We start from the raw sequence: 57,541 nt of genomic DNA on the forward strand, positions 1-57,541 counted from the left end.
GTTCACGGACACCCGGATGCGCATGAGCTTCGCGCGCGGAGCGGTGCTTCCAGCCTGCGCCAACGCGGGGGTGATGACGCCGATTTCGGGCATGATCGACACCGCCTGCCCGAGGGCAAGCATGGCGATGGCCGCAGCCATCAACGTTCTCGAACTTGCCATATCGCTCCCCAGCGAACGCTGTTGAATTTCCGTTAACAGATCCTCTTTGTTTTAAAAAATGGTTAACAAAAACTTATGGATAGGCGAGATCCGTACGTAGGACAGCCTCAATGCGCAACTTTCAACGCGAGTTTCGAGTCAAACGCATATCCTACCTCTTAAGTATTAACTGAACGATCAAATAATCCGTAGGTATTACTTTAATTTAACCCGAAAGACGATAGAATCTAAAATCTAACCAGTCTCGCGCAAGCTCAAATTGGCAGAGCTTGACCCTGCGGAATTTATTAATGGTTGCAGGATTATAATGCCGTACATTCGCAGGGCGACAGTACCAAGAATGAGGATTACTGGCGACGCTGCGCAAATCTCAAGCCGCTGAAAGCAGCGTACTCTATGGGGCAGAAAATCCGGTCGATATCTACCAGTTAAGTAACATCGACCTCTCGTCGGAGGAGGCTTTCTGTGACTAACCCTACACGCATCGCACTCATCGCTGACGCCGAATTGTATTTCCGGATGGCGGTCAGCGCGCTATTGACGCGCGAGTTCGGCTTCTCTGACGTCATCGAAGCGCATTCCTTTGAGGAAGCTAAGAAGGATCTTCCTGCGCATGCTGAAGTTTTCCTTGTCATCCAGGATCTCTCCACTCCGGGGATGAAAGCCGCAGCAAGTCTCCGGATCGTCCGGGAGTGCTTCCCTGAGACGAAGGTAGCCGTCACTTCGATCTCGGATTCCAGGCACAATATACTTTCGGCACTGGAAGCCGGCGCGCATGGATATATGCCCAAGAACTTGAGCATTGCAGAACTGACCCGCGCGCTCCGCCTCATACTTGAGGGAGGAATTTACGTGCCACCATCACTTGCCGAGGTATCATCCAAGGTCCCGGATTATGTCATCAGGCTGCCCGAACTTTACATCCTCGCCGACGCGAACGCACGAAACCAGCTCACTCCCCGTCAAAGGGATGTTCTTGAGCTGTTGGTTCAAGGCAAGCAGAACAAGGAGATAGCATCAGCGCTTAAACTCGGTGAGGGGACTGTGAAAATTCATATATCCGCGATCTTCCGTTACTTCGGCGTGCACAATCGTGCGGCGGCAGCAGTCGCCTGGGCGCGTCCCACCGGTTTTTCGCCCCTAAGCCGCGCTCCGCAGGAGTCCAGCTCGATCCATGTCGAACGAGGAGGGGGCGCATCTGCTGCTGGAGCGAATTTGGCTTCCTAGAACACGCGCGTTTTAACATCCGGCAGCTGTCGCGCCCCTCGTGACGGTCCCGCTCGGGGCCAAAGTGCCGAAGGTGAGCCCCAGGCCGTCAACCTGATGCTCGCCTAGTTGGGAGGAACCCGCCCCGCGAGCTTACCGGCCCTACCGCCGGGCATTGTGTGAGGATCCGGCGCAAATTTAGCGGAGCGCCGAGAAAGTGAGAAACCCGCAAAGCACACACTTCTACGCACTTGGAAGAATGCATTTGACGCAGCTCTTTTTGAAGCGTGCTACATTGCAAATATGCGAGATGCAGCCGATGTGACCTCTGGCTGATTTCAACGCGGCACCGCTTTCATCGTCCCGGCGGTGTCGCGTCGGCCGTTCCCTCTGGAAGGTTTTGACTGTCGGACCTTTACCTTAGCCGGGCTCCTAGTCCGGCTCTTTTCCTAACGCGAGCACTGAACCGTTGATGCGTCTTAGCGAAAAACGGTCAGCAAGCGCCGGACACGACATCCCCTAGTCAGGCTCTAAGGGAAGCATGCTGACGCAGATAGCGGAATCGACGCCTGATAAATCAGCACGTTCAGTTGATAGGTTACGGTCGCACTGACGGATGCGCCGCAAGGCGCAGTCTTGTCGTGCGTAACCACCGGCGCTGGAGCAGGCGCGAAATAGTAGGTCGCGATGTCCGGGCAATTCGTTGCGATAGCATCGCAGCGCGCGGCTTTCTCCACGGTGTAGTTGAGGCTCGCTATGGTGAACCCGAGCAGGGACAGATGGAAGATGCCGAGGAGTAGCGCCAGGAAGACAGGCGCTACCAACGCGAACTCTATCGCAGTCGCGCCGCACTCATCCCGCACCTTCTCTGTCCAAGCCTGTCTCATTCTTATAGCAACCGCATGTAGGTTGTCTTCGCGATGGTTTTGTCGAAAAACCGTCCTACCGTAAAATCGAGAAACAGCGGGCGGTATGCGTAGGTGACATCAACCTTGATGTAATCTCCCGGCTGCCCGGCTTGAGCGCCGGCAATCGTATTGCAGTCGGTAGGCTTGCTACCGAGAGGAATTCCGCCGTCGGGTATCAGGGCGTTGGTGTTATTGAGACAATAATAGGCTTCTGAGGGAGAGTTTGGTTGAAGAGTGACGCCGTCGCCCAGCGACGTGCTCTTTATCGCTCTGGCAATAGCAGCGCTCAGTCCCGGGCAGAGGATTTTCGCCGGCAGTTCCTTGGTCGGATCACAGGCCTTCCATGCCGACTGCGCTCCGACCTGGGCAGCATTTTGCACCTGCATCACGATATAGGCATAGCGAGCGACTTCTATGCCGTTCAGTAAGAGAAAGCACAAAACGCCAGCGACAAGAGCGAATTCGATCCCAGCCACGCCGCACTTGTCCTCCCAGAGAGACAGGGAGCACCGGGTGACATGCCTGCAACTGCGGCCTCTACGCTCGAAGGGAACGAGATTCATGTGTCCGACCTGAATGCGCTATCATGGAGCACCTCATCTAGAGAACCAATGCTCCACGCCCCGTCGGGGCGGTGCCGGTGGGCAATTCAAGCCCTGCTTCGGCGCAGGCCCCATGAGACATAATTGCGCCTGTCCCATTAATGGTCAGGTTGTCTACAACCAGGCCGAAGCATGACTGGCCGTCGCTGGACTTGTTGACTGCCCCGCTCAGCGTAACGCTTGCATGGGGCAGGTAGACCATCCCAGTGATCTTCCAGGTGGGCGTGTTGCCTGCTTCGGAAATGTCCACACCGGTGGTCAGGTTCGGATCCTGATAAATAGCGATGCCTTTCCAAGGCCCGGTGGTCGGCGCCCGGAAGTCGAGAGTTCCATCTCCGGTCGGCGTATGGGTGTAGCCAGCGGCAAAGGTCCCCGTGAAGACGATCGTGAGAGCCGAGTTGGCATCGGTGCGCAATGTGCGACCGTTCGGTTTTTTGCCGGTATAAAGCTGACCGTTCCAGATTACGAGGACGGCACCCTCAGGCGGTGTGCGTATGGTGACATCGCCTCCCAGCACCAAGTCACCGCATACGTTGTTGGGACCGGCCGCCAAGGTGACTGTCCCGCTCCAAGTGTTCGCGGCCGGGAAACCCGCATTTCCCTTTTGAGGGTATTTGCCCCCGCAGGGATCGGAAGGAATGTTCGACCGCAATCCGGCGTAGGGGTCGGCAAGTGGTGTCACATTCGACCGTTGGATGACCCCGCAACCATCGTTCTTCCCCGCCGCATCGCCGTAGTCTGCCCCTAAGTTGTTGCCGTTGCAGCGGGCTCCTGCATTGGACATGATACTACAACCGGCCAGATTGGCTTTCGGGGCGCCATTCGACCCGAATGCGATACCGTTGGTTCCCAGCGCCAAAATACAGTACTCGCGCGGCATCAATGAAAGACGCGCAACGGCCGTCGCACTCAGCTTTGTTTGCGGCGTACCACCACCGCCAACAACCGTGCCCTTGTAGCCGACCACCTGGGAGAGAAACTGCGGCACATATCCGGTGATGGTAGCGCTATAGCAATTGGCGCCGCCGGCAGGACAGAGCGCGGTGTTCGAGGCGGTCACCGAGATATTGTTGATCCCGTCCACATAACCATATTTCGCGGCGGCTGCTTTAGCCTCGGCCTTGTAGTTCGCGGCTCCGTTCGTTGCCGCCGCGATCGCTGCGGAATCGGCTGCATTTTGCATGGAACGCTGGGAGAGATACCAATAGGAGACTTCTACACCGAGCCCGGTGGCTCCAATCAACGCGGGCAGCGCCAAGGCGGTCATCACTGTGACGTTGCCGCTCCGGTCTCTCACACATTGTTTCACGCACGAGCGAAGCGCCGCATACGCGGATCTAACTGAGAGTAAAGCAAGCGACCTCATGTGTTGCCCCTATTACCCGTGACCGTTGCCGAAACTTTGTTTCCGCGCGGCCAGTCCTTTACTCGCTCGGAAGAAATCCTCCTAGAGTCGGCATAGAGAATTCTCAGTCGCGATAAAGCTTCGCAGAGATATCGAATGCTTATTTTAGTAGACCTGCGGCATAAGACAATTCGGTCGAATGGCCTAACCTAGGCTCAGGGCGCGTTAATTGAGACAGAAGGCGACGGCTGCCGCGATGCAGGCGGCCGAGAAGAAGGTATCGGCGCACGGTCGGTCGTATCTGAGTGGCAACGGCGCTAGTGAGCGCTCCTCCGTACCTCCCGGATCTGCAAGCTCACATCGTTCCAGGCGGGCTGTTCGCTGAACCGGGCCCGCATGAATGTCACGAGATCCGCGATGTCGTCATCAGACAGAGACGAGAAGGCTGGCATCGAGCGCTCCGGTACGCCCTTGGGCGGCCGAATGCCTTCGACGATGATGCGGATTACATTACGCGGGTCGGGCGCCGAGACGCTCGTCGTCACTCCAAGTGGTACCGGCTGGGTCGCCGACACAGTGCCGGCTCGGTGACAGTTCACACACGCTCTTGCGAACACTGCCTCACCCCTCTCTAGCTTGGTTGCGGTTGGTGTCGCAGCATTGGCGCTTTTCGTTAGGCTGAGATCCCGCTGCCGGGCCGACGCGACTTTGCCCTTTACCTGGGACTCGTCCGTTGGCCGCCCTTGCAGAGAGCGGAGGTAAACGGCCATGGCCTTGATGTCTTCCTCTGCCAGGTCGGCGAGTTTATTCACGACGCCGGTCATAGGACCAGCCGCGATCCCGTGGTGCTCATCCCAGCCGTCGAGAAGATAATTGACGAGAGCGTCAGTTGTCCAAGGCACCGGCGCGGGCGACGCAACGTTCAGGGCTGGAGCGTGCCAGCCCTCCGCTGCACCGCCACCGAGATCCTGGTCGGATTTCTCCGCCCCGAGAAGATTGCGCGGGGAATGGCAGGATCCGCAATGCCCCAGCCCCTGCACGAGGTAGGCACCGCGATTCCATTGCTCGTCCTTGGCTGGATCAGGCTGGAACACCGCCGGCTTGAAGAACAGTAGGTTCCACCCGGCCATTAGCATGCGAATATTGAACGGAAACGAGAGTTCATTCCGAGTTCGATCAACCCGGACAGGTTTGCGAGTGGCGAGATAGGCGTAGATCGCCTTGTTATCCTCATCCGTGATCTTGGTGAAATGATCATACGGGAATGCCGGGTAGAGGAAATTGCCCTCGCGGTCGATGCCCTCGCGCATGGCCCGGCGGAAGGCCGCCTCGGACCAGCGGCCGATACCGGTCTCCGGGTCGGGCGTGATGTTGGTGGAATAGATCACTCCGAACGGCGTCGGCAATGAGAGGCCGCCGGAATACGCCTCCCCGCCCACTTTGGTATGACACCCAGCGCAATTGCCGAAGGCCGCGAGCACCTCTCCCTTCTTGATCAGTTCAGGAGAGAACGTGGAGCGCGCCAGTGGCTGAATCGGATCGATGGACGGAAAGGCCGCCAGCCATGTCAGTAAAGAACCAGCTCCGATCAAGCCAACAAGCAGCAACCCTACGAAAACACGAAGAACCCGCATGTTGTGTCGCCTCCCTCGCAGTTGAGTACCGAACACACGGCGACACGACAAGGTATGTAACTTCATCCCCCGCCACGGAGACCGGCCAATACACAACGAATTGGATGGTAGCCGAGGGCTTTGTTACAGGTTGTGACGGATACGTTGCAAAGTCTGGGGTAGATTAGTCGCCGTCGAGTTTCTGATACGCGGCGACCTCGACACAGCTTGGAATGGGCTGTTGCGTTGACATCGGACTCAGGCAGCTTCGCGAGAAGCGCATTGGCAGAAGCAAGCTCCAGTATGCGGCGACTGTAGATATCGTTGAGCATCCCGCCAGTGCCATCGGATAGATGCTCATGCCCTGCGCACCGACGCTGCGATCCGATACCTGTCAATGCTCGGGTGTCGGCCATGCCAACTCGAACCCGATAAATGTCGTAACGTCCGCCCGGCCGTATTCCGGTTGCGGTTCAAGCGTCGATAATGGCAGTATCGACTTGCAAGCGGTGCTCTAAGGTCGCCTTTTTGCCGGGAAATCACATGCTCTCGAACGACACTGACATCCTGAGGACAGCAGAAGCCTGGAGGCGTGCAGGCAAAGGCGTTGCGATTGCAACCGTGATCGAGACATGGAAATCGGCCCCTCGTCCCGTCGGCAGCCACCTGGTCATCGATGAAGACACGAACTTTTTCGGATCCGTTTCCGGCGGCTGCGTCGAAGGGGTGATCATTACGGAGGCTCTGGGGGTCATCGAGGACGGGAAACCGCGGCTGCTAGAGTTTGGGGTCGCTGACGAGACTGCCTGGCAGGTTGGGCTGTCATGCGGCGGCCGGATCAGGATCTACGTGGAGCGGGTGGACTAGGGTGATGAGACCGCCACCGATCATATCTTTCCTCGCCGCAGTTCGGATGCAGGACCGAGGCTGCGTCACGTTTCGGGGAGACGCGGTGACGCCGAACGCCATTCAGCCAGGAAATTGAGGAAACGACATGCGATTGGGTCTCCTATCCGATCTCAACGCGGAGCAGGCAGCCCGGCGTGCAGCAATCCTCATCACCGATATCATCTCGGGCGAACAGCGCCTTGTCCGAGAAAAGGAAGTTCGAGAAGATCCCCTGGTTCAGGAGTTGCAGGAATGCCTTGATCAAGGCAAGAGCCGCCTCGTGGAGCGGGATGGCCGCCAGTTCTTCCTGACCGTACAGGTGACGCCGGTGAGAGTCGTCATCATCGGCGCCGTGCATATCAGCCAGGCTCTGGCCCCTATGGCGAGGAGGCTCGATCTTGACGTCACCATCATCGACCCACGCACGGCCTTCGCGACCCCTGAGCGCTTTCCAGATGTACTGGTGCTGGCCGAATGGCCTGATACCGTCCTGCCGGACTTGAAGCTCGACCGCTATACGGCCGTAGTGGCGCTCACCCACGATCCGAAGATCGACGATGCGGCGCTTTCGGCTGCCTTGCAGTCCCAATGCTTTTACATTGGCGCGCTCGGCTCGCGGGAAACTCATGAGCGCCGCATCCAGCGTCTGACCGCAGCTGGCATCACCGAAGTGGATCTCGCCCGCATCCACGCGCCGATCGGACTCGACATCGGTGCCGTCTCGCCTGCAGAGATCGCCGTCTCCGTCCTCGCCGAGATTGTTGCAACTCTGCGAAAAGAGCGGAGACGATCGGCGTGAAGTTCGGCCTTGTTCCGGTGGAGGAAGCAATCGGGGCGCTGGCGGCTCACAGCGTGCGAGTCGGCGAGACGATGGTGGGGAAGGGAAGCCTCGTTACGGCGGAGATCGCGACACAGCTGAAGCAGGCTGGCGTCAAGAGGATGACCGTAGCGCGGCTGGAACCCGGGGACATCGGAGAGGACGAAGCCGCCAGGCAGCTCGCCAAGGCTCTTGGAGGAGAAAACGTCGTCGTCGGAGAACCGTTCACGGGGCGCTGCAACCTGTATGCCGAGACCGCAGGGATTCTGCTGATCGACATCGACGCGATCAATAGCCTCAACGCAGTCGATGAAGCCATGACCGCAGCCACCCTGCCGGCCTATACGCCGGTCGCCGCTGGCGAGATGATCGGCACCGTCAAGATCATTCCCTATGCCGTTCCCAAGATCCTGCTGCGGGATGGCGTCGCGAGGGCCGGTACAGGGGCTTTGTGTATTGCCCCTTACACCCACCGTCAGGTAGGGGTCATATCAACGGTTCTGCCGTGGCTCAAGCCGAGCGTGATCAATAAAACGGTTGCAGTGCTCGCCAAGCGGCTGGCACCGGCGAATGCAACGATCGCTTGGGATCGCCGCGTGCCTCATGACGCGACTGCGTTAGCGCGCGAGCTAGCGCATCAGGAAACCGGCGACACGCGTGTCATCATCGTGTTCGGGGCGTCCGCCATTGCTGACCGCCGCGATGTCATTCCTTCTGCGATCGAAATGGCCGGTGGGCGCGTGGAGCATTTCGGCATGCCCGTCGATCCGGGAAACCTGATTCTCATCGGATCCATCGCAGGCAAACCCATCATAGGCGCCCCAGGCTGCGCCCGGTCCACGAAGGAGAACGGGTTTGATTGGATTCTGCACCGCATACTGGCGGATGTCCCTGTCACCCGTGCCGACATTACTGCTTTCGGGGTCGGAGGACTTCTCAAGGAGATCGTCACACGGCCACAACCGCGTGCAGGCGGCGGCCAGGAATGAGTGGTGTGGCGGCTATCGTTCTCGCCGCCGGGCGGGGCACCCGGTTCGGGCAAGAACCGAAACTACTCGCGCGGCTCGGCGGCAAACCACTGGTGCGCCACGTGGTCGAGGCCGCCGTCATCTCCATTGCTGACCCGGTGATCGTGGTCACGGGCCATCGGGCAGATGAGATCGAGGATTCACTGAAGGGGCTTCCAACCCAAGTTATTCGTAATGCCTCTTTCGCGGAAGGGCTCTCGACGTCGCTGAAGGCGGGGTTTGCTGCGCTCCCGCCCAAGTCTAAGGCAGCTGTCATTCTTCTTGGAGACATGCCGCTTATCAAAGCCGGATTGATCGACACTCTCGTAAACAGATGGCGAGAGATGGGCGAGCCAGCGGCGTTGGTCCCAACGTTGAATGGCCAACGCGGTAATCCCGTCGTGCTCTCGCGTGAACTTGAAGACATGATCAAGGGGCTTTCGGGGGATGTAGGCGTAGGGCCGGGCCTTCGCGGGCGAACTGGCGTATTGGAGTGGCCAACCACGGACCCAACCATTCTCCAGGATGTCGACACCTCGGAAGAGATCCACAAACTCGAGCTTTAAGAGCCATGTCCGATGGGTCGCGGGCTCCCAACCAGAAGCCGGGGATCGCATGGAGCGTCAGCGAGTCGATCGACAAGAACCTGTCGCGAAGGCCCCCGGCCGCGACGCGGCGAGAATATCGAGAAGCGAACCCGGTCCGAAGGGCAGGGCGGTAGCGCCTCCCGTCAAGAGCAGGGTGTTCGGTAGCCTCTCGAGTATCACCGCCAGGATCGGCCGTGAGAAGATCACAGAGCGGCCAAGATCGAGATGAAGCAGGGACAAGAGATAGATCGCGAGGCGGATGTTCAAGGGTGTATTGGAAGCTCCAGCTCCGCTCGGGTCTCAATGGCGCCAACGAAATCATCGACGGCTTTTAAGCCACCTCTCTCCAGGTTGGATGAGTGGCCGACACCTTCGAGGCGGAGGAAGGTCTTTGGCTCTGGGGCTGCCCGGAAGAGCTTTTCGCCGAACTCAAACGGGACGACGGGATCCCGGGTGCCGTGCATGATCAGGATTGGTGCCTTCACCCTCTGGATGATGTCGAGGGATCGGAATTGGTCCAGCATGAGCAGACCAACAGGGACGTACCAGTAGACCTTGCTGGCGACATCCGCCGTGGATGTGTAAGGCGCATCAAGGATCAGGCCGGCGATCGATCGTTCGGTGGCGAGGCGGACCGCGACCCCCGTGCCCAGGGATTCGCCGTAGGTGACCAGGCGGGAAGCCTCATAAGACTGAGTAACCCAGTTGTAGGCAGTGAGCGCATCCGTGTGAAGACCTGTCTCCGTTGGTGAACCCGTAGAGCCTGAATAGCCCCGGTAGCTTACCATGAGGAGGCCCCGGCCGGTTTTGGTCAGAGCGTGGGCCCGAAGTCGCCGGCTCCAGAGGGTGCCTCCGTTGCCGTGGAAGTAGATAATGACCGCTTTGCCGGGTTGGGGAGGCTTCCACCAGGCGACCAGTGTCTCGCCATCGGGTGTCGTCAGCACCAGATCCTGAAATCCGACGAGGTTGGCTTCGGCTGCTGTCGCGCGCTGCTGCGAGGTCGGGTACTCGAGGTTGCGCTGGCCAAGAAATAGCGCCCCGATAGCGCAAGCGTAAAGGCCAAGGAGAGCCATGGCGAGGCGGCTGAGGTGTCGGATCATTGCATTAATTTGGCTCGGCAGAACTGCTTTACCAGCTAGCTTGCCGATAGGAATCCGGGTTCTTTCGCAACTCTTTTTTTCCATCCTCAACCAACGCAAGAAATCCGTCGGAGGAAAATGGCACGTGGGGAGACATGATCGCGGAGACAAGCTTACCGTCCGCCCAGGCGGACAACCTTGTTCCTTCAAGAGGCGCAAGCGCTTGGCCGCTTTGGGGTCGCGGCGCGTCCGGACGATCATTGTCAGCCGATGTCGCTGTCTATCTCGGACCGAACAAACCCCTCATTGCTATCGAAGAGTTCACGACAGTTCCAGCAGGCAGCTGACCGAGCGGTGCGACGGTCGCGTAAATTCGTCCGTCGGCCGTCAGCGCACCGGCTCAGACACCGGATCGAGCGGCGCGATGGGGCGGCGGATCTTCGTATAGGGAATCTTCGCCGGATCCGGTGGATAGGGGCCGCCGCAATTCACGTAGATGATCTCTCGAGCGATCGGCGCGAAAGCTGCATGGAAGTGACTGGCGGACTTCACGACCACGATCTTCTGCCGTTCGAGATCGATCCCGAGATTGCGGAACACGTCCGGATGAAAGGTCTGCGCGCGCTTCGATGCAACGACGACGGACAGCGCCCCGATGCGCACGGCTGCAGCCGCCCCCAGAGAGACGAGGCTTGTCTCGAAGGGAATCACGAGGTCGCGGGTCACGGCGATGACATCGACCTCGGCATCCACCGGAGGCCCAGAACTCGGCGCCACCTTGCCGCCAATGCGAAGCGCCAGCCGTGCGCCGGGTCCCGCCGCGTGACAGAACTGGACGGCCACGGGATCCCACAGGGCTCCGGCCGCCGCTGGGACGGTCGGATACTTCAGGAGTTCATGGATGAGGAAGGTGCTGTCTCCCGCGACCCCTCCGCCCGGATTGTCCCAGCGGTCGGCCAGCACCACCGGGCCACCCTCGAGGGCAAGCGCAGCCTTCACCGCTTCGGCGGGTGAAGGCATCGGCGGCAGGCGATTGCCACCAAACCCGAGCACGTCCTTGGCCAGGGTACGAGCGAGCGCCTCGCCCCGCTCGGGCGTTGCATCGGACACCACGACGATCTTGGTCCCCACGTCGTAGACGTCCGCAGCCGGAAATCCGTGAACGACGGAAATGCTGAGGATCCCGTCCCGCCCTTCCAGGGTCTTGATCCGGTCGACCAGTGAGCGCCCCGGCTCGCGGCTCGTGATGAAGTTGGCGATGGCGCGACAATCGACCACCGAGACCACCGGATTGATCTCTCTACGCGCCGTCCGCAGGGAGAGATCGACCAGATCCTCCGCGCGCTCCAGGAAATCCGTATGCGGCACTTCCTTGAAGGTGACAATGATCGTGGCAGCAGCCACCATGGCGTCACTGAGATGGCAATGGGGATCTAACTCGATGCCGATCACCGCGTCTGGCCCGACGATGGCGCGGGCGCGGGTGAGAAGATCGCCCTCACAGTCGTCGTAACCGTCCGCCACCATAGCGCCGTGCAATCCGAACAGAGCAACGTCCACGGGTGTACAGGCCCGGAGCTGGTCGAGAATCTCGTCCCGGAGACTTTCATAGGCGTCGCGACTTACGAGGCCTGCAGGCTCGGCCCAGGTCGCCGTTCCCTCGACCAGTGTGAACCCCTCCTCGCGAGCCCTTCGACGAGCCGCCACGAAGGGAGCCGAGCAGAGCGTCGGCGTCTCGGGATGCTGGCCCGGCGGGGCATAGAACGCATCTTCGAAGGCTGCGCGGTCCGTGGGAATCGGAGAGAACGTGTTGGTTTCCGTTGCAAGGGAGGCCACGAATATCTTCATGGGCGGTCTTTCCGGAATGAGCCTGCTTCACCTCGATGCGGCTGGAGGCGCAGGTCCGCGAGGCTGTCCTTCACCTCCCGCAGCCGGGCAAGCATGGGTTCACCGAAGCTCAAGGCCAGGGCGGTGGCGATCACGTCGATCAGCACCGCGTGGGCGACGCGAGAGGTCATCGGTGCATAGACCTCCGTGTTCTCCTGGGCATCCACGGCGAGCAGGACATCGGCCGCGTTGGCAAGAGTCGTCCCCGGGCGCGTCACGGCGATGACCGTCGCTCCAACCTGCCGTGCCATCCGAGCCATCTTCACCGTGTCGCCCACCTCGCCGGTGTGGGAAAAACACAGGGCTACGTCGCCGGGACGCAGAGTGGCGGCTGCCATGCGTTGCAGATGCGTGTCGCCGTAGGTCACGACGGGAATGCCGAGACGCATGAGCTTATGCTGAGCTTCGATGGCCAGGATGCTCGCCGCGCCCGTGCCGAAGCAATCGATGCGGCGGGCCTTGTGCAGGATGCCGACGACGCGCCGGAGCGCCTCCCGGTCGATGGACTGGCGGACGGAACTCAGGACATAGACGCTCGAGTCGAAGATCTTCGTGACAATGGTGTCGAGCTCGTCGTCCGGAGCGACCTCGCTATGCAGATACGGCGTGCCGGAGACGATGCTCTGCCCGGTGAGAAGCTTCAGCTCCGGATAACGTTGGAGGCCAAGCGCGCGGACGAAGCGCAGCACCGTCGGCTGGCTGACGCCGACCGTTTCAGCGAGGGTCGCAATCGACATGCGGATGATCTGCTCGGGATGATCGAGCACGAAATCCGCCACACGCCGTTCAGACGGAGAAAGATGTGCCCGCTGGGCCGCCAGCTTCTCGAGAAACCGGTTCGAATCCGATTGGGAATCTGTGGCGGCTTCAGGCATCATCGGGACTCCTCATCTCCGCGCGCAACATCGTCACAACGCGGCGACTTCTAGGATTGCTTCCACCTCCACGCAAGATCCGAGCGGGAGCGTCGCCACACCGATGGTTGTACGCGAATGGCGTCCTCTCTCACCCAAGATCTCGACGATGGCATCGGAGGCACCGTTCATCACCGCTGCGAGATCAGTGCAATCGGGCTCGGCGTTGACGAAGCCGCCGAGCCTGACACATTCCTTGATCGCATCGAGGGACCCAAGGGCAAGGCGGGCGTGACTGAGAACGTGCATGAGGCACAGGCGGGCGGCGGCATATCCATCTTCGGCCGACACCGTACTTCCGATCTTGCCGATATAGCGCGGCGGAATCTTGCCGTCGGGCCCGAAGCAGAGCTGGCCGGAAACATATAACAGATTGCCGGTCCGTTTCGTGTGGATGTAGTTTTTCACCGATCCCGTCACAGCTGGAAGCTCGATCGTCAGCTCTTTCAATTTTTGTTCTGTTTTATCAGTCATTTAAGTTTCCATATTAGGGCGTCGGCACCGAATAGATATCTGGCGACAATCACACACATTCAGTACTGATTTGAAGGAACGTGGAGCCATTCTCGGGTTGACTCGCGGATTTTTGTAATTAATCTACACACACCCAGGACGAGGCGCAATGCGTCCTGGACTGGAAATGCCCAGCCGCGAGATTTCAAGCCATGCTCCAGATTGTTCGCGATCCCACCACCGGGCTCGACCGGCTGGTGCTGTCCCGTCTGCCGACACCTCTCGATCCGGCCCCGAAACTGGCCTCGGCCCTCGGGGTGGCCCAATTGTCGGTAAAGCGAGAGGACCTGTCGGGTTATGCCTTGGGCGGGAACAAGCTCCGCCAGCTCGATTTCATCCTTGCCGAGGCGCTGGCGGCAGGAGCGGATATCCTCGTTACGACAGCGGGCAGCCAATCCAACTTCTGCCGCTCCCTTGCAGGGGCTGCTGCAAAACTGGGCCTCGGCTGTCATCTGCATCTGCGCGCGGCAACCGGCACCGCGCTGGTGGGCAACCTCCTGCTCGACGAGATTTTGGGCGCCGCCATCACATTCACCCAAGTCACCGACCCCTGGGATCCGCAAATCACGCAGGAACTCGCGGAGATCGCTGACAACTACGAGCGGCAGGGCAGGAAACCCTTCATCGTGCAGCTCACCGGTGTCAGTGCCGCCACTGCTGTTGCCGGGTGGATGTCCGGCGCGGCGGAACTCCTACGAGATGCCGAAGCCGGCCCCGGCATTCCCGACGTGGTGATTTCCGTTTGCGGTTCGGGACTGTCTCTCGCCGGTCTCGCCCTCGGCTTCAAGCACCTCTCCTGTCCGGCCCGTCTGGTGGGCATCAGCGCCCAGCAGCCCGCCGCCCGTCTGAAAGCCTGGATCGTCACCGCAGCCGACGAGGCCGCAACGCGGCTGGGCCTTTCCTGCAGGCTGACGGCCGAGGACTTCGATATCGTGGATAGCGAGATCGGCCCCGGCTACGGCAAGCCATCGGCGGCAAGCCTCTCGGCAGTCCGGCTCGCGGGGCGCACGGAGGGCTTGCTGCTCGATCCGATCTACACCGGTAAGGGGCTCGCAGGCCTTCAGGCGGCCCTGCGAGCCGGCCTGGTGCGGCCCGAGCATTCGGTCATCTTCGTTCATTCCGGGGGCACGCCCGGCCTGTTCGCCCACGCCGAGGCCTTCGGGGCGGACCGGGCCGCATGACGACGCAACCGGGGCCGGCGCGGCTCGACATTCCCCTCGATCGTCCTGGGCGCACTGTCGGAGCCCTGCGACTGCCCTGGTCCCATGACCGATCGGCCTACGGCCAGATCGTCGTTCCGGTCATCGTGGTCAAAAACGGAGACGGACCGACGGCGCTCCTCACCGCCGGGATTCACGGCGACGAGTATGAAGGCCAGATCGTGCTCGGCAGCCTTGCCCGCACCCTTCGGCCTGAGGCCATCCGTGGGCGTGTCATCATCCTGCCCTGCGCGCATCCGGCAGCCTCATTGGCAGGGCGGCGCACGTCCCCATTCGACGGAGGCAATCTCGCACGGCTTTTTCCTGGCGATGCCCACGGCGGCCCGACCAGCCAGCTTGCCGAGGGCATCAGCCGTTTGCTGCTGGCGGAGACGGACTTCCTCGTCGATTTTCACAGCGGGGGAAGCACTCTTGACTATCTGCCTTGTGCCTTCGGACGTCTCCCGTCAGAGGCCGCGCTCGCGGATCGTGTCCTGGACCTCATGATCGCGTTTGGTGCACCCGTGACAGCGGTCGTCCGCAGGCCCGAAGCCCGTGGCACCCTGGTGGCCGAAGCCCTGGAGCGGGGCGTGGTAGCCATGGCAACCGAACTCGCTGGCGGGGGAGGCGTAACGAGAGAAACGGTCGCCCTTGCCGAACAGGGGCTTTCACGAGTTCTCGCCCATATGGGGATCCTTCCCGCGAATGGTCCGCCGCCGCAGACGCGGCTTCTCTCCATCGAGGCGGAGCATTTCGTGCGCTCGCCGGGGCGCGGCTTGTTCGAGCCGATGTTTACGCTGGGTCAGAACGTCAATGCCGGCGACGCGGCGGCCCGGCTGTCCAACCCCGAGCGACCGGGCAGCCCGGCAGAGGAAATTGCCTTCACCGCTGGCGGCACGGTGATCTGCCGACGCGTGCCAGCAATGGTAGAACCCGGCGACGTCCTCGTCCATTTGGGCCAGGACGTCGACCGGGCTACGCTTCTCAGCCGATGAGCTTCTGAACGCGGGTGGTCAGGTCGTCCATGGCCCGCTGCGGAGTCTTCATGCCCAGCACCGCGGCCTCGGCCTCTTCCTTGAAGAAATCGGCGGCCCGTGCCGCATTATCGAAGGCGGGCAGCGGGACACGCGAGACCTTCAAGACCTTCCGCTCGGCTTCGGAATAGGGCAACTCTGCTTTGATGCGCGGATCGTCGTAGGTGGAGCTGCGTACGGGCCCGTTGCCGTTGAGAGCAGCTGCCAGCGCTGCCTCCTTGGAAGACATGGCCTTGATGAAGCTCCAGGCCAAATCCTTGTTCTTGGAATTCTTCGGGATCGCCATGCTCCAGAATTCGACCTTGGTGGGCGCAACCTCGTATTTGCCCTTCAGTTCTGCCGCCACGGGGAAGTAGGTCGTCTTGATCTTGCCCGCGACCTGCGATTTGGCCGGGTCGTTGTAGAGCCCGTATCGGCTCATGGAGCTGGCGGCCATAGCCGCGCGGCCGTTCTGCATCCAGGTGTTGGCGTCTTCCGCCTTCATGCCGGTCAGATTCTTCGGAATGGCCCCAGCCGTATAAAGATCGCGGATCATCGTCAGAGCCGCCACCATCGCCGGAGAATTCGCTACGACCTTCATGTCCGGTGTGATGAAGTCGGCATCCCAGGCCCTCGCCAGGGCGATGACCTCCGGGTACGCGACTCCGGGGAGGATCATGCCGACCACCGGCGTTCCATCGGCCCGCGTATAGGTGCATTTCTTGGCAACCTCGACGAACTCCTCGATTGTCTGCGGAGGGCCTTTGATACCGCGCTCGGCAAAGATCTCCTCGTTGTAGTGCAGACCCGTCGAGGCGTGGCGGAAGGGCATCGCGAAAAGGCGGTTGTCCAAGGTTACGCCCTTCACTAGGCCCGGAAAAACATCGCCCAAGTCCGGGATCGGATCTTTTGCCATATACGTGTCGAGCGGCTCGAACATGGAAGCGACCCGAGGTGTCGCGTAGGTGTTCAGGATGAAGGCCACATCCACGGTCGATTCCCCAAGGGACGCTTCTCGGAAGAGCCGGTCGTGGAGGGGGCCCGTCTCGAAAGTCACCCAGTTGACCGTTGCGTCGGTGGCCTTCGCAAAACCCTGCGTGACATCACCGCCCTTGGTGCCGTTGGACACGTTCTGCAACACCCGGTGGGCGAATACATTGATTTGCTTGCCCTGGGCGTTCGCCAAATTTCCGAATGCCGGCAACGTAGCGGCCGCTAGGCCTCCCGCCAGAATATCTCGCCTCGTTACGACCATGATGCTTTCCTCCCAATCCGGGATTGCATGGGCAGCCTGCCGTGGCCCCATCATTTGCTGCGCCCGCCGGATCGAGCCGGACGCATGCCGGCCATCGTCGCCTGTCCGATGACCCTTGTAGAATAATTACGAGAAAAGATGAATTTCAAGAGAAAACTTGACTTTCCGCAGCTGCCGATTTTATTTTTACTACATCGGATCGAACTGCGATCCCCTCTGCGAATGGATGCCCTCGGCTATGGTCCTTCAGCACATCACGACCGACGATCCGGCGAAGGCGTGACGATGAAGTTGTCCCCCTCCATGAGAGACTCGACACGCCGCGTTCCGACTCCTTGGCCAGCGATCGCCCTGATCTCGCCTGTTCATTTCCTGATCGGCGCGATCATCTTTGTGCCGGCCCTCTACGTGGCGTGGCTCAGCCTGACGCAATCCTCCTTCGGGCAGCAACCCGTCTTCGTCGGCTTCGAGAACTACGCCCAGGTACTTGGCGATCCCTACTTCTGGCGTGCTCTTGGCAATACCGTCCTGGTTGTTCTCATCGTCGTCCACCTGGAACTTCTGCTCGGCCTTGGAGTCGCGCTTCTGTTTGCCAGCGGGCTGCGGGCGATGCCGCTCCTGCTCGCAGCAGTTCTGGCACCCTACGCGGTGAGTGAGGTGAGCGCCGTCGTCATGTGGCGCTATCTCTTCGACCTCGACATCGGATACGTCAGCCAGGCCCTCGCGTGGCTCGGTCTGCCTGCGCTGGAATGGGCGATCAATCCAACCCATGGGCTTATCCTCGTCGCTCTCCTGAGCATCTGGCTGCATCTACCCTTCACTTTCGTGATCCTCTACGCGGCGCGGCTCGCGATCCCACGTGAACTCTACGAGGCGGCCGAGGTGGACGGCGCCACACCGCTCCAGCAGTTCCGGCGCGTGACCCTTCCTCTGCTCGTACCGGCGATCCTGATCGCCGTCCTGTTCCGCTACATCTTCGCCTTCCGACTGTTCTCGGAGGTCTGGCTTCTCACGGGAGGAGGCCCGGCGCGACAGACGGAGGTGCTCGCAGTCTATCTTTACCTCGAGGCTTTCCGTTACAACGCCTTCGGTGAAGCGGCCGCAACCGGCTGGCTCCTGGTCCTCGCGTCTCTCATCCTCGCGCTGTGGTACCTGCGCCGGCTCTACAAAGACATGTTTGCGACCTATGCACCCTAGATCGTTCCTTCGCAGCTTTCTGAAAATCATAGCGGTGGCGGCCGTTCTCGCTTGGTCGCTCGCGCCGATCCTTCTGATCTTCATGTCGTCGTTCAAGGCCGACCGGGACATTTTCGCCGTGCCGCCGCGGCTCGGCTTCAGCCCGACCCTGGACAACTACGTGGCGCTCGTCACCCGTTGGGGCGACTTTTTCAGCGGGCTCCTCAATAGCCTGATCGTAACGGTGGGTGCCACCATCCTTGCCGTGCTCACAAGCGCCATGGCGGGCTATGCCTATTCCCGCTTCCGTCACCGAATTCTGGCCGGCAGCGCCTTCTTCCTCATCTTCATCCGGCTCATCCCACCCATCGTCATCACGCTACCGCTCTTTCCGGCCGTCAACGCGCTTGGTCTCAGTGATACGCATCTGATCCTGATCGTGCTCTACGCCACCTTCTTCGTATCGCTCGGCACATTGGTCATGCGCACCTTCATCGACCAGATTCCCAAGGAAGTCGACGAGGCGGCCCATATCGACGGCGCAACCCGCGGACAGATCCTGCGCAAGATCATCCTCCCTTTGTCCGCGCAGGGCATGGTGGCAGTGGCCGTCTTCGTGATCGTCTATGCGTGGAACGAGTTTCTCTTCGCCTTCATCTTCACCACGACGCGCGCGAAGACCGCGCCGCTGGTGATATCCGAAATGATCGGCGCCGTAGAAGGCGTGGAATGGGGCGTGCTCTTCGCCGCTTCGACGGTGCAGCTCCTGCCCATCCTCCTCTTCGTCGTGCTCGCCCAGAAACACCTCGTCGCGGGCCTTACCGCCGGTGCCACGAAGGGTTGATGAATGCCCGGAAGGGATCATGAATTTCAGGAGACATCAGACATGCTAGGCCACCATCGAACGGCGCAGCCGCCTGCGACCTGGACAGATCCGGCTTTGAGCCGCTTCGATCCCCTGTCGCGCATCATCTGCCTGGATGATTTCGACCGCGGCTTCTGTGGCTGGACCCAGCTCGTCGGCAATTACGAGGACAGCCTCGATTCCATGCTGCCGGGCTACGCCCAGCACACCTCTCCCATGCTGTCCAGCCTGGCCCATTGGGACGCGGGCTCCCACAATTCCGTGGACGGCAACTATGCCCTTAAGATCGCCACGCGCCCGCGCCGAGGGGCGCAGAACGTCGCCATCAAGCGCCTCACGTTCCGCGAAGCCGGGCCGATCCGCATGGAGGCCTATGTGACCTTCAAGCCCGAGGCGACGGAACTGAAATTGTCCGAAAGCGACATCCGGTCCTTCGGTTTTCTGTTCGACCTCCAGGTCGGCGATCGCCACGGCGCTGGCGGCGAGCGGGTGATGCCTCATATGCGCTTCCTGAACGCCCGTGACGGGGAGCATGTCCAGCGGTGGCAGTTCAAGCGGCGTTCCGTTCCGATCATTCCGCTCGGCACCGAAAACAAGACGATCAGCCATTACCATCTCGCCCCTGAGGACTGGGAGGACTTGCCCGGCGGCGATCAGCGGCTCTGCTACAATGAAATCCCCACCAAGGTGAACTGGCACTATATCCGCTTCGACTTCGACCTCGCCTCGATGACCTGCACGGGCTTCCGCTGCAACGATCGGGAGTTCGATGTTTCCGGCTTCGACTCCTTGCGCCTTCCGGCCATGAAAAACCTCTGGTGCATGCTCAATCTCGCATTCTTTGCCGAGACAGACACCGACAAGCGCGCATTTCTCTATCTCGATTCCGTCTGCCTCTCGGGAGATTTCTGATGCGCACCAGCACGAGCGCGATCATTGCACGTAACGAAACCTGGACCGGCGAGGCGGCGACCGAACCCTACGAGGCGGGCTGGGCGAAGGAAGCGATCATTTTCGTGCGCTCCCTCAAGGCACCGTCGGGGCCGCAGGTCCGTGCGCGAGTGGAGATCTCTCCGGACGGCATGAACTGGGCTCCGGAAGGCGCGGAAATCCCCCTTCCGGACAGAAAGGACGCCGTGACCTTCGCTCGCGTCTCCCATTTCGGCACCTGGCTTCGTCTTGCCGCCACCCTGCCCGAAGACAGCGCCAACACCGTTCTCGTCACCATTCACCTGAAGAGCTGAAGGTCCCACAGTAATGTCCTCCTCCCCTCGTCTGCAGTTGGGCGAAGTCCCTTCCAGCCCGAATGCGGCCGGGCGCATCCGCAGCGTGACATCCCATCCTCTGAGAGTGGTCCTGCCGAAAGCCCAGCGGACCTCGCAGGGCGACTTTCCTGCGGTCGAAATCCTGGTGGTGGAGATCGAGACCGAGACGGGAATCATCGGAATCGGTGAGGGCTTGGCCCGGCGCGGAGCTCGAGGATATGCGGCTCTCGTAAACGAGGCATTGGCGCCGCGCCTGATCGGCCAGGATGTCCGCGACCGACGTCGCCTATGGCGCGTCATGAGAGGTGCTCTCACGGGACGTCCGGGCGGGCAGCTGGTGGAAGCCATCGCAGCCGTCGACATCGCTCTCTGGGATATTGCAGGCAAGATCGCGGGCGAGCCCATCCATCGCTTGCTCGGTGGGATGGGCCGCACGCACGTCAACGCCTATGCGTCGTCCATCAACTGGCTCGACGATGCAACCGTTGAGGCCGAAGTCGCGCATGCGCTGGCGCTCGGATTCCGCGAGATCAAGGTGAAGCTCGGTCGTCCCATAAAAGATGCCCTCGCCCGAGCCGCGCTGGTGCGCCGCCTCGCGCCGGACGCGCTGCTTGGCGTCGATGCGAATTGGGCCTACGACGTGGATGAAGCCGTTTCGATCGGCCGAGCCCTTGCTGATCTCGGCTACGATTTCTTCGAGGAGCCCATCGCACCGCATGATCGTGCAGGCTACCGACGACTGTCTCAGCACCTTCCGATTAGGCTTGCGGCCGGCGAGAGCGACTATGTGGCCGCCGAGGCTTTGATTTCGCTCGAAGACCGCTCCCTCGGCATGATCCAACCGGACGTGACCCGCTCAGGCGGGATCACGGAGACTTGGCGGATCGCGGAGCTGGCTGCGGCGCATCACGTGGCCTATGCGCCCCATGTGGGCTGGTCGGGTGCGATCTGCGTTGCCGCGAGCCTTCATCTTGCCGCAGCGGCCGAAACCTTCCGCAGCTTCGAGTGCATGGTCTACGACAACCCACTGCGGGATACGCTCTGTGCACCTCTCGTCGGCAGCGCGCTTCAGCTCGAAGAGGGCCAGCTTGCGGTGCCGCAGGCCCCAGGCCTCGGCGTGACCCTCGACCGGGCCGTGCTCGACGCCCACCGCATCTCCTAATTTTCTCAATCCCCCACTAGGGCCGGCCCCATGTCCTCAGTCACCATTCGCAATGCCCGGAAGTCGTACGGCGCCGCCGCAGTTCTGCACGGGGTCTCGGTGGATATCGCCGACGGCGAGTTTGTGATTTTGGTGGGCCCCTCGGGCTGTGGGAAATCCACGCTTCTGCGGATGATCGCGGGACTGGAGGACATCACGGGCGGCGACATCCGCATCGGCGATCGCATCGTCAACACCGTGCCGCCGAAAGATCGCGACATCGCCATGGTGTTCCAGAACTATGCCCTCTACCCGCATATGACGGTCGCCGACAACATGGCCTTCTCGCTCAAGCTCAAGCGGGCTAGCAAAGCCGAAATCGACGACAAGGTCAGGCGGGCCGCCGAGATACTCGGCCTGGCGCCGCTCCTTGAGCGCTATCCGCGCCAGCTCTCAGGCGGTCAGCGTCAGCGAGTGGCCATGGGCCGTGCCATCGTACGCGATCCGCAGGTGTTTTTGTTCGACGAGCCACTGTCCAACCTGGATGCCAAGCTGCGGGTGCAGATGCGCGCTGAGATCAAGGCGCTGCATCAGCGGCTCAAGACCACGACGATCTATGTGACGCACGATCAGATCGAGGCCATGACCATGGCGGACAAGATCGTGGTGATGCATGACGGCATTGTCGAGCAGATCGGTGCCCCGCTCGAGCTCTATGATCGGCCCGCCAACCTCTTCGTCGCTGGCTTTATCGGATCCCCCGCCATGAACATCCTGGAAGGGCGTATCGAGGCGGATGGGTTTAAGATCGGCGAGGTATCGATGCCGCTCGCAACAGCCCCGCAGGCATCGTCAGGCAAGGCTGCCTTCTATGGTATCCGACCCGAGCACTTTCACGTCACGGGCGACGGGATCCCTCTCACGGTGCGCGTCGTCGAACCGACTGGATCGGAAACTCAGGTCATCGGGAGTCTGGGCGGACGAGATGTAACCTGTGTGTTCCGTGAGCGGATAAACGCTCGCCCTGGGGACGTCATCCCCATTCTGCCGAACCCATCCCTGTCGCATCTGTTCGATAAGGCTACCGGCAAGCGCCTGTCCTGATCGCCCGACACGGCATCGATTTGCCAAAGGAGCGGGTTCAGATGGCCGAGACGGAGCGAGTGTGACGCTGCGGGCTTTGTCCAACACAGCGATCGATGGTGCGCGTCGCTTGGGGCTTGCCAGCCGACGCTAGGCAAGGCGATCGAACCACGGCCGGTTCCACGGGCCCTCGTTGGGGCGAGGGTTCGGCTGCGGCCTTCCATCGAGCCTTTGGCGGAGGCCGACCGAGAGCTGGCAATTCAATGTGCAGGCGACGGTGATTGTCCGACCTCTGATTTCATTCTTATAGTCTCGCACTCTGATGCGACCGACGATTCTCAAATCGATGACACCCGCGAGATAATGCAGAACCCGCCATCTTTTGCGTTCGATGGATCGTACGCCTCCTCGCGGGAGGAAGCGTACGCAACCTGGCGCAACATCATATCCGTCCTGTTCGATGCGTCGGTGCCCGATCGGCAAGCCGTCGATGCCTTCCGGATCAAGGTTGACGGTTACCATCTCGGGCCGATTCTCGTCGGTAGCGCAGAGTCCGTCGCCCAGCAGTTCCGCCGGTCTGCGGCGACCATCGCGCGCAGCGGGATCGATCATTTTTGCGTTCAGCTTTACCCTCGGGGTGGATTTGCGGGAGAGGTCGAAGATCGGTCGATCCGCGTCGGGCCAGGGGATATCAACATCCTCGACCTTTCCCGAACCGTGCGCACAGAAGCCGAGGATTTCCGCAACCTGACCCTTGTCGTGCCGCGGCCGCTGTTGGCGCCACTGGTGAGCAACCCCGACGGGCTGCACGGCATCGTGCTGTCGGGCCGGTCCGGGCTGGGCTTTCTGCTCGCCAACTATATGCAAACGCTCTATGCAACGGCGGGTTCTTTGGACGCAGGGGACGGAGCGGGTATCGCCGAGGCCACGGCACGCCTGATCGCTGGCTGCTTCGGCCCGGCGACGGACGCGCACGAGGCCGCGACGTCGACGAGGCGCGGCGCGCGGCTCCTCGTCGTCAAACGCTACATCGACGACAATCTGGCGGTCCCCGGACTGACGGTCGACCGCATTGCCCGCGAGTTCAACCTGTCACGAGCCACGTTGGCCCGTATGTTCGAGCCGCTGGGTGGATTGGCAGGGTACATCCGCGAACGGCGCATGCTTCGCTGCTTCGCTGAGATCACATCTCCGGCTCACGCGCATCGGTCAATCGGCGACCTTGCTTATGCCTGGGGCTTCGGTAACGAGGCCGCCTTCAGCCGGGCGTTCCGGCGTATGTTCGACATGTCGCCCCGCGAGGCACGCTTCGAGGTGGGCTTTTCCCCACGGGTGGCGTATCGCCGCCCCTCCGGCCCCCGCGGCTGCGAGGAGCCGGTTCTGGCACAGTGGATCCGTCATCTCCGGGGCTGATGGTCGGCTCTTCCTCCTCACGTCATCCACCTGAGACAAACAGCAAAAAAATTGAGGCGAACGGCAAAGTGCGCGGCTGTGTGATCGGTTAGGGAGGAGGCTGTGACCTTCCGTAAGGGAAGTTTCCCAGTCGGCATCACTGAAGCCGCACCTGAGAGTATGCGCTCGAGGGTGACTTCATTTGGTCCTGACGGTGATAGCGGGTGTTTTGGGAAGCAAGGTTGGACTTGATGATTTCTTCGCTCCGAGTTTCCAGAACGAGCGGGTGCCGCTCCGTTCAAGCGCGCCTTCTTCTAACCGGACTCCTGGCCGGAACCGCGACAATCGGACTTCTCGCGGGCCCGTCGAAGGCTTCAGCCGCCGACGCCTCGGTTCACCTCCCGGTGTTCGCGCAGTCGGTGTTCTCCAACGGATCCTACACCACGGCAGCAAGCCCCGCCTTCTACGAGACGGACGAATATCAGCGGTCCTGGTATCTCGGGAAGATCAACGCGGCGGAGGCCTATGCGCTGGGCTTCACGGGCAAGGGTGTCCTTGTGGCTGTCGTCGATACCGGACTCGACATGGGTCATCCGGAATTCCTCGGCCGTATATCGCCGCTTCTGCGCTCCTTCGCCGTGAACGAGCCGCCGGGCTTCATGTCGGATCTGAAGGAGAACGGAGAGATCGAAGGTCATGGCACCCACGTGGCCGGCATCATCGGTGCCGCGCGCGACGGCGTCGGCACCCAGGGCGTGGCTTACAACGCGACGATCCTCCCCTTGAGGGCTGTCGAAGTGGCCAACGACGGAACGCACGATCCAACCGTTGCCGCACTCCATTACGCAGCCCAGTCCGGCGCGAAAGTTCTCAACGGTAGCTACGGGCCAGACGCGCTGCCGCCCCGGTGGATCCCTGATCCCGCCTCGCCCGGCAACTATATGCAGAATCCGTACCACAGGGTGATGTCGGACAAGCTGATTGGTGGTCCGAACATCGAGACGGAATACAAGGCCGTCAAGGCTGCGGCGGATGCGGATATCGTTCTCGTCTTCTCGGCTGGCAACGCCTATCAATCTCAGCCGATCGCGGCGTCCAGCCCCGACGGGATCGGCTTCCTTCCCTTCATTCGCCCCGGCAACACCCAGGCCGGTGTCTACAAATTCATCACAGGCGGCACCGACCTCAACAACCCCGCGACCTATGTGTACGCGGATCCCAACGATCCGCATTACGCCAGCCTCGACTTCTCCGATCTCCAGGGCAGCCTCATCACCGTCGTCGCAACCGACCGCAACAACCAGATCGCGAGCTACAGCAACCGCTGCGGTGTGACCTTCCTGTGGTGCCTTTCTGCGCCTGGCGGTGATGATGCCAGGCCCGGGCAGAACAGGGCAGAGTACGAGATTCTCTCCACCTATCCCTTCAGCACCTATGCGCCCATGGTCGGCACATCCATGGCGGCACCCGTGGTCGCGGGCGGTGCGGCCGTACTGCGCGAGGCCTTCCCCTACATGACGGCGCGGCAGATCATCGAGGTTATCCTGACCACGACAGATCCGATCGGCCCGAAGGAGATCTACGGCCGCGGGCTCTTCAACCTCGGACGGGCGGTCAGGGGACCGAAGGAGTTCGGCGCAGAGGGCTTCGCACCGGCCTTCGATGTGGACACGAGAGGCTACGATTCCACTTGGTCCAACGACATCGTCGGCTCGGGTGGTCTCATCAAACGCGGCGCAGGCAATCTCGTCCTCGCTGGCGCCAATACCTATTCCGGCGGCACTCAGGTCCTCGGAGGCGCCCTTACCCTTTCGGGCTCCGTCGCGTCCGCCATGACAGTGGGCCCAGCCGGAATCCTGCGGGGAACCGGTATCGTCCAGGCCCCGCTGACTGTTGCTGGCACCTTGGAGCCAGGCGCGGCCGCCGGCAGCTTCGGGACCCTGACCGTCACGGGCAACGCCACCCTTCTGTCGAGCTCCATTTACCGGGTGGACGCAAACAACCGGGGTGCCCATGACAAGCTGGTTGTGGGCGGCACGACGACCCTGGCGGGCGGCACCCTGGAGGTGGTCCTGGTGGATGGCCTCGCTCCCGTGGGCACGCCGCTGGAGATCATCAGTTCCGCAGGCGGCGCAACCGGCATTTTCGGCACGTTGCGCAGCAACAGCGTATCGGCCTTTCTGGACCCCCGGCTGCACTATGCCGGCGGCAGCGTGACGGTGAGCTTCGAGCGTAATACGGTGTCGCTGGCTGATGCCGCAACATCGTCGGGCGACAAGAACGTGGCAGCGGCAATCGACTCCCTCGGGGCCTTGAGCAAGCTTGAGGATGCTCTCATACGGCTGGATGCAGCTTCTGCGGATCGTGCGTTCGATCTATTGTCGGGCGAGGCGCATGCCTGGGTCGCGAGCGTCGCCTACGGCAATGCCCAACTTGTCCAAAACAGTGTTCTTAGCCGCCTGCGCCAACCCCTGACCGGCAGCACTCTACCGTTATTGGCCCAGGGCTCCTATGCGGCCGCCTATGCCGCGGACCGGCCCGACAAGGCCCCGCAGCCCGTCGCTGTGGCGCCCAGTCCCGTGGCACCCCGCTACGCCCTCTGGGGCGAGGGCTTCGGCGCCTGGGGCAAAACCCGCTCCGACGGCAACGCCGCCTCCCTCGATGCCTCCACCGGCGGGTTCGTCCTCGGTGCCGACGCCGAGGTCTCGGACGGGCTCCGCCTAGGGCTCGCGGGTGGCTACACCCGGACTTCCTTCGACGTGGAGGCAAGGCTCTCCTCAGGGGCCAACGAGAGCGTTTTCGGAGCCCTCTATGGGGCAGGCTCCTGGGGCAACCTCTCCTTGAGGCTCGGAACCTCGTTTGCACACCACGACTTCGCCGTGAGCCGTAACGTCGCATTCCCCGGCTTTGCCGAGGCGCTGCGTGCGTCCTACGACGGCTCGACGGTTCAGGCGTTCGGGGAGGTTGGCTATCGGATCGGGCTGGGGCGCGTGGCGGTCGAGCCGTTTGCCGGCGCTGCGGCGCTGCGGCTTCACACGGACGGCTTCCAGGAGCACGGCGGGGAGGCGGCGCTAACGGGTTTTGGGCGAACCTACGAGCTTGGCACGACGACGCTCGGAGTTCGGGCCGAGGCGCGGCTGAGCGACGAGGTGCCACTCCTGCTGAGGGGGCTTGTGGGCTGGCGGCATGCCTATGGGGATGTCGAGCCTGCAGCCTTGTTGGCCTTTGCGGGCGAGGTGGGCTCCTTTGCGGTGTCGGGAGTACCGGTGGACCGGGATGCACTCCTTGCGGAGGCGGGCCTCGACTGGCGAGCCAGCGAGGCAATCACTCTCGGCGTCTCCTACAGTGGCCAGATCGGTTCGCGGGCACAGGAGCATGCGCTCAAGGGCAACTTTTCCTGGAGATTTTGAGGCGCGGTACCGAGCGGGTTTTCAGTAAAGCGCGATCCAGATCCCGGGGATCTCCTTCGTTCTACCCGGAAGAATGCGGGGGGATATCGACGGCCTTGTTGCGCACAAACCTCTCATCCCTGATCTAGACCCGGATCACATCGAAGAAGACGAACGGAGAGCAGATCTCCAGCGGCCACCTCTGGGGACCGTTGCATTAACCTTGGCCACATAAGCCGGGGCGGTCCGCGCCAAGCCAGGCCTGCGCGCCAATGACCAGAGCCTCGATTCCAGTCTCGAGCGTCGGATGCAGAACCGGCGCGAATTGCGGGCTGTGATTGACCGGTAACTCGTTCAGCCTGCCCGCCGCTTTGGCCTTGAAATAAGTCTCCGGATCGGTTCCACCTACAAACCAGAACACCGAAGGCACCTGCCACGCGGTACCGAAGCAGCCGAAATCCTCACTAGCCGGCGCGGGGCCGGTGTGCTTCACCCGGTCTGGAGAAAAATAACCGCGAAAAGCCTCGGCGATGCGGTTGCTCGCGGCCTCGTCGTTCACATTCAACGGATAGTGGTCGAGCGGCGTGATCTCGGGCTTGCGCGGGGCACCCGAGGCTTCGGCCTCGGCATTGACAATCCGCTCGATCGCCTCGAGCACATGCTTGCGCACGCCGGCATCGAATGTGCGCACATTGAGCTTGATGATGGCATCGCCGGGAATGACGTTCTCCTTCGTGCCGGCCTGCAACACTCCGACCGTGAGCACCGCTGCATCGGTAGCGGCAATCTCCCGTGACACAACCGTCTGGAGCCGCAGGACGACGGATGCCGCCATGACGACGGGGTCGACGCTGGCCTGCGGCATCGAGCCATGCGCGCCGCGCCCGAACAGGCGGATTTGAAGGCTGTCCGCCGCAGAGGTGATTGGCCCGGCGCTGCCGGCGACGGTACCCGCGGGACCGACCATGACATGCTGGCCAAGCACAACATCCGGCCTGGGAAAGCGTTCAAGCAAGCCGTCGTCGATCATGGCTTGGGCGCCTTGGGCGGTTTCTTCACCAGGCTGGAAGACGGCCATCAAGGTACCCTTCCAACCATCGCGCACCTGTGACAACAATGTCGCCGCACCTACCAGCCAGGCCACATGCATGTCGTGGCCGCACATATGCCCAACCGGCACGGAGTTCCCTTCGGCATCCGTTGCCGTGACTTTGCTGGCATAGGCAAGGCCGGTGTTCTCAGCGATCGGCAACGCGTCCATGTCCGCGCGCAGCATCACCGTCGGCCCCTCGCCGTTGCGGAGCAGTCCCACCACACCGGTCTGGCCGACCCCTGTCGTTACCTCGTAACCGGCTTTCTTGAGCCTGTCCGCAGCAATACCCGCCGTTCGCATCTCCTGCATCGACAATTCGGGATGGGCGTGAATGTCCATATAGAGCGCCTCAAGATCGGGCAGCAGCTTGCCCATGTTCGCCAGGACAACGGATGCGCCTTTGGGGGAGGTATGCTCAGCCATGATGATCTCCTGCCGATGCCCCACGCCGGCCTGGCGCCGTGATCGGCCTCCAAGCCTTCGAAGCTCCAGGGGCGGAGACCACGATCATGGTCTCCAACGGTGACAGCAAGCCCGAACTCCCGCGATCAACCGATCGTTACTTCATCTAGCCCTCTGTCCACGTTCAGGCCGTGGATCTTCGCGGATCATTCGGATGCGCGTCCCGATTCATCCATTGCGGAGGGTGAGGGCCGGCTCACGCAATTAGCAATATATTCATGGGTTCTTTCGTATTGACCCGCCTGATCATAGGCGCGGTGAATTCGGCCACTAAGGGCTCTTTGCTGACGCATAGACGATGTTGATATCGGCTGATTTCGGTGGAGAGACGAAGAAATGCACATCGCGGGGCTCATTCGCCGGTCTATCGGCCTCAAACTGGCTATTGCGGTGGTCGCATCTTTGATCTTGGGCATTGGTTCGATGGTGTTCGTGATTGCGCATCAGACGCGAAACAACTCCGAACGCGCTGCTTTGGAGGCTGGCCGCGCCATTGCTGACGGTATAGCAGAAGATATTGGCCGCGAGCTTGACCAGTCGATGAGCGCGGTGCGGACGATGGTCGATGCGTTCAAGGGTATCTATCGGACAAGCTCCCCCAACCGCCAGAGTTATGAGGCCGTTCTTCGCGACGTGCTTCAGAATAACCCGCAGCTTCTGGGCACCTGGACCGGCTGGGAGCCTAACGCATTCGATGGACGCGATACGGACTTCGTCGGTAAGCCCGGGAGCGATCAGACTGGCCGTTTCGTCCCTTATATCGTGCGAGCCGGCGATCGTATTTTAGTCAATGCACTCGTCAATTACACAGTTCCTGGTGATGGAGATTATTACATCGTCCCGATGAAGACGCAGCGCGAGTCTCTGATCGAACCGTACATCTACGAGATCGAGGGTCGTCCGACTCTTATGACGAGCCTCTCAGCGCCGGTCACGCTGGATGGGAAGAGGCTTGGTATCGTCGGCATCGACCTTGCGCTGTCGAATATTGAACAAGCGCTTGCCAAGCTGAAGCCTTTAGGGATCGGAAGCGTCGCCCTTATTTCGAACAAGGGCGTGTGGCTCGCCGCGCGCGATCCTTCCATGCTGACGAAATCTATCGAGGCGCGCGATGAAACGCTTGCGAGCGTCAAGGATATGATTGCGCGCGGTGAAGCGCATGTACAGCGTGTGGAGAGTGTTCTCGACGGTGGCCATGAGGTGCTTCGGATTTTCGTTCCGCTGAAGGTTGGGCGCTCCGACACGCCGTGGTCAGTGATGGTGACCTTGCCCGTCGACGGGCTCCTTGCGCCGGCGCACCAACTCGAACGGTTCATCGCGGTGTCCGCTCTCGTTCTTCTCATCGCACTGTCAGCTCTGTTGTTGGTGTTGGTCCGCCGACTCGTCCAGCGGCCGCTCGCGGGTGTGACGGAAGCGATAAATCGCCTCAGCTCCGGAAATACCGACGTGACCGCCACCCAGGATCTTGCAGCGCGACAGGACGAGATCGGCGCTGTGGCTCGGGCGTTGGAGGTGTTCCGCCGCAATGCCATCGAGGCTCGGCGCCTCGCGGTCGAGCAGGAGGCCGAGAACGACGCCAAGATGCACAGAGCGCAGGTGTTAGATCAGCTGACGAAGCAGTTCGAGACGAATGTCTCGGCTCTCACGCAGAGCCTGTCCTCGTCCGCCACCGAGATGGAAGCTACGGCGCAATCCATGGCTCATGTGGCCGATCAAACCAACGGTCAGGCCGTCACCGTGGCCTCGGCCGCCGAGCAGACCTCGGCTAATGTCCAAACGGTGGCGGCCGCCACCGAGGAGCTGTCGATCTCGATCCGCGAGATCGCCGGCCAAGTCACTCAGTCGTCCCAGATCGCGGAGCGGGCGGTGGCCGATGCCGAGCGCACGAATGATACCGTGCAGATGCTGGCTGCCTCGGCCGAGAAGATCGGTCACGTGATCGCACTGATCAACACCATCGCGGGCCAGACCAACCTCTTGGCGCTCAACGCCACTATCGAGGCGGCGCGCGCCGGTGAGGCCGGCAAGGGCTTTGCCGTGGTGGCCTCCGAGGTTAAGGAACTGGCCAACCAGACCGCCAAGGCGACGGAGGAGATCTCGAGTCAGATCGGCTCGGTGCAGCAAGTAACGACACAGGCCGTCGGTGCGATCCAGCAGATCGCCCGCACAATCATGGAGATGTCGCAAATCTCGGTGTCGATTGCGGCGGCGATGGAGGAGCAGGGGGCGGCCACGGCGGAGATCGCCCGCAACGTGCAGGAGGCGGCGCGTGGCACCGAGATGGTTACCGGCAACATCGACAATGTCAGGCGAGGTGCCGGTGAGACAGGGGCAGCAGCCTCGCGGGTTCTCGGCGCCGCGCGGGAGCTGGCTCGCGACTCGGATAATCTGGGGCAGGAGGTCAATGCCTTCCTGTCCGGTGTCAAAGCCGCGTGACCCATACACGGGGTGTAGGAAACCGGCGCCCCGTCCACGCTTGCTCTAGTGCAACTCAGCACGACCCGTGCGCGAGGCTTTATCTCGTCTTCAGAGCATAGGGCTTGTGTTGCGGGAGCCCTATCTGCGTGCTCGGTGAAAGAGCTCAACTCGGCGTGCTCGAACTTTTCGAGGTGCGCGAAGGAAGCATGGGAAGCTATGGCCTGCCGGGGCCGGCCTCCGAGAGCATGCCCGAGATGATGGACAATGCCTTCCAGGCGTGCCGTCCGCCGCGACCGTTGGGCGACAACGCCATCGTCAAAGCGTTCGACAAAGATGCGCCGTCGGCACCTTGCCACAACGCAGAAGAAACGCCGCGCCAGTCAGTCCGGGACAAGTCCAGATAATCAGCAGGGCCGAATACGATGACATCGTCATCGACGATCGCGCGACCGTTGGCGTAACGCCGCACAGGCAGGATGTACTTCTTGAAGTCACATCTCTGAAGGTCCTCCAGAAACGTGTGAAACCGCTTGGCCTTGTCGAGGATGTCCGGGCTGGGGAGTTCGACGTAGTCGGACAATGAGGAGAGCTTCGAGTCGATCCTAGACATTTCGAAACCGCCATTGCAAACGGGCCATTGATCCAAACCCATCGTTACATGGATTGACCGCGTGAAGTGGAGACACCTACAGGATGACGACGGCAGCGGCAGCGACCATGCCCCAATAGGGGTGCGCAACCAGCTTTCCGGCAGGGGAGGGCGGATCGCCGTCCCATCTGCTGCGTGAAGCGCGCATGCGAAGTAGACGGGATCTGTCGCAAACCGTTTGTTTCAGAGTTTCAGGTACTGTGTCGGCAGTCTCAACGACTGAGGACACGGTGTTCAAGGGCAGGCCTTTCGATCGATCCGCGATCCTGCTCCGTGTTCGGCGGCATCTGGCCTACAATCTGAGCCTGCGAAATCTTGGTTCTCAAACGGCATGGCCGTCCAGATCGGGTCGTCATCGATGGCAGCCAGACCAACCGAGAAGCGATCATGTCCTGCGACAGGACAGACCGACTGCAGGATAGATCAAGGCATGAGCCAAAGCCGATCAAGATTCGACAAAGCCGCTATTTGAACAACCGCATCGAACAGGATCATCGTCGGATCAAAAGGCGCGTTCGGCCCATGCTCGGTTTCCAAACCGTCGACACTGCCCGTGTCCTTCTCGGCGGGATTGAGATGATCCACATGATGAGGAAAGGACAGGCGCAGTACGCCCAAAATCTGCAGCCGTCACTCGCGGATCAATTCGATCTGCTCGCAGTGTGAATATCGCATGGGTATTCCGGCATCATTTGACCTCACTCCAAATTTGCGACGGAACCATTCGCAAGGCCTTGACCGCTGATAATCCTGCTCGATGCGGTTGCTCGGGTAAGGCCTCAACCGGATCAGGTCCGTCTGCATCTTGATCAATCGCGCAATTGTTGGTGGCATCGCAGGGCATGACCGCCCGCGATAAGTCCGGCTGCTCTCGATCACGATCCGACCGGGACGTGCTGCTCGCGAGCCTTGGTCACGGGCACTCGCGGCCGCCAAGTCGCGGTGTTCGCTAAACCATAATTCGACCGTGTCGTCCACGGTCATGCGAAGCCAGCGCCGCGCGGGAGAAAGGTGCCGGACCCCTTCGTCGCCCTCAGGTCCCCATCGGCGACGATGATCTCTCCGCGGCGCACAACGATTTCTGGGTAACCGCGCACGGTGCGGCCCTCATAGGGGGTGTATCCCGTCCGATCGTGCAGCGTGGCCGCCGTAAGCGTATGGGACCGCTCGGGGTTCCAGAGAACGATATCGGCATCAGCGCCGATCATGATGGCTCCCTTGCGTGGAAAGAGCCCGTAGTGCCTCGCCGGCGCGGTGGAAGTGAGATCGACAAAATCCGCAATCGACATGCGCCCCTGCGAAATCATCGCGTCGAACATGAGCATCTGACGTGCCTCGAGGCCGGGCATTCCATTGGCGATCTGCTTAAACGTCGCGTTCGGCCCGTTCTTGAGCTTGCCCGTCTCATCCCATGCATAGGGTGCGTGATCCGATGAAACGAGCTGGAGATCGCGCCGGCGCAGCGCCTCCCACAATGCTTCCTGATCGGATTTGCTGCGTAATGGCGGGCTGCAGCACCACTTGGCGCCCTCGATTCCCGGCTTGTCCACGTCCTCCTCTGTCAGGAGAAGATAGTGTGGGCAGGTTTCTGCCGTGACGCGCACGCCGCGTTCGCGCGCCTCACGCACCACCGCTGCACCCTCCGACGTCGAGACGTGAAAGATCGTCACGGGATGACCGGTGAATTCCGCCATCGCGATCAATCGTTGAAAGGCTTCCGTCTCCGATTCCCGAGGATGGCTCGCCGGCTGGTACCGCGGCGAGGTCTTGCCATCCTGGAGCAAGCGTTTCGACATCCACGCGATCATGCCGTGGTTCTCGGCATGGACGCAGACCGTCGCATCGTGCTCGCGTGCGATTGCAAGGAGGTCGAGGATTTGCTCGTCCTCGAGCCGGATTCGGTCATAGGTCATGAAGGCCTTGATCGAAGCATGCCCCTCTCCGATCAACTCCGGTAGCGCAGCGAGAGCTTCTTCGGTCGGGTCGGCGACGATCATATGGAAACTGTAGTCCACCATCGCGCCCCGTCGCGCAGCGAGGTGATAGTCCTTCACGACAGTTCTGAGATCCATACCTCGTTGCTGTGCTGCGAAGGAGATGACGGTCGTCGTGCCACCGAATGCCGCAGATGCAGTCGCGCTCTCGAAATCGTCCGCCGTCATGATGCCCGCGGCGGACATTTGCTCGATGTGACAATGACTGTCGACTCCGCCGGGCAGAACAAAACGTCCCTTCGCGTCCAATTCGGCCGCGCCGGTTGCCAGATCCGTGCCAATCCCCACGATGCGGCCACCACGAACGCCAACATCCGCTGCAAAGGTACCCTCTGAGGTGCCGACGACGCCACCGCGAATGACGAGATCATAGGACATGGTCAAGGGTTCCTTTCATGCGAACCGCAATAACTTCTCGGCGCGATAGAATTCCCGATATCATGGTGGCTCTGCGTATCATTTTATATTTCCGGGTCGATTCAATTTCGTGAATCCATCTGCCATGGCGATCGCGGCCTGGGTCGGGTCCACGACGGGAATGCCGAGCTCATGCTCGAGCGATGCGCGAATGCCCGACATGGCGGCGCCACCCATGAGAATTACGTCCGCGCCATCCTGACGTTTCAGAATCTGGCCCGTCTCGACCATCCGTGCGAACATTGCCTCACGGTCCTTGAGTTCGGCGACACCAAGTCCGATCGCCCTGTCGCCTGCGAGCCGTTCACCGATACCCATCGCTGCGAAGTAGCGTAAGTGACGTGGAACGGCTGCCTGGAGAATGGAGATGACGCCAAGACGCCGACCCAGCAGCATGGCTGCCAGCGCGCCGCATTCTGCGATGCCGAAGACCGGTCGCCGCAGGCGCTCGCGCAGCAGGAAAAGGCCGGGATCGCTGAAACAGGCGACAACGAACGCCGCAGCCTCAGTTTCCTTTTCGAGGGCGTAGCGCAGCATCGGTGGGACCGAGTCTTGCAGGTCGGTCTCCGTCTCGATGCCCTTCGGCCCGTCCGACATCGAAACGCAGATCACGTCCCGACCCGCAGCCTGGAAAGGAGCAGCGGCGAGCGCGATGGCCTGTGTGACATGCGCGCTCGAGTTGGGGTTGATCACATGGATCGTATCCGTCAACGTCCGCTCCATCTTCAAATGCTCGCGATCAGGCCGCCATCGATCCGCAAGGTCGCACCGGTGATGTACGAGGCCTGTGCGCTGGCGAGAAAGGTGACAGCGGCCGCGTATTCCGGAGGCTCGCCATATCGCCCCATGGGGATGGATTGCGTGCTCTCCGCCGTGACATCCTCAACGGACCGGCCCTCGCGCGCGGCCTTCTGCTGATCGAGAAAGCGGATGCGACCTGTCGCGATCCGTCCAGGAATGACGATGTTTGCCGTCACGCCGTCGCGGGCAACCTCGCGCGCCAGCGTCTTCGACCAACCGACGAGGGAAAGCCGCAGCGCGTTCGACAGTCCGAGATTGGGAATGGGGGCTATCACGCCGGAGGATGCCGAGGTGATGATCCGTCCCCACTGCCTTGCGCGCATGCCGGGAAGAACGCGATCGGTCACGGCGATGACCGAGAGAACCATCGCACGAAAATGCTTTTCCCATGTTTCTGCGGTCTGGCCGGAGGCGGGGCTCGGCGGCGGCCCTCCCGTATTGTTCACGAGAATGTCGACAGGTCCCCATTCGCGTTCGATGGTGGCGACGTTCGCTTCGACAGAGGCGATGTCGCCGAGATCCCACACAATGGTGAGAGCCTGCGCGCCCGCCTTACGGACCTCAGCCGCGGTTCGGGCAAGGCTGTCGGCGTCGATATCTGCGAGCGCGACCTTGGCTCCATCTGCAGCGAGCGCAAGGGCGATCGCGCTGCCGAGGCCGCCGCCCGCTCCAAGAACGAGCGCGACCTTCCCTTCAATTCCGAGCTTCATGCCACTGCTCCCTTGGCGGCGCCTGCCGCCTGCGCGACGCGTTTGTCCTTCTGCGCGACGCGATCGAGCAGGTAGGCAATTTCCTTTCGCGCGATCGGGCTTGCTGAGGTAGCAGGCTTGCGTTGCGCGTCGGATGCGAGAACACCGCGAAGCTTGAGCACGTGTTTGCGCACGGCCAGCCCGGCACCGGGCTGCTGCTCGTAGCGGATGAGGGGAAGGTGGGCGTCGAAGAGATCGTGCGCCTCGTCCTTCTTGCCCTCCGCCGACAATGTTACGACGTCGGTCAACAACTCCGGGAAGGCGTATCCCGTCATGGCCCCGTCGGCGCCGCGTTCCATTTCGAAATCGAGGAACAGGCCACCATTTCCTGTCAGGATGGAAAGGCGACGCATCGTCCCCTCGGATTCGAAGGACCGCAGTTTCGTGATCTTTTCCAGGCCGGGCCAGTCCTCGTGCTTGAGCATTACGCAGGCCGGACTGGCGCCAACGATACGTCGGATGACGTCCGGCGTCATCACCACGTTGAGTGCAAGAGGAAAGTCCTGCAGAACCCACGGTACGTCCGAGCCGATCGCTTCCGTCGCCTGGGCGAAATAGCTGACGATCTGATCATCGGTCTTCAAGGTAGAGGGTGGCGCGATCATGACGCCCGCGGCACCCACATCCATGGAGAGACGGGCGAGCGAGCGCATTGCGGCAAAGCCGGGAGAGGATACGCCAACGACCACCGGGATCGTAGAACCGATCCGTCGGACGATGCGCTCGGTCACAAGGCGCGTCTCGTCGGCATCGAGCTTTTGCGCTTCGCCCATCATGCCAAGGATGGTAAGGCCGGTGCAGCCGCTCTCGACATAGAAATCGGACATGCGGTCGATCGACGTTTCGTCGATCCGACCGTCGTCATGAAAAGGCGTGGGCGCAATGGCGAATGTTCCACGCGCTGTGGCGGTAAGATTGATTGTCATGATAAGGCTTTCGGAGGGGAGCCGTTCGGAGAGACACGACCGGCGCGGGTCAGAGCGAGGGCCAGCGGTCGGCCCACGGATAGGCTTCTTCGTAGTCCTTCGCGACGGATAGCAAACTCCAGTCCGCGCCGAAGGGAGCGATGAGCTGAAACCCAACCGGCAGACCATCTGGGGTTGGATCGCAAGGAATGCTGATGCCGGGCAGGCCTGCCGCATTCACGAAGCCGGTAAACACGCGGTGGTACGGAGGACCGTATTCCTCGGCCTTCCACGGCACAGCGCCAGCAGACGGGGTCATCACGAGATCGTAGCGCTCGAAATTTTGCGCAAGCTGCGCGTAGACCTGACGAAAGGCGGCCAGCGCATCGACATAGTCGATCGCGCTCAGCGATTTGCCTTTCTCGATCATCGGCGGATAAGGTTCACCAACGCGCCCTTCCCACGGCGTGTCGCGCAACAGCCAGGCAAGCCCGGTCGAGCCGACGACCGGCCAATGCTTTTCGAAGAGCGCAACATCGAACGGCGCAGCCCCCTCCTCGACGTCAAAGCCCAGCTTGGCTAGCTTGCGCGCCGCCTCAGCGCAGGATTCGGCGATCGGCGCCTCAACCGGAATGTCGCCTAGTCGCGGCACGTAGAGAATGCGAAGATTCTTGGCGCCGCGCTCCAGCGCGCCGGGCTTGAAACCGTAGGACATGCGGTCGAGCGGATCCGGCCCCTCGATGGCCGTGAGCGCCATGGCCAGGTCGTCCACTGTCCGCGCTAGAGGCCCGACGATCTCGAAATCATGGAGAATGACCGGCAGACCGTCCCGGCGCGCGACACGGCCGGTCGAAGGCTTCAACCCGACAAGACCATTGTGGCTCGCCGGCCGCCGGATCGAACCGCCGCCGTCGGTGCCGTAGGCAATGGGTCCAATGCCCGATGCGACCGCGGCAGCACCGCCGCCGGTCGATGCGCCACTCGTCAGAGCTGGGTTCCAAGGATTGCGCGTGGTGCCGAAGGCTAATGTGTGGACGTTGCCGCGGCCGAGGGTGAACTCGGAAACGTTGGTCTTGCCGAGAATGATAGCGCCTTCCTGGCGCACCCGCGCAACCGGCAATTCGTCGGTCTGAGAAATCTGATCGAGGAACAGTTTGCTTCCCCACGCGCAGCGCAGACCTTTGACCGGGATATTGTCCTTGACGGTGATTGGAATCCCGTCGAGCGGGCCCGCGGGTTCCTGACGGGCGAAGCGCTTATCGCTTTCGGCCGCGCTGCGGCGCGCACCCTCCTCGTCCAAGGTTGCGAACACGTTCAGGACAGGATCGACCTTGGACGAGCGCTCCAGCACCGCCGAAAGGACATCGCTCGGGCGAAACTTCCCGCTCCGGTAGGCTGTTTGAAGTTGCGTGGCGGGAAGTTTCCAGAGAGCGTCGTCCATAATGGCTTTGTCCTTCTCGAGCACATCGATTTCATGGCGGCATGCCAGACGCTGGACACCGACACAGGCGATGATGCAGGAAACGAGAAAGACCAGTCCAATAGGAAAGCCGCATACAGCGATAGGCTTTTCCCAATGGTGCGGGACCGTCAGGGAACACTCGACGTGATGCCCCGCGCGCTGAGCTCACGGCTGAACTGACGCAGTTCCTCACGCACGAACAGCATGAAGCTTTTCGCGAGCGGGGACATGGTCGGTTGCCGCAAATAGACGGCAACGAGCATCCGCTTGATCTCGGGCCTGAACGCTGAGACGGCGATGTCACGCAGGCTTGCCTGCGTGAGAACAAAAGGCAGCGTAATAGCGACTCCGACACCCTGGCGGACCAGGTCCGCGGATACGATCGAGTGGTTCGTGGTAATGAACCGCGCGTCGTCATCCGCGCCCTCGAAGGCAAGGCGGACGTCGAATTCCTGCCTGATCTGTGTGCCAAGGGTGATGATCAGGTCGTCTCTGAGATCCTCAGGCGCGATGACCGGCGATCCAGCCAGCCGATGCCCGATGGGCGTGAGGCACACCATTTCAGTGCGCAGCAGCGGGCGCACCATCAGGTCCTGCTGTTCGATTGGCAGAAACGTGAAGCCAATATCCGCGGCGCGCTCCTTGACCATCCTCACCACGTCCCGGCTCGGATGGGCCTCAATATTGACCCGCGCCTTCGGCTCGGTCGTCAGTAGCTGCTCGATCGCCCGCGGCAGAATTGAGGCAGTGAGCGGGTGGACCGTGGCGACGGACAGGCTTGAATGATGTTCGCCGCGCAATCTGGCTGCGCGATCGCGAAGAGACTGCATGTTGTCGAGCACATCGTCCATGCCCTTGAGCAGCACCTGAGCGTCGGCGGTCAACCGCAGAGGGCCATTACCCCGGATGATCAGCGAAACGCCGAGCTGGGCCTCCAACTCCTTCAGGGCCTGGCTGACCGTCGGCTGCGAAATGCGAAGCACGCGCGCGGTTTCAGTCACGTTCAGCACTCGCGAGAACAAGCGGAATATCTGGAGATGGCGAAGGCTGGGGTACATAGGCCAGATCCTATAGCCGTATTGAGCGATTGAATTGGATTTCGGCTTCTTTCTAGGCTGGACTTCTCGGGATTGGAACGGAAATCGCCCAACCGGAGAAAGTTTCCTTGCTCGTCATCGAAGATCTTCATGTCGATCTGCCCGCACGGAGCGGGCGGCTGCAGGCCGTCAGGGGGCTCAGCTTGGCCGCGGCTGCAGGACGCACACTCGCCATTGTCGGGGAGTCGGGATCGGGCAAGTCCATTACTGCCCTATCGATCATGGGATTGCTGCCGAAAGGTGCCCAACGCCGGGCCCGGCGCCTGACATTCGACGGAATCGATCTTCTAGCCCAAACGGATCGCTCCATGGAGGATATCCGCGGCAACCGGATCGGCATGATCTTTCAGGACCCCACCGCGTCTTTCAACCCCGCCTACACGATCGGCGAGCAGCTCGAGGAAGTCCATCTGCGGCACTGCAAAAAAGGCAGGCAGGATGCCCGCAAGCGCGCCATCGACCTGCTCGAGCAGGTCGGAATGCCGGCGCCGCGGGAAAGGCTCGCGCAATATCCCTTCGAACTCTCAGGCGGCCTGCGCCAGCGGGCGATGATCGCCATGGCGCTCATGTGCGAACCTGCCCTGGTCATCGCGGACGAACCGACAACGGCGCTTGATGTCACCATTCAGGCGCAGGTTCTGCGCGTGTTGCGGGACTTACAACGACAAATGGGGCTCGCTGTCATTTTGATCACGCACGATCTCGGCGTCGTGTCGGCGGTCGCGGATGATGTTGCGGTGATGTATGCAGGCGAAATCGTTGAACAGAGCGATGTCGATGCGCTTTTCGCATCACCGCAACATCCCTACACGCGCGGACTGCTTTCCTGCATCCCTCGCATCGGATCGGGGCAGATGGGGCAGCGACTTCCCACCATTCGGGGGCATGTGGCGAACCTTTCGCGCTTGCCGGATGGTTGCGTCTTTGCCGCGCGTTGCGACATGGCGGACGATCGGTGTCGGAAACACCCCGTCGAGCTGGAATCCGTCGCTCCCGGGCATGCGGTCCGCTGCATCAATGCGCACCTTCTGGAGGCGAACACCCATGCGTGACGCCATGCCGATCATCGAAGCACGCGCCGTGCATCAGGCCTTTCCCATATCCGGAGGGGGCGCTGCGTCCAAACCACGCGTTCTCCGGGCGGTGCGTGGAGTCGATCTTACCCTGGGCTCCGGCGAGGCGCTGGCCCTCGTCGGCGAATCCGGCTGTGGCAAGTCCACCTTGGCAAAAATGCTCCTCGGCCTATCGCGGCCGAGCGGCGGCGAGATATTCATCGGCGGAGACGATGTCGTTTCCCTGTCGCGGAAGGAGGTGGCGCGTCGCGTTCAGCCGGTCTTCCAGGATCCTTTTGTTTCCCTCAATCCACGAAAGACGATCGAGCAGATCGTCAGCCTGCCGCTCGCCGCCACAGGCAATGGCGGCCGCGCTGAGCGGCGCGAGCGGGTGCGAGCCATGCTCGACTTGGTGGGGCTCCCCTCGGAATTTTGCACACGGATGCCGGCCCAATTGTCGGGCGGCCAGAGGCAGCGCGTTTCCATCGCAAGAGCCCTCGTGGGCGAACCGAGAGCGCTGATCTGCGACGAACCGACATCGGCGCTCGACGTGTCGGTTCAGGCACAGATCCTGAACCTGCTGCAGGACCTTCGCGATCGTCTCGGTCTTTCCTATCTCGTTATCACCCACAATCTCGCCGTCGTGGATCACTTGGCGGAGCGTACCGCCGTCATGTATTTCGGGCGGATCGTGGAGGAAGGTCCGACGCGTGCGGTCCTTACCGCACCCCGGCACCCCTACACCCTCATGCTGCGGCAGGCCGTACTGGAACCAGATACCAGCCACCAGCTCGCCGAGTACAGCGACCCCGGCGTCATGCCGAGCCCCATGGAAATCCACACGGGCTGTCCCTTTCGCGCGCGCTGCGCCCGCGCCACGGAGATTTGCAACTCCGTGGAGCCGGACGGCATCCGTGATGGAGATCGCATCGTTGCCTGCCACAACCCACTCCCATCACAGCGCCCATTTTTGACGCGTTCCTGAAAGGAATAGACCATGCGGACGACGACCAGCAGATCCATCCTCACTCTGGCCGCGGGCCTCGCGCTCCAGCTTGCGGTCCCGTCAGGCGCGCAGGCATCCAAGGCGGACGATACGCTCACGGCAGCGTTCCAGTTTCAACTCCCAACCTTCGACCGCTACTTTGCGGGTGGCCGCGAAGGCTTTCTGCTTGGATTGCTGGTCTATGACGCCTTGATTTATCGCGATCCCAACACGCTCGAATTCAAACCGCTACTCGCGACGAGCTGGCGGCAGATCGACGATCTCACGTTGGAATTCGACCTGCGCCAGGGCGTGAAATTCCACAACGGCGACGCCCTCACGGCCGAAGATGTCGTCTACACAATCAATTTCGTATCGAACCCACAGAATAAGATCTTCAGCCCGGAGACCGCCGCCTGGATCGCAAAGGCCGAAGCCGTCAATTCCCATACCGTCAGGATCACCGCCAAGGAGACCACCCCCCTCGCGCTGAACTACGTGATGCAGCTTGCGATTTTGCCGGCGAAGTATCATGCAACCGTCGGGAAGGACGAGTTCGGTCTCCGGCCGGTCGGGACAGGGCCTTATACTGTGGCGAAGGGCAGCGGGAACACAGTCGTCTTCGCGCGCAACGAGGCCTATTTTACCGGCGGCGGGAAGAACAAGCCGCTCATCGGAAAACTCGTCTACAAAACCGTACCCGACGTCACCGCACAAGTTGCCGAGCTGATGACTGGCGCTGTCGACTGGGCGTACTATATCCCGAGCGATCTCGCCGCCCGGATGGCCACCAATCCGAAGCTCCGGATCACCAATGCCGATACATTTCGTGTCGGGTTTCTAACCCTGAACGTGGACAACAACGTCCCGCCGGATTCGCCGTTGCGCGACGTGCGTGTTCGGAGGGCGCTGAACCATGCCATCGACCGGGAGAAGATCGCCAAGTCCCTTGTCGGCTCCTCGGCCATGGTGGTGAATTCCGCCTGCTCGCCGTTGCAGTTCGCCTGCCGGCAGGATCTACCGCCCTACGAATATGATCCGGCAAAAGCGAAGGCGCTGCTCGCGGAGGCTGGTTATCCCAACGGTTTCGACGTCGATGTCTTCGGCTATCGCAGCAGACCCGTAGCGGAATCCATTCTTGGGTATTTGCGCGCGGTCAATGTTCGGGCCAATCTCAACTGGCTGCAGTATCCTGCAGTGGTTAAGGCCCGGCGCGAAGGGAAAGCCGCGATCGTCATCGACGATTTCGGTTCGTCAGGGGTTGCTGACGCGGGTTACATCCTTTCATTTTTCTTCGGTGCATCCAGCGACGATCTCTCCCGCGACAAGGAGGTGACTCGCCTTGTCGCGCAGGGGAGCGAGAAGATCGACAGCGCGGGTCGCGAGAAAAGCTATGGCGATGCCCTGAAGCTCATCGGTGAACGCGCCTATTGGGTGCCCCTCTTCACGATGCCGATCAATTACGTGGCAACCACGGATCTCGAAATCCCGATCCCGCGCGACGAGAACGTCGAATTCTGGCGCGCCCGCTGGAAGTGATCCCGATGACCGCTTACCTCACCCGCCGGTTATGCAGTGCGCTCGCCGTGTTGTTCTCGATCTCTCTCATCAGTTTCATGCTGCTGAAGCTGTCAGGGGATCTCGCCACGGCGCTCGCCGGGGAAGGCTCGAACGCAGCCTATGTGGATTTTTTGCGCAAGGAGTACGGTCTGGACCGGCCGCTGCTTGTGCAATACGCCACGTGGCTCGGACGGGCGTTGACCGGTGACCTCGGGCGTTCCTTCTATTTCGGCGAGCCAGTCTCGACGCTCTTTGCGGCGCGTTTGCCGGTCACGCTGCAACTCGGTGTTCTGTCAATCGTCGTTGCGATCACGCTCGCCCTGCCTCTCGGCATCTATGCTGCGTTGAAAGAGGACTCCCTGCCAGACCGCGTGGTGCAACTGGTCGCCCTGAGCGGCCAGGCCATGCCGGTCTTCTGGTCGAGCTACCTGTTGATCCTGCTGTTCGCGCTCAACTTCAAGCTCTTGCCGATCTCCGGCGCCGGAAGTCTTGCGCATCTGATCATGCCCTCTTTGGCACTGGCGCTCAACGCCATGCCGGCCCTCATCCGCATCACACGCTCCGGCATGAGCGATGCGCTCGCTTCCGACTACGTTCGCACCGCGCGGGCCAAGGGTCTGCGGTCCCACACCGTGGTTGTGAAACATGCGTTGCGAAACGCCCTCGTCCCACTGGTCGCGATTGCAGCGGTGCAATTCGGGCTGCTGCTCGGCGGGTCCGTGGTTGTGGAGACAATCTTCGCGATCGACGGTATCGGATACTTCACCTGGCAGGCCATCTCGCAGAACGACTATCCCGTCGTCCAGGCCGCGGTGCTGATCGTCGCTTCCTTCTATGTTCTCCTTACGCTCGCAGCGGATCTTTTGAACATGTGGGTCGATCCGCGATTCACTTTAGGTTTAGCACCATGAATGCCACGCTTTCATTGCTGCGGCGGGGATGGAGCGGATATCCAGGGTTTGCGCATACGCTCAGCCGGTCCACATTTTTCGGCGGCTCCATCGTCGTGGCCATTGCTGTCTGCGCTGTCCTTTCGCCCTGGATCGCGCCGTTTTCGCCCGACGCGCAACAGCTCACCCAGCGACTCGTCCCGCCCGTCTTTCTCGGCGGCAGCTTGGCTCATCCGCTTGGGACGGATGCGTTGGGGCGAGACTACCTCAGCCGATTGCTTGCCGGGGCAAAACTTACCTTGTTCATCGGCCTCGGCGCGACCGTGATCTCCGCCCTGATCGGTATTTCGATGGGGATGGTTGCGGGCTATTTCCGAGGCCGGGTGGAAACGGTTGTCGGTTTCTTCATCAATGTCCGTCTGAGCATGCCGATCATGTTGATCATGCTTTCTCTGGTCGGTCTTCTCGGCAACTCCACCGCGCTGATCATGATCGTCCTGTCCTGTTTTCTTTGGGACCGCTTCGCCGTTGTCGCGCGCTCGATAACGTTGCAACTTCAGGACCGCGAATTCGTCCTTGCGGCGAAGGCCGCCGGATGCACCGATTTGCGGATCTTGATTGGTGAGATCCTGCCGAATCTTGCGCGACCTCTCCTCGTGGTTGCGACACTCGAGGTCGCGCATGCGATCCTGTTGGAATCGGCACTCTCTTTTCTGGGCCTCGGCGTCAAATCGCCCTCCGTTTCGTGGGGGCTGATGATTGCGGAGGCGAAGGATTACGTGTTCTTTGAGGCCTGGCTGTTGAATATCCCGGGCGCGATGATCTTTATTCTGGTCGGCGCGATCAATCTGTTCTGCGAGGGCCTGAAAGCTGGCAGCAGCTCGCTGCGATGACGACTCGATCCTGTCTTCCCTGCACTTCGAGGAGCACGACATGACTTATCTTCCTAAATCCGCTTTCGGCCTTCTGCTCGCGGCGGCTGCCCTCGCGAGCCAGCCTGCGGGCGCCCAAACACCGCCTTACGCGAGCAAGCTTGCAGTCTCTTCCACAATCACCATCGCCACGACCGGCAACGCCCCGCCGATCAGCGTCGCTCAGGCGGACGGCTCCATCAGCGGCTTTGATGTGGAGCTGTGTGAAACGATTGCCAGCGCCTTGGGATTGAAAACCAGTTTGGTGCGCGTCGATTTCGCCGCCACCATTCCAGGACTGAAGGCGGGCCGCTTCGACATGATCTGCTCCGCGACTGCCCGCACCCCGCAGCGGCTTTCTTCGCCCGATCTGTGGATGACGGAGCCCACGCTACAGAATTTTTCGACCCTCATCACACGGGCCACCGACCGCAGCATCACCTCGGTCGAGGTCCCAAAGGGAAAGAAGATCGGCACTGTCCGCGGCGGCCAGGAAGCGAAGCTGATTTCCGAGACCTTCGGCAATGACGTCGAACTGGTTACCTATCCCGGCATCGCCGAGGAAATCCTCGATCTCAAGAACGGGCGCATTGACGCCATCGCCATCAACTACATTACGGCAAGCTACTATGTGCGGGCGAATCCGGAACTGAAGGTTCTCAAGTCGGGTTTCGTCAAGGAAGGAATCTCGCCCTATGACCATGCCTTGGCCGTTAGCCGTGCCCAGCCGGAATTGCTCGAAGCGGTCAACGCCGAGATCGCCAAGCTCAAGGCTTCCGGCGCAATCGAGAAGTTGGAAAAAAAGTGGATCTCCGTCGACTGAGTGGAATCCATCGGAATATTTAAGGGCAAAAGCACCGTTACGATGAAGCTAGAATTCCTTCTCGAACATCTGCCCATGATGATGCGGGCAACGATCGTCACCATCCAATTGACGCTCGTTACCCTCGTGGCCTCGACCGTGTTCGCAATTCCGCTCGCAATCGTTCGCATGCGCGAATACACGTTCGGGGCACGAATGGTGGCTTGGTACAGCGCACTGATGCGCGCTGTACCAACCCTCGTGCTTCTGTTCTTCGTTTATTACGGTCTGCCGCAGATCGGTGTCGTCATCCCGGCCTTCGTGACGGCGCTCGTTGGCCTGTCGCTTTCCGCGATCGCCTACAATCTCGAGATCATCCGATCGGGGTTGATGGCGGTTGACCGAGGCCAGATAGAGGCCGCCCGGGCGCTTGGCGTACCCGGCTGGCGCATCTGGTGGAACATCGCCATTCCTCAGGCGGTGCCGGTCATGGTGCCGACCTATCTCTCCAACGCGACGCTGGTTCTAAAGGGAACCTCGGTCGCGTCGATCATCACCATCCCCGAGCTGACCGCAGTGGCAAACGAGATCGTTTCCGAAACTTACCGGCCCTTCGAAATTCTTCTCGGCGCGACCGCCATCTACATCGTGCTCGGCGGCGTCCTGACCCTCGCGGCGCAGGTTGCATCTCGTCAATGGCAAGCCAAGTGAGCAGGACCCTGCAATGTCTCGTCCAACCATCGGCCTGATCACCCTCGGCCAGGGTCCGCGCCCCGAATATGAGCGCCTTCATGGCGCGCTATTCGGCGAACTCGGCATCGACGTTCGTCTCGTCAGCCGGCACGTGCTTGACGGCCTCTCGCCGGACCAGATCGACGCACTGGAGGCCCGCGATGGCGAACCCGCCATCAATAGTAACCTGCACGGCGACGGCCCGACGCCAAGTCCGCTCGGCAGGGGCTGGACGACGAAATGGATCAGCCGCTCCAAGCTCGTGCCCCTCATTCAAGCCGCGATCGATGCGTTCGAACGGGACGATGGGGTCGATGTCACCCTGTGCTGCGTGGCCGAGGAGTTTCCCGAAGCATGTTTTCGCTCGCAACGTCCCTTTGTGTTGCCCTCCGCGATCATGATGAGCTATCCGCAGGTCCTCGCGGCCACCAGGCCCGACGCGACGATCGGGCTTGTGGTCTACGGTGACCGCCAGCGGGAACAGCAGAAGGCCGGATTTGCGGCCAAGACCTGGGCCCGGGATCTGCGCACCGTCTTCTCGGGCAATGGCCGCAACCTTCCGGCGTCGATCGCGGAAATCAAGCGCGAACGGCCAGATCTCGTCCTCGTCTGGGCCTATGCGGCGGGTTTTGCTCCAAACGAGCCGCCGGGACAACTCGCTGAGCTTTCCGTCGAACTCGGCGCGCCGCTGATCGTCCCAGCCGTCGCTGCTGTCACGTTTATCAGAAACCTGCTGTCGCCGCCGATTTCGGGGATCCGTGCCTGCGCCAACAGCCCGGATTTGGGTTGAGCCATGAACGCAAATGCTCTGCTTCAACCGCTGTCGATGTATGCGTGGGGGATCGGCAACGCGCTCTTCCTGCTTGTCGCGAGCGCGGTCATTTCCACCGTGCTAGCACTTGTCCTCACCTTCGCCGACATCTACGGGCCGCGTTCTCTGTCGCGAGGCATCCGCGTCTATAGCTGGCTTGCTCAGACGACGCCGCCCCTGATCCTGCTGTTTCTCGTCTTCTATGGCTTCACCAGCAACGGGATCACGCTGTCGCCGATGAATTCGGCGCTCATCGCGTTCATTGCCTTCGCCACGGCCTACAATTTCGAGATCTTTCGCGCCAGTTTCGACGGTGTGCCGAAGGATCAATTCGAGGCGGCCCGTGCCCTGGGCATTCCTCTGTCGCAGACGCTGACGCGGATCGTCTTTCCGCAGATGCTGCCGATCGCGATCGGCCCCTATGTCGGCCGCGCGACAGTGCTCCTGAAAGAAACGTCGCTCGCCTCCGCCATTTCAGTGTCCGAGATCATGAACGTGACCGGCGGCCAGATCTATGCCGGGGGCAATCCGCTCCTGCTGATCGGCATCGCGGGCGGCATCTATATCGTGCTCAATCTGGGGTTAATCGCGATCGAAAGCCGGATGAGCCGGCGCGTCGCCACGACTCACGCCAACGCCCCGGTCAAAGGATAGGCTGTTCACATGAAAGCATCTGCGCCTCTTTCAGTCACGACTGACACCGGCGGCCGGCGATGGCCGGAGCCGCCGGCCGAGTCCGTGATGGTCGAGATCCGGGATCTTGGCCTGTCCTACGGCGCGCGCCCTGTTCTCAAGGGCGTCAACCTCGCCGTTCCGCGCGGCCAGACCGTGGCCATCATCGGCCCCAGTGGCTCCGGGAAGACGACGCTTCTGCGCTGTGTCAACTACCTCGCGCGACCGACCGAGGGAGAAATATGGGTTGGAGGAACCCTGGTTGGACAGCGGGAAACACACGGCAAGCTGGAGCCCGCGCCGGAATGCATCCTGCGCACGCACCGGACTGTCACCGGCATGGTGTTCCAACAGTTCAACCTGTTCCGTAACCTGACGGTACTTCAGAACGTCACATTTGCACCCATCCACGCCAACGGCCGGGACAGGGCCTCGGCTGAGGAAAAGGCACGAAGCCTGATCGCGCGTGTCGGCCTGTCGCATAAGCTCGATGCCTATCCCTCCCAACTCTCTGGAGGGCAGCAGCAGCGCGTGGCCATCGCGCGCGCTCTCGCGATGGATCCGAAAGTCATGCTGTTCGACGAGGCGACATCAGCCCTCGATCCGGAACTCGCTCGGGAGGTTCTCGTCGTCATGCGCGAGCTTTCCGAAGAGGGAATGACGATGCTTGTGGTCACTCACGAAATGAGCTTTGCGCGCAACGTCGCCCATCAGATCGTTTTTATGGAAGAGGGACGTATCCTCCAGATCGCGGCTCCAGAGGAATTGTTCTCTGAGGATGCCCATCCGCGCATCAAGACCTTCTTGGCGCACTAGGTCTCTACAGCCGTCCGCGCAAGAGGTTGCCGTCCTCCTCGTGGGCACCCGTTACAGACACGCCTTTTCTCCTCGGGGTTTGACATTTCAGTATCTAACAGGAAGCTTCTCGGGGTTCCGGCGCAAATTTGGAGTGAGGTCAAATGATGCCGGAATGCCCATGCGATATTCACACTGCGAGCAGATCGAATTGATCCGCGAGTGACGGCTGCAGATTTTGGGCGTACTGCGCCTGTCCTTTCCTCATCATGTGGATCATCTCAATCCCGCCGAGAAGGACACGGGCAGTGTCGACGGTTTGGAAACCGAGTATGGGCCGAACGCGCCTTTTGATCCGACGATGATCCTGTTCGATGCGGTTGTTCAAATAGCGGCTTTGTCGGATCTTGACCGGCTTTGGCTCATGCCTTGATCTATCCTGCAGGCGGTCTGTCCTGTCGCAGGACATCGTCGCTTCTCGGTTGGTCTGGCTGCCATCGATGACGACCCGATCTGGACGGCCATGCCGTTTGAGAGCCTTGCAGAAACCGTTTGGCAGCCGTCAGGTCGCGTCGCTCACTGAACCAGAACTCGACCGTGTCGCCATTGTTGTCGATGGCGCGATAGAAATGGTTCCACTGACCTCGAACTTTGACGTAGGTCCCATCCACGCGCCACTTCCGGGTGACGGTCCTCTTACGCTGGTTGAAGCGCTCCAGCAGCAGCGACGCATAATGCACAGTCCAGCGATGGATCGTGGCATGGTCGATGGAAATGTCGCGCTCGGCCATCATCTCCTCAAGATTTCGCAGGCTCAGATTGTAGGCCAGATACCACCGACCGCAGAGCAGGGCCACGGATCGATCGAAATGCCTGCCTTTGAACACTCTGATGTCTCAGTAGCTGAAACTCTGAAGCAAAGCGTTTGCGACGGAACCGACGAGCGAGCATCAATCCCACGCCAATGCGCCGCCGCTCTGATAATCAATAACGCGGGTTTCGAAGAAGTTCTTCTCCTTCTTGAGGTCCATCGCTTCCGACATCCAGGGGAACGGATTTTCGGTCTCTGTGAAGACAGGCATCAAGCCAAGCTGGCCGCAGCGGCGGTTTGCAATGAAGTGCATGTATTGTTCGCACAAGGTCGCGTTGAGACCGAGGAAACCGCGCGGCATCGTGTCCCGACCATAGGCGGCTTCGAGTTCCGCTCCTTCGCGCAGCATCTGGCGGATTTCGTCCTGGAAAGCCTTCGTCCAGAGATCGGGGTTCTCTGCCTTGATCTGGTTGATGACGTCGATGCCGAAGTTCAAGTGAATGCTCTCGTCGCGCAGGATGTACTGGTACTGCTCGGCGATGCCGACCATCTTGTTGCGTCGGCCGAGCGCAAGAATTTGCGCGAAGCCCGTATAGAACCACATCCCCTCGAAGATCACGTAGAAAGCCACCAGATCACGCAGGAAAGCCTGATCCTTCTCAGGCGTTCCCGTAGCGAAAGACGGATCCTCGATGCCTTGCGTATGCTTGAGCGCCCAGGCGGCCTTGTCGGTGATCGAGGGAACCTCGCGGTACATATTGAAGAGTTCGCCCTCGTCGAGGCCGAGGCTTTCCACGATGTACTGGAAGGTGTGGGTGTGCACGGCCTCCTCGAAGGCCTGGCGCAGCAGGTACTGGCGGCATTCGGGATTGGTGAGGTGGCGGTAGATCGCCAGCACGATGTTGTTGGCGACAAGGCTCTCGGACGCGGCGAAGAATCCGAGATTGCGTTTGACCATGCGCCGCTCGTCCTCCGTCAGTCCGTCGCGGGACTTCCACAACGCGATGTCGGCCTGCATCGAGACCTCGGTGGGCATCCAATGGTTGTTGCAGGCGGCGAGGTACTTGTCCCAGGCCCACTTGTATTTGAGCGGCAGCAGCTGGTTCACGTCGGCGCGGCAATTGATCATGGCCTTGTCGTCGACGCTGACGCGCCCACCCTCGCGGTCAATCGAGCCAAGCCCCGTCGTTTCGGCGGGGTCGGCGGATCGCCTGGAGGCGGGAGTGGAGAGAGAGGCGCGTTGCGGTTGGGTCCAGTCGAGCATGGGAGGTGTCCCTGAAAAAGTCCGTGGGGACCGCGCTCCGGATAGAACGCGGTCGGGAAAGAGGCGTGGTGTGGAGAGGGCTCGGCGTTACCTATTGGCAGGCTTCGCATTCCGGATCGTCGATGGAGCACGCCTTGCCGTCGGGTACGACGCTCGCCGCAATCGGGGCCGGCGCCACAAGCACGGCGTTCAGCTTGCCGTCGGTGCCCTTCAGCGTCGACTTCTCCACGTGCGTCGCCGATGTCGCGCGCAGGTAATAGGTCGTCTTCAAGCCCCGCTCCCAGGCCAGTCGGTACATGCCATCGAGCTTCCGGCCATTCGGATTGGAGATATACAGGTTGAGCGACTGGGCCTGATCGATCCACTTCTGGCGCCGGGCCGCAGCCTCGATCAGCCAGGACGGTTCGATCTCGAAGGCGGTGGCGTAGAGGGCCTTGAGATCGCCCGGAACACGGTCGATCGCGGCAAGGCTGCCGTCGAAATATTTGAGGTCCGCGATCATGACCTCGTCCCAGAGACCGCGCGCCTTGAGATCGTGCACCAGGGCTGGATTCACCACGGTGAAATCGCCGGACATGTTGGCTTTGGCATAGAGATTGCGGAAGGCCGGCTCGATCGATTGCGACACGCCGCAGATGTTCGAGATCGTGGCTGTGGGCGCGATGGCCATGACGTTGGAATTGCGCATTCCCGTCCGGATGACGCGCTCCCGCAGGGATTGCCAGTCAAGGGTCTTCGAGCGGTCGAGGGCGAGTCCTCCTCGAGCCTCGTCGAGCAGGGCGATGGAATCGATGGGCAGGATTCCCTTCGACCAGAGCGAACCCTCGAAACTCGGGTAGCGTCCGCGTTCCGCCGCCAGATCGCATGAAGCGGCGATCGCGTGGAAGCTGATGGCTTCCATGCTCTCGTCAGCAAAAGTGATTGCGTCCTCAGACGCAATCGGAAGGCGCAGCGTGTGGAGCGCATCCTGGTAGCCCATGAGCCCCAAGCCCACCGGGCGGTGGCGGAGATTCGAGCGGCGGGCCTCCGGGATCGTGTAGAAGTTGATGTCGATCACGTTGTCCAGCATCCGCATGGCGGTCTCGACCGTGCGGGCAAGCCTCTCGTGGTCGATTCCTCGCGAGGTCACATGGCGCGCGAGATTGACCGAGCCGAGATTGCACACCGCAACCTCGTCATGAGACGTGTTGAGCGTGATCTCTGTGCAGAGGTTTGAGGAGTGCACGACTCCCGCATGTCCTTGCGGCGAGCGAATGTTGCACGGATCCTTGAACGTGATCCAGGGATGGCCTGTCTCGAACAGCATGGTCAGCATGCGCCGCCATAGATCGACCGCCCGAACCTGCCTGAAAACCTTGATCTCGCCCCGCGCGGATTTTGCCTCATAACCCTCATAAGCTGCCTTGAAGGCCGGGCCGTACAGGTCGTGGAGATCCGATGTCTCATCCGGCGAGAACAGGGTCCAGACGCCGTCCTCGGCCACGCGTTGCATGAACAGGTCCGGCACCCAGTTGGCCGTGTTCATGTCATGGGTGCGGCGACGGTCGTCGCCGGTGTTCTTGCGCAGGTCGAGGAACTCCTCGATGTCGATGTGCCAGGTTTCGAGATAGGCGCAGACCGCGCCCTTACGCTTGCCGCCCTGGTTGACCGCAATCGCGGTGTCGTTGGCAACCTTCAGGAACGGCACGACGCCCTGGCTCTCGCCGTTCGTTCCCTTGATGCGGGCGCCCAGACCACGCACGGGTGTCCAGTCGTTGCCAAGGCCGCCGGAATACTTCGCCAGCAGGGCATTGTCCTTGACCGCTTTGAAAATCCCGTCGAGATCGTCAGGCACCGTCGTGAGGAAGCAGGACGAAAGCTGCGGCCGTGTCGTGCCGGCATTGAACAATGTGGGCGTCGAGGCCATGAAATCGAAGGACGAGAGCAACTCGTAGAACTCGATTGCTTTCGCCTCCCGGTCCAATTCGCGCAGGGCCAGCCCCATGGCGACGCGCATGAAGAACGCCTGTGGGAGTTCGAATCTCGTTCCCTCGATGTGCAGGAAGTAGCGGTCGCAGAGGGTCTGAAGGCCGAGATACTGGAAATTCAGGTCGCGCTCCGGCTTGAGGGCCACCGCCAGCCTGCCCAGGTCGAAACGGGCGAGTTCTGGGTCGAGCAGTTCAGCCGCAATGCCCTTCTTCACGTAGCCGAGGAAATACTCGGCATAGTGCACGGCCATTTCGGCCTGAGTCGCCTGCTGCCGATCCCCATGAACGGCGCTCAACGCCTCGCGACGCAGGCTGTCCAGAAGGAGGCGGGCGCTCGCATAGGCGTAGTCAGGCTCCCGCTCCACGAGAGTGCGCGCCGCGAGGACGGGGGCGAGCGCGAGTTCGTCTTCGGTGATTCCGTCGTAGAGATTGCGGCGGGTCTCCTCGAGGATGGCGTCGGCGGAAACGTCTGCGAGGCCTTCGCGGGCTTCAGCGACTAGGGTCCGAAGCCGCGTCATGTCGAGCGGAATGCGAGCGCCGTCATTCGTTGTCACGTGAAGACTCGGACTGGCCGGAGGCATGCCGGGCACTGCCTTCGCCCGATCGGCCGCACGCTGCTCTCGGTAGAGCACGTAAGCGCGCGCCACCTTGTGATGTCCACCTCGCATCAAGGCGAGTTCGACCTGATCCTGAATCTCCTCGATGTGAAAGGTGCGTCCGGCTTCGGACCTGCGGGTGAGGCCAGAGACGATTTCCTTCGTCAGGGCCTCGACGGTCTCGTGGACCCTACGCGAAGCAGCGGCTGTCGAGCCTTCGACGCCGAGGAATGCCTTGGTTAAGGCGACGCCGATCTTCGAGGCGTCGAAGGGCGTCACACTCCCATTGCGACGGATGATCTGGTGTCCCGGCTCTGTCCCCGCCGCAAGCATGGGGGGAGGGACCGGAGATGCCGCCGAGGCGGCATGTTCAATTCGGAGACTGGTGGACATTCGGCAACCCCAAAATGTTGGGGGCTTGGGCCGAGGAACGCGACTTGCCCACGCAGAACCTGCGCGAAGCGAGCAATGCGATCCTTCGGGGCACCCCGCCCGAGGACATGATCGTCAGTCCTGGGCAGGTCTCCTGGCTCGCGGGTCATCGCCTTCTGCCGGTCTTCCCGGTGATCGCTCACCAGTGACATCGGATGGCAGGAAGCTCGTCGCTCACAGTTGCGGGGACAGCCCCGGATTCGCCTCGCGGCTCACCGGATTCCCTCTTAGCTCCGGATATTTTCCGGAGACCCATGACTACAACATATAGTGCATGCTTGGCTTGCGGGCGTCAATATGCGGACACTTTTACGCGTTCTTGATTATTCCGCCTCGCTCCTCGGCAGGATCCTTTCGCCAGCCTGCTGCTGCCCAGACGATCGGAAACAAGACGGTCGCGCCCGCGAAATCTCGCATTCATCCAGTCCAACAGTCGCAGCGCATCAAACGGACTTGCTTACTCCGACTGTGATGGGGGTGGTGACCTGACTGCCGATGGCCTTCTCGGCGAGGCTGAGCAAGCAGCCCCCTCGGCTCGCTCGTTTTCAGTCGCCGATTTCGCGAACGAACGTCTTCACGTCGATAGGCGGACCGGATCGGCATTCCTCTTGCCGACATAGCCCCAGCTCTCATTGTTATCCGTGTTGGATGAAGTGTCGTAGTCTGGATTAAGGTGGCGCCACAGGCCGTTCCGGAGGAATGCCGACGGGTTGATTTGTTTGTAGCAATTCTAAATTACTCGTTGCCGGGATCCTGATGGAAGTCCCCGGCGATGGAGACATACATGGCAAATATGAGCTCAAGCGCGGCCTGTGCGAACTGCCGCTTTTATGACGATCACAAGTTGAACGGCGCTATCGCCAAAGACGATTCAGGCCTTTGCCGCTTTAACCCCCCGATCAATCAGCCCAATGCCCAAGGACATGGCCTGTGGCCTGTCGTAGGGGGGCGGGATTGGTGTGGACATTTTTCTCCGGACCAACTCCCCGCAGAGTAACAGCGGCATATTTTAGTGGAGGGCCGGCTACGCGCCTGCTCTTCATTCTTTCCATTGATCACAACCGCTCAATGGTCCGACTGATCTGGATTGGCACCGCTGTGGCCCCGCTGGCGAACCAGTGACGTGGACCACTGACCATGCCCGAGATCGCCACGATCGGCCTTGATATCCCAAAGAACGTCTTCCAGGTGCACGACGTGGACAGGAGTGGAAAGATCGTCCTGCGCAAGGCGCTGCCGTGTCAAAGGCGGAGCAATTCCAGGCCAGTGGGGCGACGTAAAAGCTCGCCTCGGCGGTTCCGCCGCAGGACCCCTTTAACGAAGCTCCTGTATCGGCGCCATCTGGCGACCGCTCACTCTACGTTCATGTATCCGTTCTGGGCCGATAACAGGCCCGTGAATTTCAGCAGCTCTTTGACGTCCTTGCTTTCTGCGCCAACGTCGAGATTTTTCGCGAGGCCGATGATCGTAATCGCAAGCTTCATTTGCCGCGTATGATCATAAACCGGGGACGATATTGCATTGACGCCCGGAATTGGGTTGCCAAGCGCGGTTCCATAGCCGAGCCGCTTTATTTTTGCGATTTCACGCCGAAAGGCTGTTGGATGGCTCGCTGAAGTTGTGTCAGCCTGTTTCTTCTTGCTTATTTCGGCCCTCACATAAGGCCATACGAGGCTCTCAGGCATAAAGGCGGCGAAGACCTTTCCCGTCGCCGTTCCTACAATCGAATACACGGTACCGGCCCGCAAATTGACGTGAACCTGGTCTCCGCCCTCATTTACCTGAACAATAGTGGGACCGTGTGTTCCCCAGACGGAGACGGTCACCATCATTCCGATCTGTGCGGCAAGCTCGCCGGCGGCCGTGCAAGCAAGGCGCAGCGGTTCATGGCTGCGCATCCTTGCCACGCCCAGCTGAAGGGCCAGCGGCCCCAGTTGGTACAGCCCTCGCGCATCCTGCTCAATCAAGCCCAATTTGCGAAAACTCACAAGATACGCATGGGCCTGTGCGGCCGGAATTGCAGCAAGCGCTGCAATATCCTTCAACATAAGCGCCCCACCAGCCGTAGAAAGCACGATGAGAATACGCCCGCCCACCTCTATCGACTGTACACCGCGTCCTTCAATGTTCATCTTTCACCTGGCTGTCGGCGCGACGAAGGCATTTTCATCTATAATCGCGCTACATATTCCTGAACACTTAAGACACGACCTTGCTCAGGATGTCGGATGAATGCCCTTAAAACATCGAAATGACAATCCCTGGGCTCTCCCGGCCGGACCAAAACCGAACAATGACCGGCGGTTGACTGAGTATTCAGCCCGGGACATACGCTCGGCATGGACCCTGGACTAGCCATCCCAACCCCACTTGGACGGCTAGCCCCAATCATTCACGCCACAACCATTCACCTGTACCGGGGAGCGGCCTTGGCCCACCCCGAACTGAAGAGACCACGTGGTGCGGGACCTGGCTATTGCTTCCAACGCAGCAGCCGCTGCTCGGCAAGGACCATCAGATAGTTCAGCCCGATGGAGAACGTCGCCAGGACAACGAGCAGACCAAACACACCGGCAACCTCGAAGGTTTGCGAGTAGTAGGTAATCTGCCGACCCCATCCATGTTGGGCCGCAAGCATCTCGCCGACGACCGCCCCCAGGAGGGCGTAAACCGCCGCCAGCCTCAAGCCAGCAAAAATCGATGGGATCGCGTAGGGAAGAACAACCTTCAAATAGGTTTGGCGTGAGGTTGCCCCCATCGCCCTCGCCATCATCATGATGTCGGAGTCAGTCGCCCGGGCGCCTGCATTGGTGTTTACCAATGTGATGAAGAAGACAAGGCTGAATGCGAGAACGATCTTGGATTCGGTGCCAATTCCGAACCAGAGAATGAAAAGCGGCGCAAGCGCCACGCGCGGCAACGCGTTGAATCCGCTCAGAAATGGGCTGAGCACGCGATCCGCCGTCGTAAAGCGCGCCAGCAGCAACCCCGATACGATGCCTGCTACGCTACCAATAGAGAACCCCATAAGGGTCTCATATATCGTATAGCTGGCATCCACGAATATTTCGCCACCTGCGATATACTTCCACAGGAACAGGGCCGTTTTCGTGGGAGTCGAGATATAGAATTCCGGCACATAGCCCCACTGGACAGCGTAATGCCAAACCGCCAGCAGGGCCACAAGGAAACCTAACCTCAACGTCCACACCAAGAGGCTGGTGGATGCTTTCTTCGATTCAGCCTGTGACGCCGTCACGGCATCAGCCCGATTTGCAGTGCTAGACTTCGACGCGACCATCTTCCTATGACCTCATTTACTTCGACCGAAGAAGTTCCCAAATTTCCCGAGCAACGACCTGGAACTCAGGCATATACCTGATGCTCTCCACGTTCCGCGGCCGGGGAAGATTTGTCATCCTGTCCAAGATGATCCGCCCGGGATTGGCGCCAAAGACGAGGATCCGGTCCGCAAGCGCGACAGCCTCGTCAAGATCGTGCGTAACCAGCACGGCGGTTTTATGCGTGTCCTGCCAGAGGAGTTCGAACTCTGACTCCAGCTGCAGCTTGGTCTGCGCATCGAGGGCTGCGAATGGTTCGTCCAGAAGAAAGATGTCAGGTTCGATAGCCATCGTTCGGGCAAGCGCCACCCGTTGTCGCATTCCTTGAGAAAGCTGAGACGGATAAGCATTTTCAAACTTGCTCAACCCGACCAGCTTCAATAATTTCTGTGACCGCGCTCGTCGGGCATCCGCGGGCACTCCCCGCAGTTCCAGACCAAACTCGACGTTGTCCCGGGCGGTACGCCAAGGGAGCAAAGCATCCCTGGCGAACATATATCCCATCGACCGGCTCGGCCCCTTCACCTCTTCATTGTTGAGATAGACTTGGCCCTTCGACGGCGCCAC

At 61.1% G+C, this 57,541-nt stretch carries 49 protein-coding genes, 3 pseudogenes and 1 riboswitch (1 of these 53 cut by a window edge); of the genes and pseudogenes, 28 read left to right on the plus strand and 24 right to left on the minus strand.

Annotation, left to right across the window (positions count from 1 at the left end; genetic code table 11):
• The first annotated feature begins 627 nt into the window (after positions 1 to 627).
• Positions 628 to 1,389, plus strand: coding sequence for a response regulator transcription factor (locus tag I2H38_RS21445; RefSeq protein ID WP_324617443.1), 762 nt, complete (start codon positions 628 to 630; stop codon positions 1,387 to 1,389).
• Positions 1,390 to 1,898: 509 nt separating this feature from the next.
• On the opposite strand, the gene I2H38_RS18990 is transcribed toward I2H38_RS21445, so the two are convergent.
• From I2H38_RS18990 to I2H38_RS19005, 4 genes are all read right to left on the minus strand, one after another.
• Complete coding sequence (locus tag I2H38_RS18990; RefSeq protein ID WP_196273448.1) at positions 1,899 to 2,255, minus strand: TadE/TadG family type IV pilus assembly protein; 357 nt, start codon at positions 2,253 to 2,255, stop codon at positions 1,899 to 1,901.
• 2 nt (positions 2,256 to 2,257) lie between these two features.
• Positions 2,258 to 2,752, minus strand: coding sequence for a TadE/TadG family type IV pilus assembly protein (locus I2H38_RS18995; RefSeq protein WP_196273449.1), 495 nt, complete (start codon positions 2,750 to 2,752; stop codon positions 2,258 to 2,260).
• A 124-nt stretch (positions 2,753 to 2,876) separates the two neighbouring features.
• Positions 2,877 to 4,244: a TadE/TadG family type IV pilus assembly protein gene (locus tag I2H38_RS19000; protein ID WP_267875979.1), complete on the minus strand. Its 1,368-nt coding sequence runs from the start codon at positions 4,242 to 4,244 to the stop codon at positions 2,877 to 2,879.
• A 296-nt stretch (positions 4,245 to 4,540) separates the two neighbouring features.
• A complete protein-coding gene (locus I2H38_RS19005) occupies positions 4,541 to 5,857 on the minus strand; it encodes a c-type cytochrome (protein ID WP_196273451.1) in 1,317 nt (438 codons plus the stop codon).
• A 522-nt stretch (positions 5,858 to 6,379) separates the two neighbouring features.
• On the opposite strand from I2H38_RS19005, the gene I2H38_RS19010 reads away from it, so the two are divergent.
• The 4 genes from I2H38_RS19010 to I2H38_RS19025 all read left to right on the plus strand — a co-directional run bounded on the left by I2H38_RS19010 (position 6,380) and on the right by I2H38_RS19025 (position 9,114).
• Positions 6,380 to 6,703, plus strand: coding sequence for an XdhC family protein (locus tag I2H38_RS19010; protein WP_196273452.1), 324 nt, complete (start codon positions 6,380 to 6,382; stop codon positions 6,701 to 6,703).
• Positions 6,704 to 6,830: 127 nt separating this feature from the next.
• Entirely contained in the window at positions 6,831 to 7,523 is a 693-nt protein-coding gene (locus tag I2H38_RS19015) for an XdhC family protein (protein ID WP_196273453.1), read from the plus strand.
• Positions 7,520 to 8,530, plus strand: coding sequence for a molybdopterin-binding protein (locus I2H38_RS19020; protein WP_196273454.1), 1,011 nt, complete (start codon positions 7,520 to 7,522; stop codon positions 8,528 to 8,530). Before I2H38_RS19015 ends, I2H38_RS19020 begins: the two co-directional genes overlap by 4 nt.
• Positions 8,527 to 9,114: a nucleotidyltransferase family protein gene (locus I2H38_RS19025; RefSeq protein ID WP_196273455.1), complete on the plus strand. Its 588-nt coding sequence runs from the start codon at positions 8,527 to 8,529 to the stop codon at positions 9,112 to 9,114. The genes I2H38_RS19020 and I2H38_RS19025 overlap by 4 nt, the downstream gene beginning before the upstream one ends.
• A gap of 25 nt (positions 9,115 to 9,139) precedes the next feature.
• Here I2H38_RS19025 and I2H38_RS19030 read toward each other — a convergent pair.
• The 5 genes and pseudogenes from I2H38_RS19030 to I2H38_RS19050 form a co-directional block, all read right to left on the minus strand.
• Positions 9,140 to 9,393: pseudogene (locus I2H38_RS19030) on the minus strand (ABC transporter permease); the annotation flags it as partial.
• Positions 9,394 to 9,398: 5 nt separating this feature from the next.
• The gene (locus I2H38_RS19035; RefSeq protein WP_196273456.1) at positions 9,399 to 10,235 is read right to left on the minus strand and encodes an alpha/beta hydrolase; all 837 of its coding nucleotides are present in this window, start codon (positions 10,233 to 10,235) and stop codon (positions 9,399 to 9,401) included.
• Between the two features lie 366 nt (positions 10,236 to 10,601).
• Positions 10,602 to 12,062: a M81 family metallopeptidase gene (locus tag I2H38_RS19040; protein ID WP_196273457.1), complete on the minus strand. Its 1,461-nt coding sequence runs from the start codon at positions 12,060 to 12,062 to the stop codon at positions 10,602 to 10,604.
• The gene (locus tag I2H38_RS19045; RefSeq protein WP_196273458.1) at positions 12,059 to 12,979 is read right to left on the minus strand and encodes an SIS domain-containing protein; all 921 of its coding nucleotides are present in this window, start codon (positions 12,977 to 12,979) and stop codon (positions 12,059 to 12,061) included. Before I2H38_RS19045 ends, I2H38_RS19040 begins: the two co-directional genes overlap by 4 nt.
• 30 nt (positions 12,980 to 13,009) lie before the next feature.
• Entirely contained in the window at positions 13,010 to 13,489 is a 480-nt protein-coding gene (locus I2H38_RS19050; protein WP_196273459.1) for a RidA family protein, read from the minus strand.
• A gap of 191 nt (positions 13,490 to 13,680) precedes the next feature.
• Between I2H38_RS19050 and I2H38_RS19055 the strand changes: the two genes are divergently transcribed.
• Positions 13,681 to 14,709, plus strand: a complete 1,029-nt coding sequence (locus I2H38_RS19055; RefSeq protein ID WP_196273460.1) for a 1-aminocyclopropane-1-carboxylate deaminase/D-cysteine desulfhydrase — start codon at positions 13,681 to 13,683, stop codon at positions 14,707 to 14,709.
• Complete coding sequence (locus tag I2H38_RS19060; RefSeq protein WP_196273461.1) at positions 14,706 to 15,722, plus strand: succinylglutamate desuccinylase/aspartoacylase family protein; 1,017 nt, start codon at positions 14,706 to 14,708, stop codon at positions 15,720 to 15,722. The genes I2H38_RS19055 and I2H38_RS19060 overlap by 4 nt, the downstream gene beginning before the upstream one ends.
• On the opposite strand, the gene I2H38_RS19065 is transcribed toward I2H38_RS19060, so the two are convergent.
• A complete protein-coding gene (locus I2H38_RS19065; RefSeq protein WP_196273462.1) occupies positions 15,712 to 16,995 on the minus strand; it encodes an ABC transporter substrate-binding protein in 1,284 nt (427 codons plus the stop codon). The two genes, I2H38_RS19060 and I2H38_RS19065, sit on opposite strands and share 11 nt — an antisense overlap.
• Before the next feature lie 285 nt (positions 16,996 to 17,280).
• Between I2H38_RS19065 and I2H38_RS19070 the strand changes: the two genes are divergently transcribed.
• The 8 genes from I2H38_RS19070 to I2H38_RS21450 all read left to right on the plus strand — a co-directional run bounded on the left by I2H38_RS19070 (position 17,281) and on the right by I2H38_RS21450 (position 27,327).
• Positions 17,281 to 18,192 carry a carbohydrate ABC transporter permease gene (locus I2H38_RS19070; RefSeq protein WP_229426811.1) on the plus strand — a complete coding sequence of 304 codons (912 nt, stop codon included), beginning with the start codon at positions 17,281 to 17,283 and terminating at the stop codon, positions 18,190 to 18,192.
• Positions 18,193 to 18,226: 34 nt separating this feature from the next.
• Positions 18,227 to 19,015, plus strand: coding sequence for a carbohydrate ABC transporter permease (locus tag I2H38_RS19075; protein ID WP_324617444.1), 789 nt, complete (start codon positions 18,227 to 18,229; stop codon positions 19,013 to 19,015).
• 42 nt (positions 19,016 to 19,057) lie between these two features.
• A complete protein-coding gene (locus tag I2H38_RS19080) occupies positions 19,058 to 19,948 on the plus strand; it encodes a DUF6772 family protein (protein ID WP_196273464.1) in 891 nt (296 codons plus the stop codon).
• Entirely contained in the window at positions 19,948 to 20,280 is a 333-nt protein-coding gene (locus tag I2H38_RS19085) for a hypothetical protein (protein WP_229426812.1), read from the plus strand. The genes I2H38_RS19080 and I2H38_RS19085 overlap by 1 nt, the downstream gene beginning before the upstream one ends.
• 13 nt (positions 20,281 to 20,293) lie before the next feature.
• On the plus strand, positions 20,294 to 21,463 hold the full coding sequence (locus I2H38_RS19090) for a mandelate racemase/muconate lactonizing enzyme family protein (RefSeq protein ID WP_196273465.1): 1,170 nt from the start codon (positions 20,294 to 20,296) through the stop codon (positions 21,461 to 21,463).
• Between the two features lie 30 nt (positions 21,464 to 21,493).
• Complete coding sequence (locus tag I2H38_RS19095; protein WP_196273466.1) at positions 21,494 to 22,546, plus strand: ABC transporter ATP-binding protein; 1,053 nt, start codon at positions 21,494 to 21,496, stop codon at positions 22,544 to 22,546.
• A 342-nt stretch (positions 22,547 to 22,888) separates the two neighbouring features.
• The gene (locus I2H38_RS19100; protein ID WP_196273467.1) at positions 22,889 to 23,938 is read left to right on the plus strand and encodes a helix-turn-helix domain-containing protein; all 1,050 of its coding nucleotides are present in this window, start codon (positions 22,889 to 22,891) and stop codon (positions 23,936 to 23,938) included.
• Between the two features lie 230 nt (positions 23,939 to 24,168).
• A complete protein-coding gene (locus I2H38_RS21450) occupies positions 24,169 to 27,327 on the plus strand; it encodes an autotransporter domain-containing protein (RefSeq protein WP_196273468.1) in 3,159 nt (1,052 codons plus the stop codon).
• A gap of 196 nt (positions 27,328 to 27,523) precedes the next feature.
• Here the strand turns inward: I2H38_RS21450 and I2H38_RS19110 are convergent, their stop codons facing one another.
• Positions 27,524 to 28,822, minus strand: coding sequence for a M20 family metallopeptidase (locus tag I2H38_RS19110; protein WP_196273469.1), 1,299 nt, complete (start codon positions 28,820 to 28,822; stop codon positions 27,524 to 27,526).
• 375 nt (positions 28,823 to 29,197) lie between these two features.
• On the opposite strand from I2H38_RS19110, the gene I2H38_RS19115 reads away from it, so the two are divergent.
• Positions 29,198 to 31,297, plus strand: a complete 2,100-nt coding sequence (locus tag I2H38_RS19115; RefSeq protein WP_196273470.1) for a methyl-accepting chemotaxis protein — start codon at positions 29,198 to 29,200, stop codon at positions 31,295 to 31,297.
• Between the two features lie 194 nt (positions 31,298 to 31,491).
• Here I2H38_RS19115 and I2H38_RS21575 read toward each other — a convergent pair.
• Positions 31,492 to 31,656: pseudogene (locus tag I2H38_RS21575) on the minus strand (ISL3 family transposase); the annotation flags it as partial.
• A gap of 593 nt (positions 31,657 to 32,249) precedes the next feature.
• On the opposite strand from I2H38_RS21575, the pseudogene I2H38_RS19130 reads away from it, so the two are divergent.
• Positions 32,250 to 32,594: pseudogene (locus I2H38_RS19130) on the plus strand (DDE-type integrase/transposase/recombinase); the annotation flags it as partial.
• A 314-nt stretch (positions 32,595 to 32,908) separates the two neighbouring features.
• Here I2H38_RS19130 and hydA read toward each other — a convergent pair.
• From hydA to I2H38_RS19160, 6 genes are all read right to left on the minus strand, one after another.
• Positions 32,909 to 34,300, minus strand: a complete 1,392-nt coding sequence (gene hydA, locus I2H38_RS19135) for a dihydropyrimidinase (protein WP_196273472.1) — start codon at positions 34,298 to 34,300, stop codon at positions 32,909 to 32,911.
• Between the two features lie 78 nt (positions 34,301 to 34,378).
• Positions 34,379 to 35,050, minus strand: a complete 672-nt coding sequence (locus I2H38_RS19140) for an aspartate/glutamate racemase family protein (RefSeq protein ID WP_229426813.1) — start codon at positions 35,048 to 35,050, stop codon at positions 34,379 to 34,381.
• A 14-nt stretch (positions 35,051 to 35,064) separates the two neighbouring features.
• Positions 35,065 to 35,850: an SDR family oxidoreductase gene (locus I2H38_RS19145; RefSeq protein ID WP_196273474.1), complete on the minus strand. Its 786-nt coding sequence runs from the start codon at positions 35,848 to 35,850 to the stop codon at positions 35,065 to 35,067.
• Entirely contained in the window at positions 35,847 to 36,809 is a 963-nt protein-coding gene (locus tag I2H38_RS19150) for a dihydrodipicolinate synthase family protein (protein ID WP_196273497.1), read from the minus strand. The genes I2H38_RS19145 and I2H38_RS19150 overlap by 4 nt, the downstream gene beginning before the upstream one ends.
• 55 nt (positions 36,810 to 36,864) lie before the next feature.
• The gene (locus tag I2H38_RS19155) at positions 36,865 to 38,235 is read right to left on the minus strand and encodes an amidase (RefSeq protein ID WP_196273475.1); all 1,371 of its coding nucleotides are present in this window, start codon (positions 38,233 to 38,235) and stop codon (positions 36,865 to 36,867) included.
• Between the two features lie 149 nt (positions 38,236 to 38,384).
• A complete protein-coding gene (locus I2H38_RS19160; RefSeq protein ID WP_196273476.1) occupies positions 38,385 to 39,314 on the minus strand; it encodes a LysR family transcriptional regulator in 930 nt (309 codons plus the stop codon).
• Positions 39,315 to 39,421: 107 nt separating this feature from the next.
• On the opposite strand from I2H38_RS19160, the gene I2H38_RS19165 reads away from it, so the two are divergent.
• The 10 genes from I2H38_RS19165 to I2H38_RS19210 are packed head-to-tail and all read left to right on the plus strand — an operon-like array spanning position 39,422 to position 48,584.
• On the plus strand, positions 39,422 to 40,405 hold the full coding sequence (locus tag I2H38_RS19165) for an ABC transporter ATP-binding protein (protein ID WP_210324876.1): 984 nt from the start codon (positions 39,422 to 39,424) through the stop codon (positions 40,403 to 40,405).
• Positions 40,398 to 41,390, plus strand: a complete 993-nt coding sequence (locus I2H38_RS19170; RefSeq protein WP_229426814.1) for an oligopeptide/dipeptide ABC transporter ATP-binding protein — start codon at positions 40,398 to 40,400, stop codon at positions 41,388 to 41,390. Before I2H38_RS19165 ends, I2H38_RS19170 begins: the two co-directional genes overlap by 8 nt.
• Positions 41,391 to 41,402: 12 nt before the next feature.
• Positions 41,403 to 42,929 carry an ABC transporter substrate-binding protein gene (locus tag I2H38_RS19175; protein ID WP_196273477.1) on the plus strand — a complete coding sequence of 509 codons (1,527 nt, stop codon included), beginning with the start codon at positions 41,403 to 41,405 and terminating at the stop codon, positions 42,927 to 42,929.
• Positions 42,930 to 42,934: 5 nt separating this feature from the next.
• Complete coding sequence (locus I2H38_RS19180) at positions 42,935 to 43,861, plus strand: ABC transporter permease (RefSeq protein ID WP_196273478.1); 927 nt, start codon at positions 42,935 to 42,937, stop codon at positions 43,859 to 43,861.
• Positions 43,858 to 44,733: an ABC transporter permease gene (locus I2H38_RS19185; RefSeq protein ID WP_196273479.1), complete on the plus strand. Its 876-nt coding sequence runs from the start codon at positions 43,858 to 43,860 to the stop codon at positions 44,731 to 44,733. The genes I2H38_RS19180 and I2H38_RS19185 overlap by 4 nt, the downstream gene beginning before the upstream one ends.
• A gap of 40 nt (positions 44,734 to 44,773) precedes the next feature.
• The gene (locus I2H38_RS19190) at positions 44,774 to 45,574 is read left to right on the plus strand and encodes a substrate-binding periplasmic protein (protein WP_196273480.1); all 801 of its coding nucleotides are present in this window, start codon (positions 44,774 to 44,776) and stop codon (positions 45,572 to 45,574) included.
• Between the two features lie 42 nt (positions 45,575 to 45,616).
• Positions 45,617 to 46,264: an amino acid ABC transporter permease gene (locus I2H38_RS19195; RefSeq protein WP_196273481.1), complete on the plus strand. Its 648-nt coding sequence runs from the start codon at positions 45,617 to 45,619 to the stop codon at positions 46,262 to 46,264.
• Between the two features lie 13 nt (positions 46,265 to 46,277).
• Positions 46,278 to 47,075 carry an AroM family protein gene (locus tag I2H38_RS19200; RefSeq protein WP_196273482.1) on the plus strand — a complete coding sequence of 266 codons (798 nt, stop codon included), beginning with the start codon at positions 46,278 to 46,280 and terminating at the stop codon, positions 47,073 to 47,075.
• Positions 47,076 to 47,078: 3 nt separating this feature from the next.
• Positions 47,079 to 47,750 carry an amino acid ABC transporter permease gene (locus I2H38_RS19205; RefSeq protein ID WP_196273483.1) on the plus strand — a complete coding sequence of 224 codons (672 nt, stop codon included), beginning with the start codon at positions 47,079 to 47,081 and terminating at the stop codon, positions 47,748 to 47,750.
• Between the two features lie 9 nt (positions 47,751 to 47,759).
• Positions 47,760 to 48,584, plus strand: a complete 825-nt coding sequence (locus I2H38_RS19210; RefSeq protein WP_324617445.1) for an amino acid ABC transporter ATP-binding protein — start codon at positions 47,760 to 47,762, stop codon at positions 48,582 to 48,584.
• Between the two features lie 169 nt (positions 48,585 to 48,753).
• Here the strand turns inward: I2H38_RS19210 and I2H38_RS19215 are convergent.
• The 3 genes from I2H38_RS19215 to I2H38_RS19225 form a co-directional block, all read right to left on the minus strand.
• A protein-coding gene (locus I2H38_RS19215; protein WP_196273484.1) for an IS6 family transposase occupies positions 48,754 to 49,450 on the minus strand; the annotation gives its coding sequence in 2 pieces (ribosomal slippage) (positions 48,754 to 49,105 and positions 49,104 to 49,450; 699 coding nt in all).
• A gap of 63 nt (positions 49,451 to 49,513) precedes the next feature.
• Positions 49,514 to 50,638 (minus strand): ribonucleotide-diphosphate reductase subunit beta, encoded by a 1,125-nt coding sequence (locus tag I2H38_RS19220; protein ID WP_196273485.1) that lies wholly within the window; start codon positions 50,636 to 50,638, stop codon positions 49,514 to 49,516.
• Positions 50,639 to 50,729: 91 nt separating this feature from the next.
• Positions 50,730 to 53,594: a ribonucleoside-diphosphate reductase subunit alpha gene (locus I2H38_RS19225; RefSeq protein WP_196273486.1), complete on the minus strand. Its 2,865-nt coding sequence runs from the start codon at positions 53,592 to 53,594 to the stop codon at positions 50,730 to 50,732.
• Positions 53,595 to 53,700: 106 nt separating this feature from the next.
• Positions 53,701 to 53,904: riboswitch (cobalamin riboswitch) on the minus strand.
• Between the two features lie 513 nt (positions 53,905 to 54,417).
• Here I2H38_RS19225 and I2H38_RS21135 point away from each other — a divergent pair.
• Positions 54,418 to 54,630: a hypothetical protein gene (locus I2H38_RS21135; RefSeq protein ID WP_229426815.1), complete on the plus strand. Its 213-nt coding sequence runs from the start codon at positions 54,418 to 54,420 to the stop codon at positions 54,628 to 54,630.
• A gap of 355 nt (positions 54,631 to 54,985) precedes the next feature.
• Here I2H38_RS21135 and I2H38_RS19230 read toward each other — a convergent pair whose 3' ends face one another.
• The 3 genes from I2H38_RS19230 to I2H38_RS19240 form a co-directional block, all read right to left on the minus strand.
• Positions 54,986 to 55,765 (minus strand): IclR family transcriptional regulator, encoded by a 780-nt coding sequence (locus tag I2H38_RS19230; RefSeq protein WP_196273487.1) that lies wholly within the window; start codon positions 55,763 to 55,765, stop codon positions 54,986 to 54,988.
• A 341-nt stretch (positions 55,766 to 56,106) separates the two neighbouring features.
• Positions 56,107 to 56,934 (minus strand): ABC transporter permease, encoded by an 828-nt coding sequence (locus tag I2H38_RS19235; protein ID WP_196273488.1) that lies wholly within the window; start codon positions 56,932 to 56,934, stop codon positions 56,107 to 56,109.
• Between the two features lie 16 nt (positions 56,935 to 56,950).
• A protein-coding gene (locus I2H38_RS19240) for an ABC transporter ATP-binding protein (protein WP_196273489.1) crosses the window boundary here: on the minus strand, positions 56,951 to 57,541 show its 3' portion. Its footprint extends 264 nt past the window's final position; only the last 591 of its 855 coding nucleotides appear in the window; its start codon lies beyond the right edge, outside the window; the stop codon is at positions 56,951 to 56,953.

The organism is Microvirga alba (assembly GCF_015694465.1).
In the GTDB taxonomy this organism is placed as follows: Bacteria; Pseudomonadota; Alphaproteobacteria; order Rhizobiales; family Beijerinckiaceae; genus Microvirga; species Microvirga alba.

Excerpts from the sequence above, each read along its gene's own strand:
- I2H38_RS18990 (WP_196273448.1), bottom strand. The coding sequence starts at position 2,255 with ATGAGACAGGCTTGGACAGAGAAGGTGCGGGATGAGTGCGGCGCGACT.
- I2H38_RS19000 (WP_267875979.1), bottom strand. The coding sequence starts at position 4,244 with ATGAGGTCGCTTGCTTTACTCTCAGTTAGATCCGCGTATGCGGCGCTT.
- I2H38_RS19005 (WP_196273451.1), bottom strand. The coding sequence starts at position 5,857 with ATGCGGGTTCTTCGTGTTTTCGTAGGGTTGCTGCTTGTTGGCTTGATC.
- I2H38_RS19010 (WP_196273452.1), top strand. The coding sequence starts at position 6,380 with ATGCTCTCGAACGACACTGACATCCTGAGGACAGCAGAAGCCTGGAGG.
- I2H38_RS19015 (WP_196273453.1), top strand. The coding sequence starts at position 6,831 with ATGCGATTGGGTCTCCTATCCGATCTCAACGCGGAGCAGGCAGCCCGG.
- I2H38_RS19025 (WP_196273455.1), top strand. The coding sequence starts at position 8,527 with ATGAGTGGTGTGGCGGCTATCGTTCTCGCCGCCGGGCGGGGCACCCGG.
- I2H38_RS19035 (WP_196273456.1), bottom strand. The coding sequence starts at position 10,235 with ATGATCCGACACCTCAGCCGCCTCGCCATGGCTCTCCTTGGCCTTTAC.
- I2H38_RS19040 (WP_196273457.1), bottom strand. The coding sequence starts at position 12,062 with ATGAAGATATTCGTGGCCTCCCTTGCAACGGAAACCAACACGTTCTCT.
- I2H38_RS19045 (WP_196273458.1), bottom strand. The coding sequence starts at position 12,979 with ATGATGCCTGAAGCCGCCACAGATTCCCAATCGGATTCGAACCGGTTT.
- I2H38_RS19050 (WP_196273459.1), bottom strand. The coding sequence starts at position 13,489 with ATGACTGATAAAACAGAACAAAAATTGAAAGAGCTGACGATCGAGCTT.
- I2H38_RS19055 (WP_196273460.1), top strand. The coding sequence starts at position 13,681 with ATGCTCCAGATTGTTCGCGATCCCACCACCGGGCTCGACCGGCTGGTG.
- I2H38_RS19060 (WP_196273461.1), top strand. The coding sequence starts at position 14,706 with ATGACGACGCAACCGGGGCCGGCGCGGCTCGACATTCCCCTCGATCGT.
- I2H38_RS19065 (WP_196273462.1), bottom strand. The coding sequence starts at position 16,995 with ATGGTCGTAACGAGGCGAGATATTCTGGCGGGAGGCCTAGCGGCCGCT.
- I2H38_RS19070 (WP_229426811.1), top strand. The coding sequence starts at position 17,281 with ATGAAGTTGTCCCCCTCCATGAGAGACTCGACACGCCGCGTTCCGACT.
- I2H38_RS19080 (WP_196273464.1), top strand. The coding sequence starts at position 19,058 with ATGCTAGGCCACCATCGAACGGCGCAGCCGCCTGCGACCTGGACAGAT.
- I2H38_RS19085 (WP_229426812.1), top strand. The coding sequence starts at position 19,948 with ATGCGCACCAGCACGAGCGCGATCATTGCACGTAACGAAACCTGGACC.
- I2H38_RS19090 (WP_196273465.1), top strand. The coding sequence starts at position 20,294 with ATGTCCTCCTCCCCTCGTCTGCAGTTGGGCGAAGTCCCTTCCAGCCCG.
- I2H38_RS19095 (WP_196273466.1), top strand. The coding sequence starts at position 21,494 with ATGTCCTCAGTCACCATTCGCAATGCCCGGAAGTCGTACGGCGCCGCC.
- I2H38_RS19100 (WP_196273467.1), top strand. The coding sequence starts at position 22,889 with ATGCAGAACCCGCCATCTTTTGCGTTCGATGGATCGTACGCCTCCTCG.
- I2H38_RS21450 (WP_196273468.1), top strand. The coding sequence starts at position 24,169 with ATGATTTCTTCGCTCCGAGTTTCCAGAACGAGCGGGTGCCGCTCCGTT.
- I2H38_RS19110 (WP_196273469.1), bottom strand. The coding sequence starts at position 28,822 with ATGGCTGAGCATACCTCCCCCAAAGGCGCATCCGTTGTCCTGGCGAAC.
- I2H38_RS19115 (WP_196273470.1), top strand. The coding sequence starts at position 29,198 with ATGCACATCGCGGGGCTCATTCGCCGGTCTATCGGCCTCAAACTGGCT.
- hydA (WP_196273472.1), bottom strand. The coding sequence starts at position 34,300 with ATGTCCTATGATCTCGTCATTCGCGGTGGCGTCGTCGGCACCTCAGAG.
- I2H38_RS19145 (WP_196273474.1), bottom strand. The coding sequence starts at position 35,850 with ATGAAGCTCGGAATTGAAGGGAAGGTCGCGCTCGTTCTTGGAGCGGGC.
- I2H38_RS19155 (WP_196273475.1), bottom strand. The coding sequence starts at position 38,235 with ATGGACGACGCTCTCTGGAAACTTCCCGCCACGCAACTTCAAACAGCC.
- I2H38_RS19160 (WP_196273476.1), bottom strand. The coding sequence starts at position 39,314 with ATGTACCCCAGCCTTCGCCATCTCCAGATATTCCGCTTGTTCTCGCGA.
- I2H38_RS19170 (WP_229426814.1), top strand. The coding sequence starts at position 40,398 with ATGCGTGACGCCATGCCGATCATCGAAGCACGCGCCGTGCATCAGGCC.
- I2H38_RS19175 (WP_196273477.1), top strand. The coding sequence starts at position 41,403 with ATGCGGACGACGACCAGCAGATCCATCCTCACTCTGGCCGCGGGCCTC.
- I2H38_RS19180 (WP_196273478.1), top strand. The coding sequence starts at position 42,935 with ATGACCGCTTACCTCACCCGCCGGTTATGCAGTGCGCTCGCCGTGTTG.
- I2H38_RS19185 (WP_196273479.1), top strand. The coding sequence starts at position 43,858 with ATGAATGCCACGCTTTCATTGCTGCGGCGGGGATGGAGCGGATATCCA.
- I2H38_RS19190 (WP_196273480.1), top strand. The coding sequence starts at position 44,774 with ATGACTTATCTTCCTAAATCCGCTTTCGGCCTTCTGCTCGCGGCGGCT.
- I2H38_RS19195 (WP_196273481.1), top strand. The coding sequence starts at position 45,617 with ATGAAGCTAGAATTCCTTCTCGAACATCTGCCCATGATGATGCGGGCA.
- I2H38_RS19200 (WP_196273482.1), top strand. The coding sequence starts at position 46,278 with ATGTCTCGTCCAACCATCGGCCTGATCACCCTCGGCCAGGGTCCGCGC.
- I2H38_RS19205 (WP_196273483.1), top strand. The coding sequence starts at position 47,079 with ATGAACGCAAATGCTCTGCTTCAACCGCTGTCGATGTATGCGTGGGGG.
- I2H38_RS19210 (WP_324617445.1), top strand. The coding sequence starts at position 47,760 with ATGAAAGCATCTGCGCCTCTTTCAGTCACGACTGACACCGGCGGCCGG.
- I2H38_RS19220 (WP_196273485.1), bottom strand. The coding sequence starts at position 50,638 with ATGCTCGACTGGACCCAACCGCAACGCGCCTCTCTCTCCACTCCCGCC.
- I2H38_RS19225 (WP_196273486.1), bottom strand. The coding sequence starts at position 53,594 with ATGTCCACCAGTCTCCGAATTGAACATGCCGCCTCGGCGGCATCTCCG.
- I2H38_RS21135 (WP_229426815.1), top strand. The coding sequence starts at position 54,418 with ATGGCAAATATGAGCTCAAGCGCGGCCTGTGCGAACTGCCGCTTTTAT.
- I2H38_RS19230 (WP_196273487.1), bottom strand. The coding sequence starts at position 55,765 with ATGAACATTGAAGGACGCGGTGTACAGTCGATAGAGGTGGGCGGGCGT.
- I2H38_RS19235 (WP_196273488.1), bottom strand. The coding sequence starts at position 56,934 with ATGGTCGCGTCGAAGTCTAGCACTGCAAATCGGGCTGATGCCGTGACG.